General features: G+C 60.5%; 49 protein-coding genes and 2 pseudogenes (1 of these 51 only partly in view). 22 read left to right on the top strand and 29 right to left on the bottom strand.

Going from position 1 to position 57,408, the window contains the following annotated elements:
* The first annotated feature begins 71 nt into the window (after positions 1-71).
* Positions 72-3,611, top strand: coding sequence for an RHS repeat-associated core domain-containing protein (locus AC1Q6Y_RS07875; RefSeq protein WP_492624323.1), 3,540 nt, complete (start codon positions 72-74; stop codon positions 3,609-3,611).
* A 75-nt stretch (positions 3,612-3,686) separates the two neighbouring features.
* Here the strand turns inward: AC1Q6Y_RS07875 and AC1Q6Y_RS07880 are convergent, their stop codons facing one another.
* Both AC1Q6Y_RS07880 and AC1Q6Y_RS07885 read right to left on the bottom strand, forming a co-directional pair.
* Complete coding sequence (locus AC1Q6Y_RS07880; protein ID WP_492624324.1) at positions 3,687-4,436, bottom strand: response regulator; 750 nt, start codon at positions 4,434-4,436, stop codon at positions 3,687-3,689.
* Positions 4,437-4,489: 53 nt separating this feature from the next.
* Positions 4,490-4,798, bottom strand: a complete 309-nt coding sequence (locus AC1Q6Y_RS07885) for a helix-turn-helix transcriptional regulator (protein ID WP_492624325.1) — start codon at positions 4,796-4,798, stop codon at positions 4,490-4,492.
* A gap of 319 nt (positions 4,799-5,117) precedes the next feature.
* Here AC1Q6Y_RS07885 and AC1Q6Y_RS07890 point away from each other — a divergent pair, with 319 nt between their 5' ends.
* Positions 5,118-5,249: a hypothetical protein gene (locus AC1Q6Y_RS07890; RefSeq protein ID WP_492624481.1), complete on the top strand. Its 132-nt coding sequence runs from the start codon at positions 5,118-5,120 to the stop codon at positions 5,247-5,249.
* 96 nt (positions 5,250-5,345) lie between these two features.
* Entirely contained in the window at positions 5,346-7,580 is a 2,235-nt protein-coding gene (locus AC1Q6Y_RS07895; RefSeq protein ID WP_492624326.1) for a fibronectin type III domain-containing protein, read from the top strand.
* Here the strand turns inward: AC1Q6Y_RS07895 and AC1Q6Y_RS07900 are convergent.
* From AC1Q6Y_RS07900 to AC1Q6Y_RS07935, 8 genes are all read right to left on the bottom strand, one after another.
* A complete protein-coding gene (locus AC1Q6Y_RS07900; protein ID WP_492624327.1) occupies positions 7,572-8,573 on the bottom strand; it encodes a 2-hydroxyacid dehydrogenase in 1,002 nt (333 codons plus the stop codon). The genes AC1Q6Y_RS07895 and AC1Q6Y_RS07900 overlap by 9 nt on opposite strands.
* Before the next feature lie 21 nt (positions 8,574-8,594).
* Positions 8,595-9,887, bottom strand: a complete 1,293-nt coding sequence (locus AC1Q6Y_RS07905) for an MFS transporter (protein ID WP_492624328.1) — start codon at positions 9,885-9,887, stop codon at positions 8,595-8,597.
* Positions 9,888-9,990: 103 nt separating this feature from the next.
* Positions 9,991-10,977 carry a sugar kinase gene (locus tag AC1Q6Y_RS07910; protein ID WP_492588257.1) on the bottom strand — a complete coding sequence of 329 codons (987 nt, stop codon included), beginning with the start codon at positions 10,975-10,977 and terminating at the stop codon, positions 9,991-9,993.
* Positions 10,970-11,752: a sugar phosphate isomerase/epimerase family protein gene (locus tag AC1Q6Y_RS07915; RefSeq protein ID WP_492624329.1), complete on the bottom strand. Its 783-nt coding sequence runs from the start codon at positions 11,750-11,752 to the stop codon at positions 10,970-10,972. The genes AC1Q6Y_RS07910 and AC1Q6Y_RS07915 overlap by 8 nt, the downstream gene beginning before the upstream one ends.
* Positions 11,753-11,924: 172 nt before the next feature.
* The gene (locus AC1Q6Y_RS07920) at positions 11,925-12,950 is read right to left on the bottom strand and encodes a LacI family DNA-binding transcriptional regulator (RefSeq protein WP_492624330.1); all 1,026 of its coding nucleotides are present in this window, start codon (positions 12,948-12,950) and stop codon (positions 11,925-11,927) included.
* 243 nt (positions 12,951-13,193) lie between these two features.
* Positions 13,194-13,835, bottom strand: coding sequence for a DUF1345 domain-containing protein (locus AC1Q6Y_RS07925; protein ID WP_492624331.1), 642 nt, complete (start codon positions 13,833-13,835; stop codon positions 13,194-13,196).
* A gap of 168 nt (positions 13,836-14,003) precedes the next feature.
* Positions 14,004-17,102 (bottom strand): multidrug efflux RND transporter permease subunit, encoded by a 3,099-nt coding sequence (locus AC1Q6Y_RS07930; RefSeq protein WP_218498137.1) that lies wholly within the window; start codon positions 17,100-17,102, stop codon positions 14,004-14,006.
* Positions 17,103-17,117: 15 nt separating this feature from the next.
* A complete protein-coding gene (locus AC1Q6Y_RS07935; RefSeq protein WP_492624332.1) occupies positions 17,118-18,275 on the bottom strand; it encodes an efflux RND transporter periplasmic adaptor subunit in 1,158 nt (385 codons plus the stop codon).
* Between the two features lie 293 nt (positions 18,276-18,568).
* Between AC1Q6Y_RS07935 and AC1Q6Y_RS07940 the strand changes: the two genes are divergently transcribed.
* The gene (locus tag AC1Q6Y_RS07940; RefSeq protein ID WP_057714693.1) at positions 18,569-19,270 is read left to right on the top strand and encodes a response regulator; all 702 of its coding nucleotides are present in this window, start codon (positions 18,569-18,571) and stop codon (positions 19,268-19,270) included.
* A gap of 4 nt (positions 19,271-19,274) precedes the next feature.
* The gene (locus AC1Q6Y_RS07945) at positions 19,275-20,576 is read left to right on the top strand and encodes an ATP-binding protein (RefSeq protein WP_492624333.1); all 1,302 of its coding nucleotides are present in this window, start codon (positions 19,275-19,277) and stop codon (positions 20,574-20,576) included.
* A gap of 47 nt (positions 20,577-20,623) precedes the next feature.
* On the opposite strand, the gene AC1Q6Y_RS07950 is transcribed toward AC1Q6Y_RS07945, so the two are convergent.
* The 7 genes from AC1Q6Y_RS07950 to AC1Q6Y_RS07980 all read right to left on the bottom strand — a co-directional run bounded on the left by AC1Q6Y_RS07950 (position 20,624) and on the right by AC1Q6Y_RS07980 (position 25,876).
* Entirely contained in the window at positions 20,624-21,385 is a 762-nt protein-coding gene (locus tag AC1Q6Y_RS07950) for an anti-sigma factor (RefSeq protein ID WP_057714695.1), read from the bottom strand.
* Positions 21,385-21,867 (bottom strand): RNA polymerase sigma factor, encoded by a 483-nt coding sequence (locus AC1Q6Y_RS07955; protein ID WP_371318492.1) that lies wholly within the window; start codon positions 21,865-21,867, stop codon positions 21,385-21,387. Before AC1Q6Y_RS07955 ends, AC1Q6Y_RS07950 begins: the two co-directional genes overlap by 1 nt.
* A 66-nt stretch (positions 21,868-21,933) precedes the next feature.
* On the bottom strand, positions 21,934-22,476 hold the full coding sequence (locus tag AC1Q6Y_RS07960) for a tetratricopeptide repeat protein (protein WP_492624334.1): 543 nt from the start codon (positions 22,474-22,476) through the stop codon (positions 21,934-21,936).
* Between the two features lie 442 nt (positions 22,477-22,918).
* Entirely contained in the window at positions 22,919-23,872 is a 954-nt protein-coding gene (locus AC1Q6Y_RS07965; protein ID WP_492624335.1) for a D-2-hydroxyacid dehydrogenase family protein, read from the bottom strand.
* 13 nt (positions 23,873-23,885) lie between these two features.
* Positions 23,886-24,911 (bottom strand): alpha/beta fold hydrolase, encoded by a 1,026-nt coding sequence (locus AC1Q6Y_RS07970; RefSeq protein ID WP_492624336.1) that lies wholly within the window; start codon positions 24,909-24,911, stop codon positions 23,886-23,888.
* Between the two features lie 84 nt (positions 24,912-24,995).
* The gene (locus AC1Q6Y_RS07975; RefSeq protein WP_090455409.1) at positions 24,996-25,430 is read right to left on the bottom strand and encodes a YqaA family protein; all 435 of its coding nucleotides are present in this window, start codon (positions 25,428-25,430) and stop codon (positions 24,996-24,998) included.
* Positions 25,430-25,876 (bottom strand): DUF411 domain-containing protein, encoded by a 447-nt coding sequence (locus AC1Q6Y_RS07980; RefSeq protein ID WP_492588265.1) that lies wholly within the window; start codon positions 25,874-25,876, stop codon positions 25,430-25,432. Before AC1Q6Y_RS07980 ends, AC1Q6Y_RS07975 begins: the two co-directional genes overlap by 1 nt.
* A gap of 384 nt (positions 25,877-26,260) precedes the next feature.
* On the opposite strand from AC1Q6Y_RS07980, the gene AC1Q6Y_RS07985 reads away from it, so the two are divergent.
* Positions 26,261-26,791, top strand: a complete 531-nt coding sequence (locus AC1Q6Y_RS07985; RefSeq protein WP_492624337.1) for a hypothetical protein — start codon at positions 26,261-26,263, stop codon at positions 26,789-26,791.
* A gap of 47 nt (positions 26,792-26,838) precedes the next feature.
* Here the strand turns inward: AC1Q6Y_RS07985 and AC1Q6Y_RS07990 are convergent.
* A pseudogene (locus AC1Q6Y_RS07990) lies at positions 26,839-27,768 on the bottom strand (aldo/keto reductase); the annotation flags it as partial.
* On the opposite strand from AC1Q6Y_RS07990, the pseudogene AC1Q6Y_RS07995 reads away from it, so the two are divergent.
* Both AC1Q6Y_RS07995 and AC1Q6Y_RS08000 read left to right on the top strand, forming a co-directional pair.
* Positions 27,763-27,948, top strand: a pseudogene (locus AC1Q6Y_RS07995) (LysR substrate-binding domain-containing protein); the annotation flags it as partial. The pseudogenes AC1Q6Y_RS07990 and AC1Q6Y_RS07995 overlap by 6 nt on opposite strands.
* A 301-nt stretch (positions 27,949-28,249) precedes the next feature.
* On the top strand, positions 28,250-28,438 hold the full coding sequence (locus tag AC1Q6Y_RS08000) for a hypothetical protein (RefSeq protein WP_090455405.1): 189 nt from the start codon (positions 28,250-28,252) through the stop codon (positions 28,436-28,438).
* 8 nt (positions 28,439-28,446) lie between these two features.
* Here the strand turns inward: AC1Q6Y_RS08000 and AC1Q6Y_RS08005 are convergent, their stop codons facing one another.
* Positions 28,447-28,818 carry a hypothetical protein gene (locus tag AC1Q6Y_RS08005; protein WP_057714705.1) on the bottom strand — a complete coding sequence of 124 codons (372 nt, stop codon included), beginning with the start codon at positions 28,816-28,818 and terminating at the stop codon, positions 28,447-28,449.
* Between the two features lie 248 nt (positions 28,819-29,066).
* Between AC1Q6Y_RS08005 and pvdQ the strand changes: the two genes are divergently transcribed.
* Entirely contained in the window at positions 29,067-31,415 is a 2,349-nt protein-coding gene (pvdQ, locus tag AC1Q6Y_RS08010) for a bifunctional acylase PvdQ (RefSeq protein WP_492624338.1), read from the top strand.
* Between the two features lie 56 nt (positions 31,416-31,471).
* On the opposite strand, the gene AC1Q6Y_RS08015 is transcribed toward pvdQ, so the two are convergent.
* Complete coding sequence (locus tag AC1Q6Y_RS08015; RefSeq protein WP_057714707.1) at positions 31,472-32,473, bottom strand: FecR family protein; 1,002 nt, start codon at positions 32,471-32,473, stop codon at positions 31,472-31,474.
* A 216-nt stretch (positions 32,474-32,689) separates the two neighbouring features.
* Entirely contained in the window at positions 32,690-37,522 is a 4,833-nt protein-coding gene (locus AC1Q6Y_RS08020) for a dermonecrotic toxin domain-containing protein (protein WP_492624339.1), read from the bottom strand.
* Positions 37,523-37,756: 234 nt separating this feature from the next.
* On the opposite strand from AC1Q6Y_RS08020, the gene AC1Q6Y_RS08025 reads away from it, so the two are divergent.
* Positions 37,757-38,797 carry an Ldh family oxidoreductase gene (locus tag AC1Q6Y_RS08025; protein WP_492624340.1) on the top strand — a complete coding sequence of 347 codons (1,041 nt, stop codon included), beginning with the start codon at positions 37,757-37,759 and terminating at the stop codon, positions 38,795-38,797.
* Positions 38,798-38,873: 76 nt separating this feature from the next.
* On the opposite strand, the gene AC1Q6Y_RS08030 is transcribed toward AC1Q6Y_RS08025, so the two are convergent.
* Entirely contained in the window at positions 38,874-39,191 is a 318-nt protein-coding gene (locus AC1Q6Y_RS08030; protein ID WP_090455397.1) for an ElaB/YgaM/YqjD family protein, read from the bottom strand.
* A 164-nt stretch (positions 39,192-39,355) separates the two neighbouring features.
* Between AC1Q6Y_RS08030 and AC1Q6Y_RS08035 the strand changes: the two genes are divergently transcribed.
* Complete coding sequence (locus tag AC1Q6Y_RS08035) at positions 39,356-39,610, top strand: hypothetical protein (RefSeq protein ID WP_492624341.1); 255 nt, start codon at positions 39,356-39,358, stop codon at positions 39,608-39,610.
* A gap of 9 nt (positions 39,611-39,619) precedes the next feature.
* On the opposite strand, the gene AC1Q6Y_RS08040 is transcribed toward AC1Q6Y_RS08035, so the two are convergent.
* Positions 39,620-40,528 carry a LysR family transcriptional regulator gene (locus AC1Q6Y_RS08040; RefSeq protein ID WP_057714711.1) on the bottom strand — a complete coding sequence of 303 codons (909 nt, stop codon included), beginning with the start codon at positions 40,526-40,528 and terminating at the stop codon, positions 39,620-39,622.
* A gap of 84 nt (positions 40,529-40,612) precedes the next feature.
* Between AC1Q6Y_RS08040 and AC1Q6Y_RS08045 the strand changes: the two genes are divergently transcribed.
* The 6 genes from AC1Q6Y_RS08045 to AC1Q6Y_RS08070 all read left to right on the top strand — a co-directional run bounded on the left by AC1Q6Y_RS08045 (position 40,613) and on the right by AC1Q6Y_RS08070 (position 47,377).
* The gene (locus tag AC1Q6Y_RS08045; protein WP_492624342.1) at positions 40,613-41,536 is read left to right on the top strand and encodes a carbon-nitrogen hydrolase family protein; all 924 of its coding nucleotides are present in this window, start codon (positions 40,613-40,615) and stop codon (positions 41,534-41,536) included.
* A gap of 137 nt (positions 41,537-41,673) precedes the next feature.
* Positions 41,674-43,338 carry an AMP-binding protein gene (locus tag AC1Q6Y_RS08050; protein WP_492624343.1) on the top strand — a complete coding sequence of 555 codons (1,665 nt, stop codon included), beginning with the start codon at positions 41,674-41,676 and terminating at the stop codon, positions 43,336-43,338.
* 16 nt (positions 43,339-43,354) lie between these two features.
* Positions 43,355-44,116, top strand: coding sequence for an SDR family NAD(P)-dependent oxidoreductase (locus tag AC1Q6Y_RS08055; protein WP_057714714.1), 762 nt, complete (start codon positions 43,355-43,357; stop codon positions 44,114-44,116).
* 12 nt (positions 44,117-44,128) lie between these two features.
* A complete protein-coding gene (locus AC1Q6Y_RS08060; RefSeq protein WP_492624344.1) occupies positions 44,129-45,322 on the top strand; it encodes an acetyl-CoA C-acyltransferase in 1,194 nt (397 codons plus the stop codon).
* Between the two features lie 140 nt (positions 45,323-45,462).
* The gene (locus AC1Q6Y_RS08065) at positions 45,463-46,590 is read left to right on the top strand and encodes an acyl-CoA dehydrogenase (RefSeq protein ID WP_057714716.1); all 1,128 of its coding nucleotides are present in this window, start codon (positions 45,463-45,465) and stop codon (positions 46,588-46,590) included.
* Between the two features lie 13 nt (positions 46,591-46,603).
* Entirely contained in the window at positions 46,604-47,377 is a 774-nt protein-coding gene (locus AC1Q6Y_RS08070) for an enoyl-CoA hydratase (protein ID WP_057714717.1), read from the top strand.
* Between the two features lie 184 nt (positions 47,378-47,561).
* On the opposite strand, the gene AC1Q6Y_RS08075 is transcribed toward AC1Q6Y_RS08070, so the two are convergent.
* The 3 genes from AC1Q6Y_RS08075 to AC1Q6Y_RS08085 form a co-directional block, all read right to left on the bottom strand.
* Entirely contained in the window at positions 47,562-48,713 is a 1,152-nt protein-coding gene (locus AC1Q6Y_RS08075; protein ID WP_090455384.1) for an acyl-CoA dehydrogenase family protein, read from the bottom strand.
* A gap of 3 nt (positions 48,714-48,716) precedes the next feature.
* A complete protein-coding gene (locus AC1Q6Y_RS08080) occupies positions 48,717-49,823 on the bottom strand; it encodes an enoyl-CoA hydratase/isomerase family protein (RefSeq protein WP_159390035.1) in 1,107 nt (368 codons plus the stop codon).
* 164 nt (positions 49,824-49,987) lie between these two features.
* Positions 49,988-50,881, bottom strand: coding sequence for a LysR family transcriptional regulator (locus tag AC1Q6Y_RS08085; protein ID WP_340312027.1), 894 nt, complete (start codon positions 50,879-50,881; stop codon positions 49,988-49,990).
* 101 nt (positions 50,882-50,982) lie between these two features.
* Between AC1Q6Y_RS08085 and AC1Q6Y_RS08090 the strand changes: the two genes are divergently transcribed.
* Both AC1Q6Y_RS08090 and speB read left to right on the top strand, forming a co-directional pair.
* The gene (locus AC1Q6Y_RS08090; RefSeq protein WP_492624345.1) at positions 50,983-52,074 is read left to right on the top strand and encodes a polyamine ABC transporter substrate-binding protein; all 1,092 of its coding nucleotides are present in this window, start codon (positions 50,983-50,985) and stop codon (positions 52,072-52,074) included.
* Between the two features lie 21 nt (positions 52,075-52,095).
* Positions 52,096-53,055 carry an agmatinase gene (gene speB / locus AC1Q6Y_RS08095; protein WP_090455377.1) on the top strand — a complete coding sequence of 320 codons (960 nt, stop codon included), beginning with the start codon at positions 52,096-52,098 and terminating at the stop codon, positions 53,053-53,055.
* Between the two features lie 115 nt (positions 53,056-53,170).
* Here speB and AC1Q6Y_RS08100 read toward each other — a convergent pair whose 3' ends face one another.
* Positions 53,171-54,223, bottom strand: a complete 1,053-nt coding sequence (locus AC1Q6Y_RS08100; protein WP_492624346.1) for an aldo/keto reductase — start codon at positions 54,221-54,223, stop codon at positions 53,171-53,173.
* A gap of 159 nt (positions 54,224-54,382) precedes the next feature.
* On the opposite strand from AC1Q6Y_RS08100, the gene zapE reads away from it, so the two are divergent.
* From zapE to AC1Q6Y_RS08115, 3 genes are all read left to right on the top strand, one after another.
* The gene (gene zapE, locus AC1Q6Y_RS08105) at positions 54,383-55,501 is read left to right on the top strand and encodes a cell division protein ZapE (RefSeq protein WP_492624347.1); all 1,119 of its coding nucleotides are present in this window, start codon (positions 54,383-54,385) and stop codon (positions 55,499-55,501) included.
* 26 nt (positions 55,502-55,527) lie between these two features.
* Positions 55,528-56,109 (top strand): DinB family protein, encoded by a 582-nt coding sequence (locus AC1Q6Y_RS08110; RefSeq protein ID WP_057714727.1) that lies wholly within the window; start codon positions 55,528-55,530, stop codon positions 56,107-56,109.
* Between the two features lie 115 nt (positions 56,110-56,224).
* Positions 56,225-56,716 (top strand): GNAT family N-acetyltransferase, encoded by a 492-nt coding sequence (locus AC1Q6Y_RS08115; RefSeq protein WP_154859879.1) that lies wholly within the window; start codon positions 56,225-56,227, stop codon positions 56,714-56,716.
* A gap of 77 nt (positions 56,717-56,793) precedes the next feature.
* Here AC1Q6Y_RS08115 and AC1Q6Y_RS08120 read toward each other — a convergent pair whose 3' ends face one another.
* Together AC1Q6Y_RS08120 and AC1Q6Y_RS08125 are read right to left on the bottom strand one after the other, a co-directional pair.
* Positions 56,794-57,003: a hypothetical protein gene (locus tag AC1Q6Y_RS08120; RefSeq protein WP_008053741.1), complete on the bottom strand. Its 210-nt coding sequence runs from the start codon at positions 57,001-57,003 to the stop codon at positions 56,794-56,796.
* Between the two features lie 165 nt (positions 57,004-57,168).
* Positions 57,169-57,408, bottom strand: partial view of a phosphoethanolamine transferase CptA gene (locus AC1Q6Y_RS08125; RefSeq protein ID WP_492624348.1) — the final stretch only. It continues 1,497 nt past the right edge of the window; 240 of the gene's 1,737 nt are visible here — the last part of the coding sequence; its start codon lies beyond the right edge, outside the window — the gene reads right to left on this strand; its stop codon occupies positions 57,169-57,171.

Consider the following 57,408-nt stretch of genomic DNA (forward strand, 5'->3'; position numbering starts at 1 on the left):
ACACCGAATATCACCTCGTCCCGAACCTGGAGTTCAAGGACCAGCCGCCTTATTGCCAGTTGCCGAAAACCGTGACCGAGACCTGGCACCGGGTCGCCGCCACGACGCCGCGCCACGTGGAAACCGTGTCCACCACCTATGACAATTTCGGCAACCTGCTGACCCAGGTCAACGCCAACGGCGTCACCGAAACCAGCGAGTGGTACAAGGCCGAAGGCGAGGAAGGCTGCCCGGCGGACCCCCAAGGGTTCGTGCGTAACCTCAAGCGCAACACCGTGACCCCGGCGAAGTCCGACTACGGCAACGCGCCGACCCTGCAGACCCGTTACACCTACAGCGAGCTGCCGAGCCTGATCGACAGGGAAAAGTGGCTGGCGATCGAAAATGAAACGCTGTTGCAGATCCGGACCGGTAACGAACTGGAGCTGACAACAACGACGTATGCCTACTTCAATAATCCAGGCAACCCATTCGAGCATGGCCGCAAACGGCTGGACGAGGTGGAGCACAACGGCAACGTCACTGCGACCCATTACAGCTATCGCACGGCCCGGTATGCCCGGACCGACGAACCGGTATTGCATACCGACACCGAAATCGTCGGGTTTGATGACAGCGCCACGAAACCGGTGCGCAAGCGATTCACGCTGATGCATTCCATCTACAACGGCGAGCCGTTGCTCAATCGTGACGATAACGATGTCGAAATCGCCTACAAATACGACTTGCTGAGTCGGGTGACCAAGGAGACCGTGGCCCCCAATACCGCTTACGAAGCCAGCCGTTCCTACACCTACACATTGAGCAACGCTGCCGGGCAGCAGGCTCTGCAAACCGCTTGCGACGTAAAGGGAGTCACCACCACCACGTGGCTGGACGGCTTCAACCGGCCGATCAAGGAGGCCCGGCAGGACGCCGACGCGCCCGGATTCAACCCGAACGACGAACCGCGCCTGACCTACGAAGCCACATACAACAACCGTGAACAGTTGATCAGCGAGACAGTCATCGACTGGGAAGGGTCGAAGAACGTCCCGTTGACCAGTCTTTTGCGCTACGACGACTGGGGAGAGCAACGCTGTGTGGTACGGGCCGATGGTGTCGAGGAACATGAGGTGACCGACCCCATCCATCAAACCACTACCAGGTGGCTGGAAGTCGCGGGCAAGGCTGCCACCGGCAAAACCGTCACCGCCAATAATCTCTTCGACAAGCCGGACAGCATCAAGCGTTATGCCAAGGGCGTCGACCCAACCGCACCCGGCGCCGTGGCCTACAGCGAACACCTTTATGGCTATGACGGTATTGGTCGCACCGCTGAAGAGCATGACCCCATGGGGAACCGGACGGCCAACGACTACGATGCGTTCGATCGCTTGGTCAAGACCGTGTTGCCGGACTACTACGAGGTCGAGCGTGAGTATGCGCCCCATAGCACCGAAGACTTGCCGAGGCGCATCAGTGTCGCCGGTATCGAACTGGGTACCCAGGAGTTCGATGGCCTGGATCGCATGACGGCATCCACCACCGGCGGGCGGCGAAGCGAATACACCTTCGATCCAGGGCAAAGCCAGCCCAAAAGCGTACTGCGCCCCAGCGGCGTCACCACAGATTACGTTTATCGGCCGGAACTGGGCGAAGACCCGGAACAGCGCATCGCTGTGGAGAGCACCGCTGTCTTTACATACGATCAGCAAAATGCGCGCTTGAGGAAAACCCAGGAAGTCGATGAGAACGGCATTACCCATGTACTCGAGCGTGAGTATTTCAGTACCGGTGAGCTGAAAAGCGAGCGCCGTGGGGCGGCCAATGAAGAGCCGTACGTGATGCATTACCAATACAGTCGCCAGGCGCGTCTGCTGAACTACATCGATGTGCTTGGACAGCACCAGACGTACACCTACAATCCGCGCGCGCAGTTGGTCGAAACCCGCTTGGGCAACACGCATTCAACGTTTACCTATGATGATCTGGCGCGAGTCAAGTCGATCAGGACGGTCGACGGCGATCAGGCCCTGGAAATCACGATCGCCTACGACGATTTTGAACGCGAAGTACTGCGTACATTCGACTTTGGGCAGGGTGTCATCCAAACCTTGGCCCAGACCTACGACGAAGCTGACCACCTGACCCACCGCACGTTGCAGCAAGGCAGTCACCTGCTGCGCGATGAAACCTACGCCTACGATGAACGAGGGCGGCTGGTGGATTACCGTTGTGAGGGCAGTGAGTGTCCGGTGGACCCGTACGGCAAAACCATTATCGGCCAACTGTTCGGTTTCGATGAAAAAGACAATTTGACCTACCTGGAGACCACCTTCGATGGCGGTCGTCATTCGATTTACTTCGAATACAACAACGAAGACCCTTGTCAGTTGAGCGCGCTGGAAAATGAACTGAGTCCACCACGCCCCGGCGATCCCGATTATCCGCCCAGGATCGACTTCAACTATGACGCCAATGGCAACTTGTTGAATGACGAAGCCGGGCGACTATTGGGTTACGACAGCCTGAGCCGCTTGATCAGCGTCAGTGCGTTGTCCGGTGAGTCCCCCGGTGATTATCAATACGACGCGCTCGACATCCTCAGCGGCAGCGGTTCCGACAGCGGCAACGAACGGCGTTTTTACCAGAATGGTGATTTGGTCAATCTGGTAAAAGGCGCGGACAGCAGCACCTTCGTGCGAGCAGAAGGTGTCGTGCTCGCCGAGCACCAGGAAGGTGCCAGCCCAAAGTCCCTGCTGCTGGCCGCTGATGACAAGAACAGCGTGCTGCATGAACTCGGCCACGGTGAACGTCTGGACCTGGCTTATACGCCCTATGGTTATTCGGTCGGTGGGGAAGGGGCGCTGGGGTACAACGGTGAACAGCGTGAAGTGCGCGATGGCCGGTATTTGCTGGGGAAAGGGTATCGGGCATTCAACCCGACATTGATGCGGTTTCACAGTCCGGACAGTTGGAGCCCGTTCGGGGAAGGGGGGATGAATGGGTATGCGTATGTGTCGGGGAATCCGATTGGTTATACGGATCCGACGGGGCATTTTAAGTTAAAACTATTCACGCTTTTGATGTTTAGCGGTTTCGACGAGGCGGGCCAGGCCGCAGGCCAGGGAGCGGCAAGAGCGTCCGGCCCGGTCATACAGAGAGCGTCAAGAACTGCGGGCCAGGCAACAAATGCAGCGAGCTCGACAATGCAAGCTAGCGATGAATTAGTTTTGAGGGGCTATACGATAACTACCGGCAGTGGACCCAGCACGTTTGAGGCGACGACATCGATTGCTCAACAAACCGGTTCCAGGGGGGGGAGCAGTATCTCATCGGCACCGGTGCCCTCTATGCGGGGACCAAGTCGTGCCACTTCTGCCGTGAGTCATGCTCCTCAACAATCGCGACAAGCAGTGGCACCGACTAAACCTGGCCCAGCGATACCTACTCCGAAGCCGCCAAAGCCACTCTCCACCAAAGAATTCAATAAGCTGGGTTTGTTTGATAGGCAAAGATATTTGGATAGAGGTGGTATAGATCCCACAACAGGTATGCCTGCGCCAAAGACAAAGAGTAATTGGATGGATGTTAAAAAAGAGCGCGACAGATTCAGGGATCAACTTTAGTTATATTTATTTAAGACTCTCTATCTAGTGACTTGTAGGGGGGGACGTGGATGGGTTGATGACCTTCGCAGGGCTTCAACACATCAACCCACTCACCCGCGCAAACTCCACCAACCCACCGTCATGGTCAAGTCCCAACTTGTCCATGGCGGTGCGTTTCTGTCGGCTGATGGTTTTTTCGCTGCGGTTAAGCAGCGCCGCGATCTGCCGGCCGGACAAGCCCTGGACGAACAGCCGCACCACCTCCAGTTCACGCTCGGAAAGACTCACCGCTGCCGTACCGCTTTGAGACTCGACCAGGGTCTGGGCCTGCAGAGCGCTGGCGAAAGTCGGGCAGAGGTAGCTTCGCCCCCCGATCACCCGCTGTGCCGCCCGTTTCAATTCCTTCATCGGGCTGCGCTTGTCGAACAGACCTTTGACGCCCGCGTTCAACAATGCCTGCAACAGCGAAGGGTTGCGCATGGTAGTCATCACCACCAACGGGATGTGGGCAAAGTGGCGCTTGAGGTAGCCCATCAACGCCATGCCATCGGGAAAGCGCCCATAGGGCATCGAATAATCGCTGATCACCAGGTCACAGGGTGTGTGCTCCAGATGGTTGATCAGTTCATCGGCGTTGTGTGCCAGGGCGACCACCGAAAACATCGAGCCAGGTGGCGAGCACAGGGCAATTTTCGCGCCCCCCAATACCACGGGATGGTCATCGGCGAGAATGATGCGTTGCTGGGAGTCGGTTCGGTGCCCGTACGATACGGACGTATCGTCACAGGCACTTTGGCGGGCGGGCGTAGACGGCAAGAATTGAGGCTTGTATTCCGGGTTCATGAAATGTCTCAACAGGGTCGACGACACGCGGACCCTTGATGAGAGCAGCAAGTTCAAGGCATTCGGATCAAGCCTTGTTCCAGCGCCTTGACCAGGGCGACCCAGCGTGAGCTCACGTCGAATTTTCGGCGAATGTTGCAAAAGTGGTAGTTCACACCAGACTCGGTACAACTGATGATCTGCGCGATTTCCCAGGACGATTTGCCCGCTGCGATCCACATCAGGACTTCTTTTTCCCGGGGGGTGAGCTTGATTTTCTTCGGTTGAGCGACCTCCTGATCGAGCTGAGTGAGCGGGGTTATCGATGAGCGAACTGAGGGGGTAGCGGACTGATGCATTTTGGATCTCCCATTCATCATCATTGACGGCGTGGGCGCGGCAGAATCGTCCTACTTCATAAAGGCATGGTTCGCTCGGCCGTCCTACAAAGCCCGGTACAGGGCTGTAGGTGAGGTCTTTTTATAGCGCGAATCCTCCGACTTGGAACCTGTCAGAAATTACAGGTGAGGGACTTTAATCAGGCGTTATGGAAAAGGCTGTCAGCCGAAGACTCCAGTGGTTGTAGGAGGGATCTTCGAGTGATGACGTCCCGAGAAATGCGCGTTAATTTTTTGATTAGACGCGGTTTTGTGTATTGAGCGGAGTCGACTCACCACGCAGATTTTCACCGGATAGATGCCGATGCAAGGGGTGGTTTTCGATCGGCACCGATATGCCCGTTCGTCGCTGCAATTGCGCGAGCAGGGCGTCGATGTCCTGTTGTTGTCCATCGGCGATCCGGATTTCGACACTCTCCGGCCGTGGCAAGCATAGAAATCAACTGACCGCCACTATCAGTTCTGTCAGTGGTGGTGCACCCACAAACGGTATTTAAATGGAAACAGACAAACCGTTGCTGGAGGCTTCTGGATGAGCGGGCATGAATACGAACCACCCTTGACCGATAGCGCTTACGTAGTGCCGCCAATCTCCATTACCGCGTCCGCCCAGTCGTCGTCGACCATACGCGTGATCTGGGGGTACATGGCCGGTGGCGGGCATACCGGTTCGCGGGTGAAGTGGGGAGTGGTCGGCGGCTCCACCGTCGGCGAGTTCGATGTTCCTATCAATTCCTTGACCTATATCATCAGCGGGCTCAATCCGAACACGCAATACCTCATCCAGGTCTACGGGCTCAAGGGGAGCGAGGTATCGCCGGTCAGCAAGGACGCCCAGGCCAAAACCCATCCCACAGCCTCTGTTCCGGCAAGCCCGACCAACCTCAGTGCCACACCCGCCAAAAACACCATGGCCCTGACCTGGTCCGGCCCCGCCGATGCGTCGAGCTACAAGATCAGCTACGGACTTGCCCCCAGTGGCGCGGTGATCGGCTCCACGACATCGGTGGCGGCGGCTCACACGGTCAGTGGCCTGAGCGCCGGCACCAACTATTACTTCGATGTGTACTCGTCCAATAACGTCGGCGATTCGCCACCGACGCGGATCAATAAACAGACCTTGCCTGAGGCGGCGAACGTGGCGCCGCCGATTACCATCACCGCGTCCGCCCAGTCGACGTCGGCCATTCGCGTTACATGGGGATACCTGGCTGGCGGCGGGCATACCGGTTCGCGGGTGAGGTGGGCAGTGGTCGGCGGCGCCATGGTGGGCGAGTTCGATGTTCCCATCAGTGGTTTGAGCTATAACATCAGCGGGCTCAACCCGAACACGCAATACCTCATCCAGGTCTTCGGGCTCAAGGGGAGTGAGGTATCGCCAGTCAGCAAGGACGCCCAGGCCAGAACTCATCCCGCAGCCTCTGTGCCGGCAAGCCCGACCAACCTCAGTGCCACCCCCACCAAAAACACCATGGCCCTGACCTGGTCCGGCCCCGCCGATGCGTCAAGCTACAAGATCAGCTATGGACTTGCCCCCAGTGGCGCGGTGATCGGCTCCACGACATCGGTGGCGGCGGCTCACACGGTCAGTGGCCTGAGCGCCGGTACCAACTATTACTTCGATGTGCGCTCGTCCAATAACGTCGGCGATTCGCCACCGACGCGGATCACCCGGCAGACCTTGCAAGTGCCCGGGGCGCCCGCTGGTTTGCGGGCGACGGCGACAATCTCGACGCTGGAGGTTCAATGGTCCGCCGTCACCGGCGCCGTCGATTATGTCATCCGTTACGGTGTCGAACCCGGCGGGACAGTCTATCCACTGACCACGCGACTTCTGCGCGAGACGCTGGCTAACCTCAACAAAAATACCCTTTATTTCGTCGAAGTCAGCGCTCGCAATGCCAACGGCGAATCTCCCCCGTCGCGCATCACTCAACGAACGCTGGACGGCCCACCGTTGCCCCCCAAGCCAGGCCCGTTGGTTGTGCTGGACACCTTTGACACCGTGCGCGTCAGTTGGGCCACGATCAATCAGCCAGGGTACGAGGTAGCCTATGGTTTGCTCAGTCAACACCCGCAAGTCATTGCCCGATATGAAACCGAGCACCTGACCTGGCTGTTGAGATACCTGTCTCCCGATGTGACCTATTTCATCGAAGTGCGAGCCTTCAACGAGACAGGATATTCATCACCCTCATACGCAACCGTCACCATCGGCCCGGACCGGACACAACCCAGAAACCTGAGTAATCCGGGCAGGACGTTCAACGAAGCGAGGTTGACTTGGGACGCGCCCCAGGACGCCTCTTATCTGATCGACTATGAAGTCACCTGCCCGGGGCGGCCGGTCGTTCGCACCAGCACCCGTGAACACATCGCCACGGGGTTGATACCCGAACGGGAGTATCGGTTCACCGTTCAGCCCCGTCGGCCCGAAGGCCCCGTACCGGCTATGTCAGCCGTGATCAACGTGGTGACCCATGACCTGGTCCCGCCGATTCGCGTGACGGCCCTCAAGCTGACGCCTTCGACACCTGGTAACGCACTATTGAGCTGGAGCGCATCGCAGGACAATGTCGCGGTTACCGGCTACGAGGTGCGTCGCAACTCGGGTAGCTGGATTTCGGTGAGCGGTACCAGTTACCCGGTTTCAGGCGTGGGGAGCTCGGACGTTTTTGAGGTAAGGGCCAAAGATGCCGCTGGAAACCGTTCCCTGTCGGTAAGGAAGACGTTCACTGACGGCGCGGCGGCCGCTACGTCATCCTGACTTCGCGCGATCAGGCCCGACTTTCCAGGCAGCGGCATTCACCAGATTCACCGGCCGCTGCCCGCTCAGCGCCGCCAGCAGGTTGTCCACCGCACAGCGGGCCATGGCTTCCCGTGTCTCGTGGGTGGCCGAGCCCATGTGCGGAGTCGCCACCACATTGTCCAGTTGCAGCAACGGCGAGTCATGACTTAGCGGCTCGCGCTCGAACACATCCAGCCCGGCGGCGCGAATCTGTCGTTCGCTCAGTGCCCGGATCAGCGCCGTTTCATCCACGACTTTTCCTCGGGAAATATTGATGAAGATGGTTTCCGGGCGCATCAGCGCGAACTGCCGTGCCCCGATCAGCCCTTCGGTTGCGGCGGTCAACGGCAGCGTCAGGCAGACAAAATCCGCCTGCTGCAGCAGGTCGTTGAGGCTGCGGTACTGGGCATTGAAGCGTTTTTCGACCGCCGGTTTCGGCGAGTTACTGTGATAGATCACCGGCATGCCGAAGCCGAAATGCCCGCGCTGGGCCAGGGCCTCGCCGATGCGGCCCATGCCAATGATGCCCAGGGTCTTGCCGTGTACGTCACTGCCGAAATGTGCGGGGCCGATGTTGCGGGTCCACTGGCCGTCGCGAACCATGTTCGCCAATTCCACCACGCGCCGCGCAGTGGCCAGGATCAATGCGAAACCGGTGTCGGCGGTGGTTTCGGTGAGCACGTCCGGCGTGTTGCTGAGCAGGATGCGCCGCTCGGTAAGGTAATCGATGTCGTAGTTGTCGACGCCCACCGAAACGCTGGCGATGGCTTCAAGGTTGGGCGCCAGGTCCAGCAGTTCGGCATCGAGTTTCAGGCTGGCACCGAGCAGACCGTGGGCATGGGGCAGGGCGTCGCGCAGTTTGCCGAGACCTTCGGCATCGAGGCTGTCGATCAGCGTCACATCGGTGTGCTCATGCAGACGAGCCATGAGCAGCGGCGAGAGTTTCTTGTACAGGACGACCTGCTTTTTCATCTTCGTGATCTCAACTTCAATTCAGGAATGAGCCGTGAGGGGGCGCGCTACCGTGGGCCGCTCCCGGTCGCTGGCGCCGGGCTTGAGGAACACCGTGAGCACCACCGAAAGCATCAGCGCACCGCTCATCAACAGATAGGATGCACCGGGCGAACCGGTGGAGCTGTTCAGGTAACCGACCAGATAAGAGCCGCCAAACGAACCGAGCGCGCCCATGCTGTTGATCAGCGCCATGGCACCGCCCGCGACGTTGGCCGGAAGGATTTCCGGGATGATCGCGAAGAACGGACCGTACGGCGCATACATGCAGGCACCGGCAATCACCAGCAGGGCGTACGACCACCAGAAGTGTTCGGCGCCCAGCGCGTAGGAACCGTAGAAAGCAATCGAGGCAATCAGCAGCGGCGGCCAGACGAAGCGTTCGCGCTTTTGCAGTTTGTCCGAACCCCAGGACACCAGCAGCATGCCGATCACCGCCGCCAGATAAGGCAGCGCCGACAGCCAGCCGGCCTCGACCATGTCCATCTGCGCACCCGCCTTGAGGATCGACGGTAGCCACAATACGAAACCGTAGACACCGATGCTCCAGCAGAAAAACTGCAGCGCGAGGATGATCACTTTGGGTGAGCGAAATGCTTCGGCGTAGTTTTTCACTGCTTTGATGCCTTCCTGTTCGGCCGCCAGTGCGCTTTCCAAATCCTGTTTTTCCTGATCGTTGAGCCACTTGGCCTGGGACGGACGATCATCGGCCAGACGCCACCAGATGAAGGCCCAGAGCACTGCCGGCAAACCTTCGACAATGAACATCCAGCGCCAGCTGTAATGCTGCACCAGATACCCCGAGACCACCGACATCCACAGCATGGTCACCGGGTTGCCGAGGATCAGGAAGGTGTTGGCCCGCGAGCGTTCGGCACGGGTGAACCAGTGGCACAGGTAGATCAGCATCGCCGGCATCACCGCGGCTTCGACCACGCCGAGCATGAAGCGGATGACGATCAGCCAGTAGGCGTTGGAGACGATCCCGGTCAACGTCGCCAGGCTGCCCCAGAGGATCAGGCTGACGAAAATCAGTTTCTTCACGCTGTGTTTCTGGGCGTAGATCGCGCCGGGTACCTGGAAGAAAAAGTAACCGAGGAAGAACAGCGCGCCGAGCATCGACGACAGGCCTGGTGTGATCATCAGGTCGGCGGCCATCCCGGAGGCGGCGGCAAAACCGTAGTTGGCGCGATCGAGGTACGCCAGGCTATAGGTGATGAACACGATGGGCATGATGTACCACCAGCGGCGGGTGGCGAGCGTTGCGGTTTTCATGGGTGATGCTCCTGAGCTTGTTGTTTTTGTCGCAGCAGGTAACGGTTTGTTCTTCAGTGCCTGTATTGGCCTCGTCGCGAGCAAGCTCGCTCCCACAGGGGAATTACATTGGAATACGATCCAGTGTGGGAGCGAGCTTGCTCGCGATGGCGGCCTCAAATTCGCTGACCATTTCGGATCGAGTCGGCAACCCCTCCATATCCCCCCGACTCTGCACCGCACGGCTGCCAATCCAGTTGGCCCGCCGCACGGCGTCGGCAAAGCTGTGGTTTTCCAGGAGTGCGCTGATCATGCCGACGGCAAATCCATCGCCGGCACCCACGGTGTCGACCACCGTTTGCACCGGCACACCGGCGACGAAACCTTGATCAAGATGCGTGCGGAAATAAGCACCGTGGGGGCCGAGCTTGATTGCCACGGCTTCGGCGCCCTGGTCGAGGTAGAACGCGGCGATGTCGGCCGGGTCTTCGAAGCCGGTGAGCAGGCGACCTTCGCTCAGCCCTGGCAACACCCAATGAGCGAGGGCGGCGAGGCTGTTGATCTCGGTGATCATCAGTCGCTCGCTGGCCCACAGGCTCGGGCGCAGGTTGGGGTCGAACGACACGCTGCGCCCGGCATCGCGCATGCGGGTCATCAATTCGAAGGACATCTGCCGTGCCGTTTCCGATAACGCCGCAGGAATGCCGGTGGCGTGCAGATGCCGGGCCTTGAGCAAGTCGGGCACGATCGAATGCGACGACAAGTGACTGGCCGCCGAGCCACGGCGAAAGTACTCGACGACGGGATCGCTGCCATCGTCGGTGCGCGACTTGAGTTGGAAACCGGTGGGGTGCGCGGGGTCGATGTCGACGTGGCGGCAATCCAGGCCTTCCTTTTCCAGGCTGTCGATCACGAATCGGCCCAGGGAATCGGCGCCGACGCGGCTCAGCCATGCCACGTTGAAACCCAGGCGCGACAGGCCAATGGCGACGTTGCTGTCGGCGCCGGCAATGCGTTTGTGGAACGCGTTGACGCTGGCCAGGTCGCCGGTCTGCTCGGCAACGAACATCGCCATGGTTTCGCCGAACGAGAGGATATCGATCTCAGACATGAGCATTCTCCAGCGACAATTGGCCGAGGTGGGCGAGGGCGGCGACATGCTCGGTTGTCAGCTGCACCAGGTCTTCGCCTTGCAGCGGATATTCCGCGGCTCGCATAACGCCTTGGTCCATGTGCCGCAGCAGGTGTTCCCACTGTTGCAAGTCGCTGGCGGCGGGTGGGATGGCAACCAGTTTGCCGTCGGCACGGCGCGTCACCGCTTTACAGTGCACATAACCGACGTGCCGTCCGAGCAACCGCGCGGCGCTGGCGGCGGACTGGTCCTGCCACTGCCAGTTGCCGATATCGAAGGTCATTTTGATCGGCAGGTTGTGTTGCTCGACTTCATTGAAGAAACGCTGGAACGGTTCGATGCGGCCACCGTGCTGGGTCTGGTCGTTCTCCACCAGCAATTGCACCGCACTTTCGCCGAGCATGCGGGCGAGGCGTTGCAGGTCGCTGTTGTCGGTGAAGTAACCCAGCGATACTTTCAGCCATTTGGCGCCGAACATTTGGGCGCGTTGCAGTGCTGTCAGCAATTCGGGATTGGGTCTGGATTGACCGGCCAGCCACAGTTCCATCGGTGATGAGTACACGCTTTCCAGGCCCTCGGCCTGAGTCGCGTCGGCCAGGTGCTCGGGGTTCTCAAAGGTCAGCAGCTCTTCGCGCCATTCGATGCGCGTGGCCCCGGCGGCAGCCAGTACTGCGATGAAACTGCCCTGGCCGCGCTGGCGCACCAGATCGGCGCCGTAGCTGGAGAGGCTGATGGAAACGGCTGGTTTATTCATTGTTTTTCTACCTCTGAAACCGGTTTCATTTTTGTTCAAAAAAATATCAGTGAGTGATGTGTTGTTCTTTCGGGCCTCATCGCGGGCAAGCCCGCTCCCACAGTGTTTTGTGTCGTACATCAATGTTGTGATTCCTGTGGGAGCGAGCTTGCTCGCGATGGGGCCAGTCCAGTCATCTGAAAACGCCAAGGGTCGACCCCCGCACAACCAACTGCGGCGAAAAATCCAGCGTCCGCAACGCCCCGTCATCCCCCCGCAACCGCTTGAGCAAACACTCGAACGCACTCGCGCCAATCTCGGTGGTCGGCTGGGCCAAAGCGGTGATGCCACTGCCCACCAACGGGTACCAATCCAGATCGTCGAGGGCTATCAGCCCCACTTCTTCAAACAGATTGCACTTGAGCTCACGCAAGGCATGGGTGCTGGCCAGCGCCGCGATCCCGTTCGCGCAAAACAGCGCTTTCGGACCGGGGCCTGGAGTGGCGAGGAAATTTTTCAGGTGCGCAGTCAGTTCGCAGCCGGTCTCAATCATCGTGCCGCGCAGGGCCGGGCGTTGGGCAATTTGCGCCTTGAAACTGCTGACCCGCTCGATCCGCGAACTGGTGCCGTCAAACGGCTCTGTCACCAACAGCACGTCGCGATAGCCGCGTTCTTCAAGGTGGGCAAGGGCCATCTCTACAGCCGCCGGGTTATCCAGGCCGACCATGTCACTCTCAAGATGCTCGACTTTGCGGTCCACCAACACCAGAGGCATTTCCCGGTGCAGTTCATGCAACTCGTCACGGTGATGGCCGAGGGTGTTCACGATCAGGCCTTCGATGTTGTACGAGCGCAGCAGGGCCAGGTGCTGGCGTTCCTGCTCGTCGTCGCGATCGGTGTTGCACACCACCAGGCTGTAGCCGTGCTGACGGCAGGCGGTTTCCACCCCGTGCATCACGGCAATCGAATATGGGTTGCGGATATCGGCCACCAGCATGCCGATCAGGCGGGTGCGCCCGCGTTTCAGGCCACGGGCCATCTGGTTCGGGCGATAACCCAGTTCGGCAATGGACTGTTCGATGCGCTGGGCAATGGCATCGGAGAGCAGGGCACGGTCTTCGCCGATGAACCGCGAAACGCTGGCCTTGGAGACCTTGGCGTGTTCGGCCACGTCGAGCATGGTCACGCGGCTGCGCTGGGCGGCGGAAAAGTCGTTCACGGTCTGAAACCTTCTTATTGGATTTATAGGGTCGAGTGGTTCGTGTGATCCACCTGAAACCGGTTTCAGAAGACACCAAAAGCCAATTCGCCGTCAAGCCCCGAATGATGGATTGTCGAACAACGACCGAGAAGTGGCCGTCAGGCCAACACGCTCAACCATGCCGAACCCAGCAGCAACAGCGCCACACCGCCCCATTTAACGTCCGCTCCGAGGGCGATGACTAGAACGTTTGTGCAGCGTTCAGTTGAACAGCCCGGCGGCAATATTGATCGAAAACCCGAGAATGGCCGTGTTGAACAGAAAACCGATCAACGACTGCGCCAGCACGATCTTGCGCAAGTCACGAGTGGCCACGCCGACATCCGAGGTCTGCACCGCCACGCCGACGGTGAACGAGAAGTACAGGAAGTCCCAATAGTTGGGCGTTGTCAGGCCTTCAGCAAAACGCAACGCCGGCTCCTTGCCTTCCCAGGTGTAAAACAGGCGCGCGTAGTGCACGCTGAAAATCACCCCGATCAGCAGCCACGAACCGATCACCGTCAAAGCGGTGAAGCCGTAGTGCAGCAGTTTGCGGGTGGTTTCCAGGTCTTTGCCGCCGGCCAGTTCGAGGGTGATGGCTGCCAGGCTGGCAATTGCCGCAATGCACACCACGAACAGCACCAGCCCGGCGTTCTCGTCCTCGATTTCGGCAATGCGTTTCACATCAGTCGCTTTCGAACGCACGACGAGCCAGGACATCAGGATCAGGTAAGTCCAGACCCCGGCATTCCAGCCGATGAGTATTTTGCCGATGACCGAATCGGCCGGAGCCAGAATGCCCACCGCGATGCCAAGTGTGGCGGCAGCGGACAGGCGAGGGTGGGTGCGGGTGAGGAAAGGCATGGAGGCTCACTATGGCAGGGCGTCAGTGCACCATAGCGCAGGAGCTTTGTAGGAGCGAGCTTGCTCGCGATGAACTCAAGAATGCCTCTGGGTGTCAGGTTCCCAGCGTTATCGTTGACGACCATCGCGAGCGAGCTCGCTCCTACAGGTGTGGGGCTGTGGTGTTGGTTAGATGTTTTTATGGCGCTTGCGCACCAGCTTCATCACCACCACAAAAAACACCGGCACGAACACCACGGCCAGCGTCGCGGTGATCATCCCGCCGATCACCCCGGTGCCGATGGCCTGCTGGCTCGCTGAACTGGCGCCGGTGGCGATCGCCAGAGGCACTACGCCAAGGATGAACGCCAGGGAGGTCATGACAATCGGCCGCAACCGCAGGCGTGCTGCTTGCAGGGTCGCGTCGATCAGGTCGTGGCCGTCGTCGTACAGGCTCTTGGCGAACTCGATGATCAGGATCGCGTTCTTCGCCGACAGGCCGATGATGGTGATCAGCCCGACCTTGAAGAACACGTCGTTGGGCATCCCGCGCAAGGTCACGGCCAGCACCGCGCCGAGTACGCCCAGCGGCACCACCAGCAGCACCGAGGTGGGGATCGACCAGCTCTCGTACAACGCCGCCAGGCACAGGAACACGATCAACAGCGACAGCCCCAGCAGGATCGGCGCCTGGCTGCCGGACAACCGTTCCTGCAACGACAACCCGGTCCATTCCTGGCCCAGGCCCGCCGGGCCTTGCGCCACCAGCCGCTCGATCTCGGCCATGGCCTCGCCGGTGCTGTGCCCCGGGGTCGGTTCACCGGAAATGCTGATCGCCGGGTAGCCGTTGTAGCGGGTCAACTGCGCCGGGCCCTGAGTCCACCTGGCCTGTACGAAGGCTGACAAAGGCACCATTTTTTCGTGGGTGTTGCGCACGTGAATCTTCAGCAGGTCTTCCACCTGACTGCGCTGGTCGCCCTCGGCCTGCACCACGACGCGCTGCATCCGCCCCTGATTGGGGAAGTCGTTGATATAGGCTGAGCCCACGGCCGTGGACAGCACATTGCCGACGTCGGCAAATGACACCCCCAGTGCGTTGGCCTGCTTGCGGTCGACGACCAGTTGCACCTGCGGTGCCTCGGCCAGGGCACTTTCGCGCACGTTCATCAGGATCGGGCTTTTTTCGGCTGCCGCGAGTAACTCGGTGCGCGCTTGCATCAACTTCTCATGGCCGAGACCCCCGCGATCCTGCAGGCGGAACTCGAATCCGCTGGACGTACCCAGGCCATCCACCGGCGGCGGCAGTACGGCAAACGTCACCGCGTCCTTGATCTGGCTGAGGGCGACGTTGGCCCGGTCGGCAATCGAAGCCGCCGAGTCGTCGCTGCCTCGCTCGGACCAGTCTTTGAGCGTGCTGAACGCCAGCGCCGCATTCTGTCCGCTGCCAGAGAAGCTGAATCCGAGAATCACCACGCTGTCCCGAATGCCCGGTTCCCCGGCGTTGTGCGCTTCAACCTGCTCGGCCACCTGCACCGTGCGATTCTTGCTCGCACCCGGTGGCAACTGGATGTCGGTGATGGTGTAACCCTGGTCTTCCACCGGCAGGAACGAGGAGGGCAAGCGACTGAAGGCCAAGCCCAGGCCGATCAGCAGCACGCCGTAGATCAGCAGGTAGCGCCCGGTACGTTTCAACGCATAGGCGACCCAGCCCTGATAGCGCTCCGTCAGTTGTTCGAAGCGACGGTTGAACCAGCCGAAGAACCCGGTCTTTTCGTGGTGCTCGCCTTTGGCAATCGGCTTGAGCAGTGTCGCGCACAGGGCCGGGGTCAAGGTCAGGGCGAGGAAGGCCGAGAACAGGATAGAGGTGGCCATCGACAGCGAGAACTGCTGGTAAATCACCCCGACCGAACCCTGCATGAAGGCCATCGGAATGAACACCGCGACCAGCACCAGAGTGATGCCGATGATGGCCCCGGTGATCTGCTGCATGGCCTTGCGCGTGGCTTCCTTGGGCGACAAGCCCTCGGTGGCCATGATGCGCTCGACGTTTTCCACCACCACGATGGCGTCGTCCACCAGAATGCCGATGGCCAGCACCATGCCGAACATGGTCAGTACGTTGATCGAAAATCCGAGCGCCAGCATTGTCGCAAAGGTGCCCATCAGCGCCACCGGCACCACCAGCGTCGGAATCAGCGTGTAGCGGATGTTCTGCAGGAACAGGAACATTACCGCGAACACCAGCAGCATCGCCTCGAAGAGGGTGTAGACCACTTTGGTGATCGAGACCTTGACGAAGGGTGAGGTGTCGTACGGTATCGAGTACTCGACGTTCGCCGGGAAATAGCGCTTGAGTTCGTCCATCTTCGCCCGCACCAGGGTTGCGGTGTTCAGGGCGTTGGCGCCGGGCGACAGTTGCACGGCGACGGCGGTGGACGGTTTGCCGTTCAGGCGCGTGGAAAACTGGTATTCCTGGCTACCGATCTCGACCCGCGCCACATCACTGATACGCACGGTCGAGCCGTCCGGGTTGGCCTTGAGGACGATGTCGGCAAACTCTTCGGGGGTCGACAACTGGCCCTTGACCAGAATGGTCGCGGTGATTTCCTGGGTGGTGCGGGTTGGCAGGTCACCGATGCTGCCGGCCGACACCTGGGCGTTTTGCGCGACGATGGCGGTGTTGACGTCCGCCGGCGTCAGGTTGAAGGCGAGCAGCTTCTGCGGGTCGATCCAGATCCGCATCGCCCGTTCGGCGCCGTACAGTTGCGCCTTGCCGACGCCGTCCAGACGCTTGACCTCGTTCATCACGTTGCGCGCCAGGTAATCGCTGAGCGCCACGTCGTCGAGCTTGCCGTCGCTGGAGGTCAGGGTGATCAGCAGCAGGAAGCCGGATGAGACTTTCTCCACCTGCAAACCTTGCTGGATGACCGCTTGTGGCAGGCGAGACTCCACGGCTTTCAGGCGGTTCTGCACATCCACCTGAGCCAGTTCCGGGTTAGTGCCCGGCTGGAAGGTGGCCTTGATGGTGGCGCTGCCCAGGCTGCTCTGGGATTCGAAATACAACAGGTGATCGGTGCCGTTGAGCTCTTCCTCGATCAGGCTGACCACGCTCTCGTCCACGGTTTGCGCCGAGGCGCCGGGGTACACGGCGTAGATTTCGATTTGTGGCGGTGCAACATCGGGGTATTGCGCCACCGGCAATTGCGGAATGGCCAGCGCACCGGCCAGCAGGATGAACAGGGCAACCACCCAGGCGAACACCGGGCGGTCGATAAAGAACTGCGGCATAAAAAAGCGTCCTGCTTACTGACCAGTCACCTGGGCAAGTGGAAGAGGGGTGTCGTCGATTTGCACTTTCTCGCCGGGGCGGGCGTGTTGCAGGCCTTCGATGACGATGCGGTCGCCTGCCTTCAGGCCTCCGGTGACGATCCAGCGATCGTTCTGCACGGCACCCAGTTCGACCGGTCGCTGCCCGACCCGCTGTTCGGCGTCGAGCAGCAGCACCTGGGCGACGCCGGCGCTGTCGCGCTGGACGGCACGTTGCGGCACGCTGATCCCCTGCTGGTCGACCGCTTGCTCCAGGCGTACGCGCACGAAACTGCCGGGCAGCAAGTCGAGGTCGGGGTTGGGGAACTCGCTGCGCAGGATGATCTGGCCAGTACCCGGGTCGACGGTGATGTCGCTGAACAGCATTTTGCCTGGCAACGGGTAGAGGCTGCCGTCATCTTGAATCAGCGTGGCCTTGGCCTGGTCCTGGCCGACCTGCTGCAACTGGCCGGAACGGAAGGCGCGGCGCAGTTCATTGAGTTCGCGGGTGGACTGGGTCAGGTCGGCATGAATCGGGTTCAGTTGCTGAATCAGCGCCAGAGGCGTGGTTTCGTTTTGTCCGACCAGTGCGCCTTCGGTGACCAGTGCGCGACCGATACGCCCGGAAATCGGCGCGGTGACCGTGGCGTAACCGAGGTTCAACCGGGCGCGTTCCACCGCCGCCTTGTTGCCGGCGACGTCGGCAGCGGTCTGCCGGGCGTTGGCCCGGGCGTTGTCGTAGTCCTGGCCGCTGATGGCCTTGTCGTCGATCAACCGGGCGTAGCGCTGTTCCTGCAATCTGGCCTGGAACGCGTTGGCCTCAGCCTTGCGCAACGCGGCTTCGGCGCTGTCCAGGTCAGCCTTGAACGGCGCCGGGTCGATGCGGAACAACACTTCGCCCTGTTTCACGTCACTGCCTTCACGGAAGGTGCGCTGCAAGACAACGCCAGCCACCCGGGCACGCACTTCGGCCATGCGTGGTGCGGCAATCCGCCCGCTCAGTTCACTGCTGATGGTCAGTGGCCGCGCTTCGATGGTCTCGATGCGAACTGTGGCCAGCGGCGCCTGTTCCTCGGCATTCGAGGACTTGTCACACGCGCCCAGTGTCAACGCCAGTGCAATCAGGCTGAGCCTGGCAAGCAGATTCTTCGACATGTAATACCCCAATAAAGACCCCCAGCATCCTACTGGGCGAAGGCGAGGGTAGCGGTGAAGCTTTGTTGGTGCTGTGTGAAATTGTGTAAGGGTTTTACTCAGGTGTGCGTGAGGGCGTATATCCTGCAGTCCTTGATTTCTATTGCGCCAGATAGATTGCCATCGCGAGCAAGCTCGCTCCCACCGGGATTTGATGTGAACACGAATGTTGTGAACAACACCGACCACTGTGGGAGCGAGCTTGCTCGCGATGGCGGCATATCTGGCGCCACGGCTCTTTCTGGAAACACCCCATGCCCAACATCCTCCTGGTCGAAGACGACACCGCCCTCGCCGAACTGATTGCCAGTTACCTGGAACGCAACGGTTATTCCGTCAGCGTGATCGGTCGCGGTGACCACGTGCGCGAACGTGCGCGGCTCAATCCGCCGGACCTGGTGATCCTCGACCTGATGCTGCCCGGCCTCGACGGCTTGCAAGTCTGTCGCCTGCTGCGCGCCGATTCGGCGACCCTGCCGATCCTGATGCTCACCGCCCGCGACGACAGCCACGACCAGGTCCTGGGCCTGGAAATGGGGGCCGACGACTACGTCACCAAACCCTGCGAGCCGCGGGTGCTGCTGGCCCGGGTGCGGACCTTGTTGCGCCGCAGCAGCCTCAGCGAGCCGCAGACTGCCAACGACCGCATTCTGATGGGCAACCTGTGCATCGACTTGTCCGAGCGTACCGTCACCTGGCGCGGGCAATTGGTGGAGTTGTCCAGCGGCGAGTACAACCTGCTGGTGGTGCTGGCCCGGCATGCCGGAGAGGTGTTGAGCCGCGACCAGATCCTGCAACGCTTGCGCGGCATCGAATTCAATGGCACCGACCGTTCGGTGGACGTGGCGATTTCCAAGCTGCGACGCAAGTTCGACGACCACGCCGGCGAGGCGCGCAAGATCAAGACCGTGTGGGGCAAGGGTTACCTGTTCAGCCGTTCCGAGTGGGAATGCTGAGCCGATGTTCAGAATCCTCTTTCGTTTGTACCTGGTGACCATCGTCTCGTTCAGCGCGGCGATCTATCTGGTGCCGGATCTGGTGGTCAAGGTGTTCCAGGAGCGCTTTGTCACCTACAACCTCGATTACTCGCGAGGGCTGCAAACGCTGATCGTCAAACAGTTCCATGGGGTCCCGACCGAACAGTGGCCGACCCTGGCCGCTGAAATGGACAAGGACTTCTCTCCTCTGCACATCGTGCTCAGCAGCAATGACGACAGCAGCCTGACACCCGATGAACAGCAGCGCTTGCGCCGCGGCGAGAACGTCGTGCGCGTGGGCGACTGGGGCTGGCGCACGCTGGCGGTCGCGCCGCTGAATGAGCGCACCGTGGTGCAAATGGTCGTGCCACCGGATCCGCTGGACGTCAATCTGTTGTACTGGAGCATCAACGTCCTGATCGGCGCGACCATGCTCGCGTGCCTGTTGTTGTGGCTGCGCCCGCACTGGCGTGACCTGGAGCGCCTCAAGGGCGCCGCCGAACGCTTTGGCAAGGGCCACTTGGGCGAGCGCACGCAAATTCCCCCGAGCTCCAACATCGGCAGCCTGGCCAGTGTGTTCGACACCATGGCCGGCGACATCGAGAACCTGCTCAACCAACAGCGAGACCTGCTCAATGCGGTGTCCCACGAGTTGCGCACGCCGCTGACACGCCTGGATTTCGGCCTGGCGCTGGCCCTGTCCGACGACTTGCCGGCGGCCAGCCGCGAGCGCCTGCAAAGCCTGGTGGCGCACATTCGGGAACTCGATGAATTGGTGCTGGAGCTGCTGTCCTACAGCCGCCTGCAAAACCCGGCGCGGCTGCCGGAGCAGGTCGAAGTGTCGATGGATGAATTCATCGACAGCATTCTCGGCAGCGTCGACGAAGAAATGGAGTCTCCGCAAATCGTCATCGACGTGTTGCTCCACGGCCAGCTCGAACGCTTCAGCCTGGACCCGCGCCTGACCGCCCGAGCCCTGCAAAACCTGCTGCGCAACGCCATGCGCTATTGCGAGAAGCGTATTCAGATCGGTGTGCAGGTCTATGCCAGCGGCTGTGAAATCTGGGTCGACGATGATGGCATCGGCATTCCGGATGACGAGCGCGAGCGGATCTTCGAACCTTTCTACCGCCTCGACCGCAGCCGCGACCGCGCCACGGGTGGTTTCGGACTGGGACTGGCGATCAGCCGCCGAGCACTGGAAGCCCAGGGCGGCACGTTGACGGTGGAAGCCTCGCCGCTGGGCGGGGCTCGGTTTCGTTTGTGGTTACCGGCTTCGGCCTGACGCGCTTCGCAGGCGCTGCCGCAGCGCCTGCGTTGTGCCAGGGATTCTCAGGTGCTCAGGCGACTACGCAACAGTTTCGCCATCTCCTCCAGGTCCGCCATCGGCTGATGCCCGATCAGCATCCAGGCGTGTTCCATGTCAGCCCAATACACGATGTTCAGCTCGCGCCGCTGTTCCCGGGCGAAATGGCGGCTGCCGCTGTTGGAGCGGGTAACACACAGCGCCATGGGGCCGTGGGCTGGATCGAGGTAGGTGATCTGGGCGATGGGTGCACCGTCGTACTCGAGGATTTGCGCGCGCCTGAACTCGGCACGGGGCAGGCTCAGTTTTGCCGGCGCGAGGTTGAGGCCCAGACGCGCATCGATCGTGCGCAGTTGTGCCCGTTGGGCAGCTTCATCGCCGGGCAGGTGATCCAGGGTTTCCGGCACATAGAGCGCCATGTAATCGGCCACCAGGCCGCGCCAGCTATGCGACTGTTGGCTCGCTTGCCAGCCGAGGAACAAACGGTCCGCCAGCACGCCGCCGGCCAACAGCCCGGCCGCGGCGGCCAGGAACCAGCGTCGATTGAGCCCAGGGCGGGCGGGTGAGGGCATTGTGGCGAGCATGGTTTGCAGGCGATCGACCGGCGCCTGTCGGGTCAGTTCATCGTAGGCGTCCTTGAACGGCAGGCTGCTGCGATCCAGCCATTGCAGGCGCAGGCCGAGCATCGGGTCGGCGCTGATGGCCGCGTCGATGCGCGAGCGCTGCTCGGCATCGAGTTGGTTGTCGAGGTAAGCCACCAGTTGTTCGTCCGAGGGTATCGCGTTCATCAATGTTCTCCTCGGTTAGGGGTGGGCACCGTGTGCAACGGTGGATATTCGGCCAGTTTCGCCCGAGCGGCGGCCAGGCGACTCATGACGGTGCCGATGGGCACTTGCAGCACCTCGGCGACTTCGCGGTAGGACAAGCCTTCGACATAGGCGAGAAACACCGTTTCGCGCTGGGCCTCGGGCAAGGCATCGACGCGGCGGATGACCTGCGCTGCCAACACGTGGGTTTGCGCCACGGATTCTCCATCGAACGACAAGGCCTGATCGGCGTCTACCTGACCCTGCCCCTGGCGCACCCGCCGGGCGCGGACTTCGTTGAGCCAGATCGAATGCAGAATGCTCAGCAACCAGTGGTCCATGCGCGTCCCCTGCACGTATTGCCCGGCCCGTTCCAGTGCCCGCAGGCAAGTGGCTTGCACCAGGTCATCGGCGACATGCCGTTGCCGGGACAGCAGCAGTCCGTAGCGCCATAAACGCGCCAGATGCTGGTTCAGTTCCGTTCGTATTGCCTGATCGCTGGCGATGGCGACCTCCGTCCGCTCGGGTTGTCAGGTTTTCGATGAACCGTTGATGGCTTCGGCCAGGTCCTGGTACTCCTCGCATTGAGTACTGCCACAGATGGATTCGATCTGCCGCAGTTGCTCCTGTGCAAGATCCAGCCGGCCTTTGACCACATAGGCTTCGCCGAGGTATTCGCGGACCTGCGCATATTGCGGGTCTAGTTTCACCGATTGCAGGTAATAGCCGATGCCTTCGTCGGTACGTCCCAGTTTACGCGTGGCGTAGCCGCGATAGTTCAACGCTTTTGCGGTATTTGGCTGTTTCAGCGTGTCGAGCAGGGCCAGGGCTTCTTCATAACGCCCGTCCTTGGCCAGTCGATAGGCATAGTTGGTACGGTCTTCGTCCGGCACCAGGCTACTGGTCTGCCGGACGCAACGTTTCGATTTGCTATCGAACACCTGACCTTTCGGGCAGTTGGGTCTGATGGGCGCGTCGTCGTCCCCGCCACCGCCGTTGGCCAGGGCGAGGGAAACGGACAACGCAACGGCCAGCAACAGAGGGGGCGTCAGAACAGCAAAACGAATATTCATGGGCTTTGCTCCAGAGCTTCATGGGTTCAGATCAGGTCGCGTCCCGCCAGACGCAGTGCAAGGTTGATGTGACGAGAACACCGCAGCATGAACAATTATTCGTTACGCCCTGATGGTGTTTTCAAGGAAAACTCATATCGGGGCGGATGCATGGTTTTTGTGCCTTGTGCAGCGTTGTGTGCGCTGAAGAGTCCCTGTGGGAGCGAGCGTGCTCGCGACGCGGAGTGTCATTCAACTTTGATTTCGACTGATACACCGCTATCGCGAGCTAGCTCGCTCCCACAGAGGGTTTGTGCCGGGCAAAATTACTGCGTCCGCCGATGTAGCCCTGTGGGAGCGAGCAAGCTTGCTCCCACAGAGGATTTGTGCCGGGCAAAATTGCTGCGTCCGCCAATGTAGCCCTGTGGGACCGAGCCTGTTCGCGATGAACGATGACGCGGTATCAACCCAGCAAACGAATCGGAGCACCCGCCGACCAGGCCTGAATGTCCTCGATCATTTGCGAGAAAAACAGCCGGTAGTTCTGTTGGCTCACGTATCCGACATGGGGCGTCGCCAGTACATTGTCCAGGGTCCGGAACGGATGGTGGGCGGGCAGCGGTTCCTGCTCGAAGACGTCCAGGGCGACACCGGCCAGTCGTTGTTTCTGCAGCGCCTTGATCAGCGCCGCTTCATCGACAATGGGGCCACGCGCGGTGTTCACCAGCAGCGCCGAGGGCTTCATCCAGCCAAGGGCTTGTGCGTCCACCAGACCGCGGCTGCGCTCGCTGAGCACCAGGTGCACCGACAGCACGTCGGCCTGTTCGAACAGTTCCTGTTTGCTGACACGGGTCACACCGACCTGCGCCGCGCGTTCGGCGGTGAGGTTTTCACTCCAGGCGATGACGCGCATGCCGAACACCTGACCGAACTGCGCGACTCGCTGGCCGATGCTGCCCAGACCGAGGATGGCCAGTGTCTTGCCATGCAAGTCGCCACCCAGGCCTTGTTGCCATTGGCCGGCGCGCAGGGCATTGGCCTCGACCACCAGGTTGCGGGTCGCGGCCATGATCAGCGCCCAGGTTAGTTCCGGTGCGGCGTGTTTGTAGCTGTCGGTACCGCTGACCTGAATGCCCAGCGCGGCAGCGGTTTTCAGGTCCAGGGCCGCGTTGCGCATACCGCCGGTCACCAGCAGCTTGAGCTTGGGCAGGCGCCTCAGCAGGTCTGCATCGAAGCGGGTGCGCTCGCGCATCACGCAGATCACCTCGAACCCGGCCAGGCGCTCGGCCAGGGATGAGGTATCGGTGGGGTAGTCATGGAGAAAACTTACCTCACCGACGCTGTCCAGTACCGACCAGTCCACTACATTGCGCGCCACATCCTGCCAATCATCGATCACTGCAATCTGCACAGGCATCAGCCTTTCCTCTTCAATGCACGGGGTTGGTCTTGCTCAGCCAGGCGAGCAGGGCCTGGTGGAATCGGGCCGGTTCTTCCATCTGCGGCGCGTGGCCCATGCCAGGGAATTCGACCAGCGTGGACTGGGGAATCAGCCCGGCTACCTGTTTGCCGAGGACGTCGTAGTGCCCGATCTTCGCCTTGACCTCGGGAGGGGCGATATCACTGCCGATGGCGGTGGTGTCGGACGTTCCGATCAACAGCAGGGTCGGCATCTTCAGGTTCTGGAATTCGTAAAACACCGGTTGCGTGAAGATCATGTCGTAGATCAGTGCCGAGTTCCACGCGACTTGCGTATGCCCCGGGCCTTTGTTCAGGCCGGCGAGCATGTCGACCCAACGATCGAACTCCGGCTTCCAGCGACCGCCGTAATAGGTGGTGCGTTCGTAGTTGCGGATACCCTCGGCGCTGAGCTTGAGTTCGCGCTCGTACCATTGATCAACCGTGCGATAGGGCACACCGAGGGCTTTCCAGTCTTCCAGGCCGATGGGGTTGACCAGCGCCAGTTGCTCGACCTGTTCGGGGTATTGCAAGGCATAGCGAGTGGCGAGCATGCCGCCGGTGGAATGCCCCAGCAGAGTGGCTTTCTGGATACCCAGCGCCTTGAGCAATTGCTGGGTGTTCGTCGCCAGTTGCTGGAAGCTGTACTGATAGTGCGCCGGTTTGCTGGAGGTGCAGAAGCCGATCTGGTCCGGGGCGATGACCCGATAGCCGGCGTCGCTGAGGGCTTTGATCGAACTGTCCCAGGTGGCGCCGCAGAAATTCTTGCCGTGCATCAGCACCACGCTGCGGCCATTGGCCTTGCCGTGGGCGGCGACGTCCATGTAACCCATTTGCAGGGATTGGCCCTGGGAATCAAAGGCGAAGTGCTTGAGCGTGTAGGGGTAGTCGAAACCTTGCAACTCGGGGCCGTATTGCGGCCCTTCGGCGTGGGCGATGACGGGCAGGACGGCGGTCAGTAACAGGCTGGGTAACCAGCGGGAGAAGGGGCGCGACATCGGAGAGCTCCATGGGAATCCGCCTATATTGGATCGACACGATTAGGGCGGCATTAATCACAGGCAATCGCCGCCCTTGAAGGTTCAACCCATCCAGCCCAAAGTCGCCAACGCCAGCACGCTGTAGCGGGCGCCTTTGGCCAGGGTGACGATCAGCAGGAAGCGCCCCAGCGGCTCGCGCATGACCCCGGCGACCAGCGTCAGCGGATCGCCGATCACCGGCAGCCAACTGAGCAGCAATGACCAATGGCCGTAGCGTTGGTAATGAAGCCGGGCCTTTTCCAGATGCCGGGGGCTCACCGGAAACCAGCGTCGGTCGTGGAACCGCTCGATCCCGCGCCCCAGCCACCAGTTGATTAGCGAGCCCAGAACGTTGCCGAACGTTGCCACCGCCAGCAGTGCCCAGAGCCAATAGCGATCGCTGAGCAGCAGTCCGACCAGCACGGCTTCGGATTGCAACGGCAGCAGCGTGGCGGCACCGAATGCCGCGAAAAACAATCCGAAGTACGCGCCGGACATCAATGGGCGGGGTAGTCCGCAACCACCACGTCAGTGCCGTCCTTTTTCAGGCCGATGACCTGATAGGCATCGCTCATGCCGTCCATTTCCATTCCGGGCGAACCCATGGGCATGCCGGGGGCCGCGACGCCCAGCAGATCGTCGCGTTTGCTCAAGGCCAGGACCTGATCGGCCGGGACATGGCCTTCAACGAATTTGCCATTGATCAATGCGGTGTGGCACGACGCCAGGCGTGGCGGCACGCCGTGCTGTTGCTTGAATTCGCTCATGCTGACTTCTACGTGGTCATCGACCTTGAAGCCATTGGCCTCCAGGTGGGTGATCCATTTTTTGCAGCAACCACAATTGGCGTCGCGATGAACCTCGATCGGAATGAGGTCGGCGGCCTGGACCAGGGAAGACATGAACAGGGCACTCAGGGCGATCAGACGCAGAGGGTTTCGCATGGGATTCGTCTCGGCTAACGGGCAAAAAACGCATTCTGACCATTTTTATGGGTCAGGCATTCAAGGAGTGTTTCCAGTTGCTACAAGATAGGCCATTCAATGATGGTAGATCAACGCTGTCAGGGAGATGAGGGGGACATTACAAAATTGTCAGCTTGAAATGTGGAGGGTAAGTATTGGTGTTGATATAAACCAACTATCCGCCCTGTACGAAAAGTCTGAAAGACTATTCATCAATATTCCGAAGTCCAATAAACATGAAGTTTTACAGCATGTATCTTAATTGTACGAAAATTGTTAAAGCGCTGAATTAAAGTTTGGTGGCGTAAGTGCTCAGGCCGATACTTCTGACCCTCTAACTTGATCAAAAAGAAGGAGTTTTCAATGACTATCGGCTATACCGGCGCCTGGACCCCGAAGGCGGGCTTGTTGGTTCGAGATACCGCCAGCAGCTCAAAGTCTGTTCCCCAGAGCGTCAAGGTCAGGCAGATGCTTGACCTGGTGGGCAACAATCCAGTTGAACTGGATACGGTCAAGATGGACAAGATGAAATTGCGCAAGCAGATGAAGGGTTTTGATCCCACTAATATTTCAGTCAAATCCATGGGCAGTCTCAGTGTCTTACTGAAAGAACGCGGCCTGATCAGTGATGTGACGGCGGTCACGCTGAGCAATGCCGGTGACAAGTTCGACCGGTTTGGCATCAAGGACCCTGATGCGAAGTTCAATGCACTGGAATATTTCGCGACGCAACTGGAGAACATCCAGAACAACAATCTGAAGGGTAACAAGTACGCCAATTACTTGGTTCCCGAGTTCAAGAAAGCGATCTACGTGCTGCAAAACCTGGAAACTTATGGCAAAAGCAACGGCCCCATGGTGAGGCCGGGCAGTGTTCTTTCGGACGAAGCCTGACGCCCCGTTTCCCGGCCCGCCCGGTTCATTGAGCGGGCCGGCGACCCTTAGCGGTCGAGCAGCTTCATGACTTCTTCCGGATAACGCAGGCCAGCGGTGGCATTCGCCGCAAAGACCGCTTCCAGCGCGTGCAGTTCTTCGGCGCTCAGCGTCACCTCCAGAGCGGCCACGTTTTCTTCCAGGTATTTACGTTGCTTGGTGCCCGGAATCGGAATCAGGTAATCACCCTGGGTCAGTACCCACGCCAGCGCCAGTTGGCCCGCCGTCACGCCTTTTTCTGCCGCCAGCGCTTGTACCTGTTGCACCAGCAGCAGGTTTTTCACGAAGTTTTCGCCCTGAAAGCGCGGGCTGAAACGACGGTAATCGTCGGCCGCGAAATCATCCGGGCTTTTCAACGCGCCGGTCAGAAACCCTCGGCCCAATGGGCTATAAGGCACAAAGGCGACGCCCAGGCGTTGGCAGGTCGCCAGGCAACCGTTTTCTTCCTGATCGCGGCTCCACAACGAGTACTCGCTTTGCAACGCACTGATCGGATGAACCTTGTGCGCTCGTTCCAGGGTCGCCGCCGAGGCCTCGCTCAAGCCCAGATAACGCACCTTGCCGGCACTGACCAGTTCGGCCATGGCACCGACGGTTTCTTCGATGGCCACCTGCGGGTCGATTCGGTGTTGGTAATACAGGTCGAGGGTGTCCACGCCCAGGCGCTTCAACGTGCCGTCGATGGACTGGCGAATGTATTGCGGCCGACCGTTGACGCTACGGGCGGTGGGGTTGGCCGGATCGCGGACGATCCCGAACTTGCTGGCCAGGAACACCTGATCGCGCTTGCCGGCAATGGCCTTGCCGATCAGCTCTTCATTGGTGTGCGGGCCATATATATCGGCGGTATCGAGCAGGTTGACGCCCAGTTCCAGCGCGCGATGCAGGGTGGCCGTGGCTTCGCGGGCGTCGGTGCCGGTGGTGTAGAAATCCGGCAACTGGAGGAGGGGCGTTTATGCGAAGTGCTGAGGGAAGTGCCGCCACCGGGTATGCCGATGACGGCGCTTTATCCGCCGCACCGCCAGTTATCCCGGCGGGTGCGTGTGTTCGTCGATTGGTTGGTGGAACTGTGCGCCCAGCCGGGCAATGACTTTTACCGAAAGGATTCAGGCCGTTGAGCCACTGTTAACGATGTGGGTAGTAACCTGGTCTGCCATGGTTGGCATAGTGATCGTGATGCCAGCCCCCGTGGGGGAAAACAATGCATCCGCTCAGGGTCAGGATGGCCAGCAGGGGAATCAGCAATGTGATTCGACGCAACATTTGAAAGTCCTCATGGTTATCGCCGCAATGAAGCCAAAACTCTTCATCGGCTGTAACATGAGACCCCGCTTGTAGCCGCTTATCCCCGAAACAGGGTAAGCGCTTGGCATGCGCGTCGATACAAACCGGATACATTTTCAGATTCAGGAACCCGCAATGACTCAGTCGCAACGTTTGAAATACTCGATTCTGATCTCTCTGGTGGTGCTGGGGATCATGTTTGGCCTTTCCTGGTTGCAGAACACCGGCGTCATCAGCGAAAAACTGTTCCAGTACATCGCCATTGGCGTGGCGGTGGTCGTGGTGGTCATCAATGGCGTGATGCGCCGCAAGGTCAAAGCCTGATCATTCGATCATCGGTTACGCAAAATGGCAGCAGCCTGGGGATGCAGGCTGTAGCTCTTGTCGGGGTTGAGGACAATCACGCCTTCGCTGCACAAGCGCTTCAGCACTTCACGCACGCTGAGAAAGGACAGGGGAATATCCAGGTCCAGCAATTGGCTGTGCACGCCACGCACGCCAAGGCTGCGGTCGTTTTCGGCGGCCGTCAGCAGGGCATCGATGACTTTCAGGCGGATCAGACTGGTTCGAAGGCCAAAGCTTTTGAGCAGGACCCTGATCCGCTCGTTGCCGTGGCGATCGGTACGCGGCTCGAATACGCCGACTCCCATGGAAGTACCCTTTGGCGCGTTGCTACCGTCCGTTGGCAGTTGCGAGTTGTACATTGCAAAACTCCTTTCAGAGCCTGATCAGGAAAAAATGGGCGCTCTTACAACATTAGACGTATGAGCAGCCAGAATCATGAAGGCTCGAATGTAGAAATTTTGTCGCCATCGCGTGATCAACCTGTCAGACCATGGGGCGTTGCGCAGTAATCTCTAAAATTTTTGTAGTGAGCTTCGTCCCTACAGGGAGGCCCGGTGCGCGTGGGTATGCGCAGCCGTGACCATCGTTTTTTCGATCAGGAGCGAGCGTGATTATTTCCAGCCAGTTAACCAGGTTGAGCCTGGTGGGTGTGACTCTGGGGTTGAGCCTGGGGCTGAGCCTTGCGGCGAGCGCGAGCGATACGCCTGCGCAAACGAGCGCCGAGATCCGCCGCACCGGTTTCGGCGTGCCGCACATCCGCGCCGACAACGAGCGAGGGCTCGGCTACGGCATCGGCTATGCCTACGCCCAGGACAACCTGTGCCTGTTGGCCAACGAAATCACTACGGTCAACGGTGAACGTTCGCGGTACTTCGGGCCAGATCAGTTCACCGTCGAAGAGCGCGAGAACCTGGCCAGCGATGTATTTTTCACCTGGCTGAACACTCCGCAAGCCGTCGCCGGTTTCTGGCAGGCCCAGACCCCGCCAGTGCGTGAGTTGGTCGAAGGCTATGTGGCGGGGTACAACCGCTCCTTGAGCGAGCGTCGCGTCCAGGGATTGCCGCCGCAGTGCCAGGGAGATTGGGTGCGCGACATTACCACGTCGGATCTGGTCAAGCTGACCCGGCGCCTGTTGGTCGAAGGTGGCGTCGGCCAGTTTGCCGAAGCCCTGGCTGGTGCCACGCCGCCCCAGGCCGTGGCCCTGGCGTCGAGCGCACAGGCGGCGTTCCAGGTGGCCGCTACGCGGATGCAGCGTTTTGCCCTGGACCGTGGCAGCAACGCCATCGCGGTCGGCAGCGAGCGTTCCTTCAACGGACGCGGCATGTTGCTGGCCAATCCGCACTTTCCGTGGGTGGGCGGCATGCGTTTTTATCAGATGCACCTGACCATTCCCGGCAAACTGGACGTGATGGGCGCGGCGTTGCCCGGCCTGCCGGTGATCAACATCGGTTTCAATCAACATCTGGCCTGGACCCACACCGTGGATTCGTCCAGGCATTTCACGCTGTATCGCCTGCAGCTCGATCCCAGGGATTCGACCCGTTACCTGCTCGACGGCCAGTCCTTGCCGATGGACAAGCAGACCGTGACCGTCAACGTCAGGCAGGCGGACGGGCAGGTCCGGGCAATTTCCCACGAGGTCTACAGCTCGAAATTCGGTCCGGTGGTGCAATGGCCGGGAAAACTGGATTGGGATCATCAATACGCCTACAGCCTGCGCGACGCCAATCTGGATAACGACCGGGTTCTGCAGCAGTGGTATGCGATGAACCGCGCTGAAAACCTCGAGGATTTCCAGGCTTCGGTGCACGAGATCCAGGGCATTCCGTGGGTCAATACGCTGGCAGCGGACGATCAGGGGCAGACGCTGTACATGAACCTCTCGGTGGTGCCCAACGTCAGTGTCGACAAGCTGGCGCAATGCAGCGATCCGCGCGCTGGCTTGCAGATGATCATTCTCGACGGCTCCAACAGCGCCTGTGCCTGGGACATCGACCCGCAGGCTGCACAACAGGGTATCTATGCAGCGGACAAGTTGCCGCAATTGCTACGCAAGGACTTTGTCCAGCACTCCAACGACTCGGCATGGATGGCCAACCCGGCGCAACCGCTGACCGGCTATTCGCCGTTGATCAGTCAGGACAGTCAGCCACTGGGGCTGCGATCGCGCTTTGCCCTGGACCGTTTGAGCGCGCTGGCCCAGGCCGGCAAGATCGAGGCAGCGGACTTGCAGCACATGGTCATGGACGATCGGGTTTATCAAGCCAGTCTAGTGATGCCGGACCTCCTGCAATTCTGCGCGGCGGACCTCGGTACCGATGCCAAAACGCTCGCGCCACTGTGCGCCAGCCTCAAGGCCTGGGACCGCAACGCCAACTTGGGCAGCGGTTTGGGCTTTGTGCACTTCCAGAATGTCATGGAGGCGTTGGAGTCGGTGCCGGACGTATGGCGTGTGGCATTCGATCCGCGGGATCCGCAACATACCCCACGGGGTCTGGCAGTCGATCACCCGCAGGTGGCGAAGGCGCTACGGGCAGCGATGCTGGCTTCGGCTGAACAGGTCAAGGCGGCAGGACTCAAGCCGGACAGTCGCTGGGGCGATATCCAGGTGGTCAGCAGCGGCGGACAACAGACACCGATCCACGGCGGGCCGGGAACGTTGGGGGTCTATAACGCCATCCAGAGCGTACCGCGCAGCGATGGCAAGCGCGAAGTGGTCAGCGGCACGAGCTACCTGCAAGTGGTGACCTTTGACGAAAACGGACCGCAGGCCAAAGGGCTGCTGGCATTCTCGTTGTCCAGCGACCCGGCCTCGAAGTATTCACGGGACCAGACGCAGGCCTTTTCCAGGAAGCAATGGAGCGTGCTGCCTTTCACCGAGCAACAGATCCTGTCCGATCCTGACTATCAGGTGCAGACGATCCGCCGGCAGGATGCCAAAGTGGCCGCGCAGTAAGGTAGTGGAGTTTTGCATGAACGCTGAAGGCCGCCTCCGCAAGGGTGGCGGCCTTTTCAGCTTTTCGGGGAGATTTGCGGAATCGCGTTGACCACCAGATTGCCGTTCTGGTTACGGGTCAGGTAGACCGGCAGGACCCGCGGCAAGGACTTTACCAGGCCGTTGATCTCTTTGATGTTGTAGATGCCGCCGATATGGATCGAGCCGGTGCTGTGGTCAGCCACCATCAACGGTTTGTCCAGGTAGCGATTGATCAAGGGCAGCGCATCGCTCAAGGCCAGATCGTCGAGCACCAGCTTGCCCTGGCGCCAGGCCAGCGAGCTGTCATTGTCATAGGTCTGGCTGATGCGGGGAATGAAGTCGCCGCGGCGATAACTGGCCTGCATCGCCGGGCCAAGGCGCAAACCGTCGCCTTGCAGGTCGGCGTTGCTGCTGACCAGTACCGAACCTTCGATCAGGTTGACCTTGACCTGGTCTTCATACATCCAGACGTTGAATTGGGTGCCGGTCACGCGAATCCGGCCTTCGGCGGCCTTGACCACGAAGGGGTGGCGGGTGTCATGGCTGACCCTGAAGAAGGCTTCGCCTTTATCCAGCGTGACTTGCCGCTGATCCTTGTAGTTGCTGTACGTCAGCTCGCTGCCCAGGTTCAGCTCAACCTGGCTGCCGTCTTTCAAGGTGACGGTACGAACATTGTCGGTCGCTTCGAAATGCTGGTACGCGTTCGGTACCCAGCCCAGGTGCCAGCCGCCATAACCGGCCAAAGGCAGTGCCAGGGCACATACCGCCGCGGCAATGGCCAGACGGCGCCACGGGGTTTCGGGTTGGCGGCGAACCAGCGGCACGACGGGTTCGGGACGAGGCAACTCGCCGGCGACATCCCAGATCTCCAGCATCGCTTCGTACTCGAAGGCATGGAGCGGATGCGCATCACGCCATTGCTCGAACGCCTGGCGCTCTTGCTCGGTGCAGTCACTGGCGTGCAGACGCATGCACCAATGCGCGGCAGCATCGGTGATAGCGTCGAATTCGGCTTCCGAAAGTGTGTGGTCGGTCATTGGCCCTTCCTGATTTCCTGCATTCTAACCTTGGGGGAAGTCTGCGAGAACATCAGTCATGGCATTTAACCATCAATGTGTTGTTTTTTTTCAACGCATCGCCTTTGGAACATCTGTTGTCGAATAAACAGTATCCATAGGGTGCGTGAAAAAAACATCAAGTCAAACACCGTTGTGCTGCGCAGACCCGGGGATCTGCGCGTTGTTACGCCGCGGTCAGGTTTCAGCGGTCGGAGTGACCGGCACCGGGTCCAGTTGCCGGCCCAATTCGCAGATCAAAAAGGCGATCGAGTCGGCATTGTGCAAAATGACATCGGTTCGGAACTTCGATTCCTGCCTGTTTAAAAAAGCTTCCCGTGCCTTATCCATGGTCTGGCTGCCCGTCAGCCGTAGAATGGCCTTGCCAATGTGATAAGAATCCGGAATCGAATCCAGGCTGATCCAGGATTGCAGGCCACTGTTCCAGCGTGCGAACAGTTCCTCTTTCGGCGTTTTCATCGATAAGGCTTCTCGCTGGAAATCCAGCTGAGACTGTTTCTTTGCCGCGCCATAGCCGGTGACCGACGCTACCAGATCGCTGAACGGCAGCCTGGCCTCAAGGTATGCAATGTCAACGGCCCCGGAAAACAAATGAGCGAATTCGTGTATCAGGGTTGCGGCCTGGCTGTGGCCGTCGACATCGAAGGGCTGTGTCAGGCTGGATTTGTACCAGTCGAGTTGTTGATTGAAGAATTTTTCCGTGAAATGCACATTGCGCTGTAGATCCTTGTCCACGACAAACGCGATGAGGTTGTCCTTCGGGTCCCGACTTGAACCCACGATAAAGCGTTGCGAGTTCATCCAGTCTTCATCGGGATCGACCAGCGCGTTGCAGACGGGGACGATGGCCTGTTTGATTTTTTCGAGCAGTGATTTGTCGACCTGACCAACATCAAAGAACTGTTTGAGGAAGGTATCGAGCCGTGTGCCCGGGACGAGTTTCCTGAGTTGCACCAGATTGTGCAGGCTGTTGAACGCATAATAACGAGCCATGTCGATGGCCTGCACGATCATGCGGGCTTTAGCGGGATGCTTTGCCCGGATTTCGTCCATCCCCCGGGCCTCGATGTTCAGGACCGCCCGCGCAACATAGGCGTTGGCATACTGATTGTGCATTTTCGAGACGACTTTGCCGAAGTGAACGGTGTGGAAATCCGGGTCGATGACCAATTGTTTGTCAGGAGTAATCGTTAACACGGGGCCTTCTTCCTTGCCTTTGATCGTTCTCCAGACCGCTCCGGTCTTGTTCACGCCGTACACCTTTCCGGCAATGGCGGCATAGGTTTTCTTGCTGCCCGCGTCCAGATAGGTGCCGTCAGTGCTGTTTTTCGCCAGGTCCTTGAGTTCAACCGTGGTTTCGAACGGTTGCAGCCGGGTGCGCATTGCTGCTGTCGACCGAATCTTCGACCAGGGTTGAGCGATCACGGGGGTGACAGCCGGTGGAGCAACGGCTTCGCCGGTTTCCTGGGCGCTTTCGCCCCATCCATCAAGTGACAGCCGGCCCAATGACAGGATTTGCGCCGTCCCGGCAATAAACTCGCGCAACGCGGTCATCCAATGATGGTCCTGCAAGGCTTCGGCCGAATTGAGGGCATCCTTGTAGGCCTTCCAAAGAAATTGCACGTACGCGAGTTTGCCCGGCAGCAGGCTTGAAATGCGCTCGATGCCGGCGCCGAACAGATGTTTAACGACCTCCCAGTCCGACTGACCGCTAGCGTGTGACTGGCTGGCGAGCATCTTCACCAACAGTTGGGTGTTGTCATGGAACAAATGGGTGAGCAGGTTGCCGCCGATGGGGTTGGACGCAAGGGTGATTTCGCTCGACTGGCCGACGGTGGACTCCAACAGGTTGCGAAACACCGTTTGCTCACTGTCCGGCAGGCGACGTATCAACATGTCCTGCAATGGCCCCGGTGTGTTGAGTGCCGAAACAACGCTGGCCTCATTGTTGAACTCAACGAAGGGTGAACCACCCGGGTGGTAAGGGGCATACAGGATTTGCGGGCCTGCCTTGCCCGCGCCTGGGCCAATCAGGTACAGGCCCAGTGCCTTGACGGCGGCGGCACCGGTTGTCTTGATCAGTTCCAATGGTCGGGCAATGGCGTGAGCACCTTCTACGGTCGCCCGGGCGATGGCGTCCGGCATATCGAATACTTGCCGAAGCAAATCGAAAGCGCTGTCGGAAAGCCGTTGCTGCAGTTTCAGTTCGTGTGCGTGTTGCAGCAGTTGCCAGGGCAGTTGCTTGACGAAGCGCAACATCCTGCTTTCGACGTCGGCCGCTTGATTCGACAAGCTGTCCGTGACCTGTTTGGCGTAGTTCTGCGCAATGTCCAGTGATCGCAACAGTTGGCGGACAGCCGCCTGATCCAGACTCCGGGGCAGCGTTTGAGTGGTTCCCGACCCGACCTTGAACCCTGTGCCTTGCGCAATGTTGATATGCTGCAAGGCGAACTCGGTGAGGCTCCGGGCGGGGCCGACCAAGGCCAGGTCCGGGGTGATTTCGATATTGTCAGGGTCCAGCGCTGTTGCGGGGAAGCGGCTTGCGAGCAACGATTTCAGCGTTTCATGCACATACGACTTGAGGGGTTTGGTCCCGTGTAAATAGTCTTTGTCCTCAACAACGCTGTGGCGGTATTGCTCCAGCAGTTCAAGGTGCAGTCGCTGCTCTTGCAGCGGAGCCATTCCCAGCCAGGCGGGCAGGGACTGCTGCTGGCTGATCGCCCGGGCAATCGACGTGGCTCTTCCCAGGTTGGTGTTGAGGACCGTTGTGGTCAGGTCTTCAAGGGCTTTTTTCTGCTTCGTGTCGCTCAGGTCGAAAGTACGTACGTGTTCGCAGCGAGCCAAAAAGTGCTCGATGGACGATTGCGCGACCCGTTCCAACACAGACCCTTCAATCAGCCGCAACGGTCCCAGTGAGTAGCGTTGGTGAAAGACGCGCTGGGCCGGGGTCAGGTTTTCCAGCAGCGCCAGGCGTTGCTGCGGCTCGAGCAGGCGGCGGTTCAGTTCCAGCCGTGCACGACTGATGGTGTCAAAGACTTCCAGGCCCTCGGCGGGCGTCCACAGGATCGTCCGGCCGGAATGCGAGGGATCGAGTCCGCCACGCTCGGTCACGAGTAGACAATGGGCCAGGGGCAGGACATCCTGCTGGCCGGAGCGCTCCAGCGTCAACGAGTAGGCATCGGGGCGGAAACCCTTGAGTGACAGGCGGTTTTGCCGGTCGGGCTGGTCCGGGTTGAAGACTGTTTCGACAATGGCCCGATCCGCATCCCGCAGTGTTGCGCCAAGCACCCGCAGGCTGGCCTCGCCACGCAGGCCAACGGCAAGTGCATGGGCCAGGCGGGGTTTCATGTTTTCCAGATAGACCCGTTGCAAGGCCAGAGACGCAACCGGTTGTGCTGCAAAGTCCGCGTTGATCAGTGTTTCGATGTCGCGGAAGGTTTTGACGAAAGCCGCCGCTGTATCGGCCAGCACGGTGGAGGGATGCTGATTGCCGGATAACACGGGGCGTGTGCTCCAGCGTCCGCCGGCATCCAGCGTCAGCAGTCGCTCGCTGATCATCGAGCGGATATCCAGCGCCTTGTCGAACAGGGCGTGGATGTCCACGTTGCCGTCACTGTGACGGAACACCTGCAGGGCATATTCCATGTTCTGCCGTTGCTTGCTGATGATCCCGTCGAAGAGCTTGGGGAAGATCGCGCCGCCAATCACTTCCCCGGTCACATTCGGCCGGTCAAAACCAATGAAACGCTGGCGTTCATCCAGGCTCAGCAGACCATAGAGTTCATCCTCATGACCGGCCGCACTGAACTTGCTCAGCACCGTATCGCACAAGTCCTGATAGTTCTCGAGCACCTGCAGGCCTGCGGTGGGCGTGTAGAGAAACGCATTGCCGGCGCTGACCATCAGTGAGCCGGCCAACTCTACATAGTTGGCCTGGTACTCCCACAGACGCACGGTTTCGACCGTCATAGCCTTGTTCGTCCGGCTGGCCGTCGAGATCAACGCGTGCAAGTCCTGGCTTTGCTCAGGGGTGATGATCCCGGCTTCGCGCTTGAGCAGCAGTTGTACCCTCGCCTGGTCGGCGATGGCCTGGCCGAAGAACTGGCGACGCGATGCACCTTCGGTGCTCGCCGCAGCCCAGAAACCTTCGAGCTGCCCGATCAGCAGGCCGATCAGTTGGCGCGAGATTGTCGTGACGGCTGTTTCCCAGAGTGGCTGGTCGGCTTTTGCCGGGGACTTTCCCGGATGGGAAAATTCATGGGACTGCCCGGATGGCCAACGCTGATGGCGATAGTGCAGGAGTACCGCGTCACTCAGGGAAAGGGTGTTGACCCAGCGTCGCGCCGGATGGCTTACGCCCGCATTTTCTGGCGTTGTAGCCAGGTAGAAGTTCACTTGGGTCCGGCTCTGATCTAGACCGGGAAACGACGCCGCCAGACGTTGACTCAGCAATGTGTCGAGCAGAGAGGTCAGGGACGGCAGCGCTTTCAATTCGTCGAGCAGGGCCTGGTCGTTAAGTTGCTGCTGGGTGGAGAGGGTGTTGCGCTGGTCTTCGAACACGTCCCCGTCGATGGTTTGAAAGTCCAGTTCGATGTCGGTGGCGCCCACCACGGCCTTGCGTTGAGACAGCGCCATGAAGGCCAGCAGGTCGTCGTCTTCACCGGCCGCTTTGAGTTGCGTCATCAGCTGTTCGGTCAGGGCCGTACGGTCGGCGAACTTTTTTATTCCCGCGTACGGAGTGTAGAGAATCACGCCATTGTCATCGGGCGTCGCAGTCAGCAAAAAACTGCCGGCCAGCGCCACGGGTTCCAGTCCAGGGATTTTCAGCAGGATTCTCTTCGCCAGCATGGGCGGCGTCTGCTCGTCGCGCAGTGCCTGGGTGGCCAGTTCGATATGGCTGAACCATTCGAAGTCCCTTCGCGTCAGCCCGTGGGTTTGGCCAAGTTCTCTCCAGAGACCGCGCAACGTCAGCGCCTCGGGGAAAAACAGCGGAGTTAATGGTGTAGACATCGTCGAGTCTCGTTCTAGGTGCCACTCAAAGGCGCCTGTGGATTGAGCATCGAGACTAAAAGCCGGTGCGTTGACTCGGGTGGTAAATAGATAACGCACGGGTCGCGGGCGTTTGTGACAGGGATAGACCTCATCGACCCTGAGCGAATGGTTGACAGTTCGCACGCCGCGCGTTGTTAATCGGCGGGTCTTTGTACGCTGTTGTTCCCTCCAATAATCAGTCTGGAGCTTCAGATGTCTGCGCCACACGATCACGCCTCTACCGCGGTCCCGTCACACCTGTCACTCGAAGCGCTGAGCGCTTTGCTCGAGAAGATTTTTCTGCGTCACGGCACGTCGGCCGAAGTTGCCCGGGTGCTGGCGCAAAACTGCGCCGGTGCCGAGCGCGACGGCGCGCACAGTCACGGGGTATTCCGCATTCCTGGTTATGTTTCGACGCTGCAAAGCGGCTGGGTCAATGGCCAGGCCGTTCCGCTGGTCGAAGATGTGGCTTCAGGGTTTGTGCGGGTCGATGCCAATAACGGTTTTGCGCAGCCGGCCCTGGCGGCGGCACGCGAGTTACTGGTGCAGAAGGCCCGAAGTGCCGGCATCGCGGTGCTGGCGATCCGTAACTCGCACCATTTCGCGGCCTTGTGGCCGGATGTCGAACCCTTCGCTGAAGAGGGCCTTGTGGCATTGAGCGTGGTCAACAGCATGACCTGCGTGGTGCCCCACGGTGCCGACCGGCCGCTGTTCGGCACCAACCCGATTGCCTTCGCTGCACCGCGGGCCGAGGGCGGGCCGATTGTCTTCGACCTGGCCACCAGCGCCATTGCCCATGGCGATGTGCAAATTGCCGCCCGCGAAGGTGAACGCTTGCCGGAAGGGATGGGCGTAGACAGCCTCGGCCAGCCGACCACGGACCCGAAGGCGATTCTCGAGGGCGGCGCGTTGCTGCCTTTCGGCGGGCACAAGGGCTCGGCGTTGTCGATGATGGTCGAGTTGCTCGCGGCGGCGCTGACCGGTGGCAACTTTTCCTTCGAGTTCGACTGGAAGAACCACCCTGGTGCCAAGACCCCCTGGACTGGCCAGTTGCTTATCGTGATCGATCCGGACAAGGCAGCGGGGCAAAGCTTTGCCGAGCGCAGCCAGGAACTGGTGCGGCAAATGCACGGTGTCGGCCTGAAGCGTTTGCCGGGTGACCGGCGTCATCATCAGCGCGCCAGGTCGCTGGCCAACGGCATTGAGCTGGATGCCCGGACGCTGGCGAACTTGCGGGAGCTGGCGGGTCTCTAAAGGAAAAGTTTTGCGCAACCCCTGTGGGAGCAAGCTCGCTCCCACAGGGGGGATTCATGGCTGACAGATCGCGTGCTTAGCGACGACCCAGCAGCAACCCCACCACCAGGCCGAACCCGGCGGAAATCGCCACGGTTTGCCATGGATGCCCGCCGATATAGGTTTCAGTGGCCTCGACCGCGGGCAGGGTGCGGTCGCGCACGCTGCTCACCGAATCCCCTGCCTGCCGGAGTTTCAGGGCGATTTGTCCACGAAGGGTCTCTGCTTCTTCCCCGACCAGCGAGGCGCTGCTTTTCAGCAGTTTTTCCGATTCTTCGATCAGCGTTTGAAGTTCGCTGAAGGCTTGATCCTTGATTTGATCTTCGGCGGCTTGCACGGCGGTTTTGCGGGCCATTGAAGTACTCCTTGCAGGTAAGTGGACAGTGAACAATGGAGTCTGCCGTCGTCGGAAAAGTTGCAGCTATTTTGCCCGGGGAGGCCATCTTGCTGAAAAACCGGCGCAGGACCTTTCGTCCTACAGTGTAAGATGTCGCCTATTTTACGCAGCAGGAAATTCCCATGAGCTTCAATCTGGCCGACAAAACCCTCGCCGAGCGCGCAGCGCTTGAAGACGAGAAATCCCGTCTGTTCGAACTCTGGCAAAACAACCTGGGCAAGGCCAAGGGTGAGGCTGCGCGGTTGTTCGGCGAACGGGCCAAGCGCAAAGGCAAATGGGCCGAATGGGTGCGCGCCGAACTGGACGGCATGTCGCCGCCGGAATACGCCAACATGGTGCGCAGTGAAGTCAATCGCCTGATGGCGGCCAACAAGTAACAACGGCTGTCAGGCGAAACTCGCGACGATTGCCTCGCGCACTTTCAAGAGCACCGGGTCGAGTTGGGTGCTGGTCCGCCAGCCCAGTTCGATCGGGTAGCGCGGCAACGCCAGGGGGCAGGGCAGCAGCGCCAGCCCGCTGAGCGTTGCGATGCTTTGGGCGGCATGGGCCGGAATGGTCGCCACCGCCCGACTGCCTTTTAGCAAGTGCGGCAACGCGGCAAAATGCGTGGTCGAGGCGCACACCCTCCGGCTCAGCCCCAGCGCCGCCAATCCCTCATCGGTAATCCCGATAAAACCGCCGGACGACACCAGAATGTGTTCGCGGGCCACAAACTCCTCGAGACCGATGCTCTGCTGGCCCTCGACCAGGCTCGACGGGTCCACCAGGCACAGATAGCCACCTTCCCCCAGCACCTGACGGCTGAGCAACCGCTCGGCAAACCCGCCCGCGGCAATCGCCAGGTCAATACTGCGCTCCATCAACGCCTGGGCGACGATCTGGCTGTGGGTCTGGCGGAAAATCAGCCGCAGTTTCGGCGCGCAACGGGCGATCTCTTCGATCAGCCGCCGGCCGTAGGCAATCTCGAAATCATCCGACATGCCGACCGTGACCGAGCGACCTTCGTACTGTTGCGCAGCCGGATCGACCATCGCCAGGCTCTGCCGGCATTTGTTCAGGGCATCGCTGACCACCGGTTTGAGCTGATTGGCCTTGAGCGAGGGGGCCAGGCCGCGTCCGGTGCGCACGAACAGCTGATCGCCATACAGCTCGCGCAAGCGACGCAAGGCCGCGCTGACGGCCGATTGCGTCACGCCCAGGCGCAGCGCGGCACGGCTGGCGCTGGACTCTTCGTGCAGCGCTTCGAAGACTTTGAGCAGGTTGAGGTCGACGTCGGTGATATTCATTTGGTTCATATCATTCAGCAGTGAATCGGTCTTTATTGATGATTGCCTGACGCCGGAGAATGAGCAACACCTGATGCGAATGGAGTTTCCAAGATGCCCAAATCAATTGTCGCGGCCCTGCAGATCGGCGCCTTGCCCGGCGGCAAGGCTGAAACCCTGGAACAGATCCTGTCCTATGAAAACGCAATCATCGAATCCGGCGCCGGGTTGGTGGTGATGCCGGAAGCGCTGCTGGGCGGTTATCCCAAAGGCGAGGGCTTTGGTACCCAATTGGGCTATCGCCTGCCGCAAGGGCGCGAAGCCTTTGCCCGCTATTTTGCCAATGCCATCGATGTACCCGGCGCGGAAACCGAGGCGTTGGCGGCACTGTCCGCACGCACCGGGGCCAATCTGGTGATCGGTGTGATCGAGCGCGCCGGCAGCACCTTGTACTGCACCGCGCTGTATTTCGATCCGCAGGCCGGGCTGGTGGCCAAACACCGCAAACTGATGCCCACCGGCACCGAACGGCTGATCTGGGGCAAGGGCGATGGCTCGACCTTGCCGGTGATCGACAGCCAGGTCGGGCGTGTCGGTGCGCTGGTGTGCTGGGAAAACATGATGCCGCTGCTGCGCACGGCGATGTACGCCAAAGGCGTGGAGGTATGGTGCGCGCCGACCGTGGACGAACGGGAGATGTGGCAAGTCAGCATGCGCCACATTGCCCATGAGGGGCGCTGTTTCGTGGTCAGCGCCTGCCAGGTCCAGGCATCGCCCCAGGCCCTGGGCCTGGACATCGCCAACTGGCCGGCGGATCGACCGTTGATTGCCGGTGGCAGTGTGATCGTAGGTCCCATGGGCGAGATCCTCGCCGGACCGTTGCGCGACAGTGCCGGGTTGCTCACCGCGCAAATCGACACCGACGACTTGGTGCGCGCCCGCTACGACTATGACGTGGTCGGCCACTACGCGCGGCCGGATGTGTTCGAACTGATCGTGGACGAACGCGCCAGGCCCGGGGTGCGCTTCACCTCCTGATGCTCAGCGGGCTTTGGCCAAAGCAGTCAGACAACTTGATAGCTTTGACCATTGCCCGGTAACCCGCGCAGAGCGAGTATTTCCCTGTTGATTACGGTTCCCCCCAACCTAATAAAAAACACAGTGGGATTCTGGCAATGCGCGATTACTTGTCTGCTACTTCTCAGTTCAATTATCAGCACACCGTCGATGCCGCGCTCGCGGGCGACTTGACGGCCCTCAACGCCTGTGTCGAATGCTGTGACCGGCATGCCTTGCCGGGTCGCATCGCGCTGTTTTGGGAGGGACGCGATGGCACTGGTGCTTCGTACACCTTCACCGACTTGCAGGACAAGGCCGCGCGTTTCGCCAACTACCTGCTGGCCCAGGGCGTGAAGAAAGGCGACAAGGTCGCCGGCCTGTTGCCCCGCAATATCGAACTGTTGATCACCGTGTTCGCCACTTGGCGCATCGGCGCGGTGTATCAACCGCTGTTTACCGCATTCGGCCCCAAGGCCATCGAGCACCGCCTGGGCAGCTCTGGCGCCAAAGTGGTGGTGACCGATGCAGTGAACCGGCCGAAACTCGCCGAAGTCGCCGATTGCCCGACCATCGTGACCGTCACCGGTGCCAAAGGGCAGGGCCTGGTGCATGGCGATTTCAGTTTCTGGGCCGAACTGGCCAACTATTCCGCCGCCTGTGAACCGGTGCTGCTGACCGGTGAAGATCCGTTCCTGCTGATGTTCACCTCGGGCACCACCGGCCCGTCGAAAGCGCTGTCGGTGCCGCTCAAGGCCATCGTAGCGTTCCAGAGCTACACCCGCGATGCGGTGGATCTGCGCCCGGAAGACGCCTTCTGGAACGTCGCCGACCCGGGCTGGGCCTACGGCATTTATTTCGGTGTCACGGGGCCAATGTCCATGGGCCATCCGATCACCTTTTACGATGGCCCGTTCACCCTCGAAAGCACCTGCCGGGTGATCAACAAATACGGGATCACCAACCTCACCGGTTCGCCCACGGCCTACCGCTTGCTGATTGCCGGCGGCGATGAATTCGCCAAGTCGATCAAGGGCAAGCTGCGTATCGTCAGCAGCGCCGGCGAGCCGCTGAACCCGGAAGTGATCCGATGGTTCGCCGATAACCTCGACGTGGTCATCCACGACCACTACGGCCAGACCGAACTGGGCATGGTGCTGTGCAACCACCACGGCCTGGAGCACCCGATTCACATGGGCGCCGCCGGTTTTGCCTCGCCGGGCCACCGCATTGTGGTGCTGGATGACGAGTACAAGGAACTCGGCGTTGGGCAGCCGGGCATCCTGGCTATCGACCGCAGCCAGTCGCCGATGTGCTGGTTCGCCGGCTACGAAGGCGGGCCGACCAAGGCCTTTGTCGGCAACTACTACTTGAGTGGCGACACCGTGGAGTGGAACCCGGACGGCAGCATCAGCTTCGTCGGTCGCAGTGATGACGTGATCACCACCTCCGGCTACCGGGTAGGTCCCTTCGACGTGGAAAGTGCGCTGATCGAACACCCGGCCGTGGTCGAGGCCGCCGTGGTCGGCAAGCCAGATCCGGAGCGCACCGAACTGGTCAAGGCGTTCGTCGTGCTCAGCCCGCAATACCGCGCCGCCTCCGAGTTGGCCGAAGAGCTGCGCCAGCACGTGCGCAAGCGTCTGGCGGCGCACTCGTATCCCCGTGAAATCGAATTTGTCAGCGAATTGCCGAAAACCCCCAGCGGCAAATTGCAGCGCTTTATCTTGCGCAACCAGGAAATCGCCAAGGCTCAAGAGGCCGCGGCGAAGAACCTTCCAGCTTGAATCCAGGGAAATAATGATGCAGATCCAGAACAAGATTTTTATCGTCACCGGTGGCGCTTCCGGCCTCGGTGCCGCCACCGCCGAGGTGCTGGTCGCCGCTGGCGCCAAAGTGATGCTGGTGGACATGAACGCCGAAGCCGTTGCAGCCCAGGCCCAGCGCCTTGGTGCACAAAGCGTGGTGGCGGACATCAGCAACGAAGCAGCGGCCGAAGCTGCCGTGCAGGCGACGGTCAAGGCCTTTGGTGGCCTCAATGGCCTGGTCAATTGCGCCGGCATCGTGCGTGGCGAGAAGATTCTCGGCAAGACAGGTCCGCATGCACTGGCCAGTTTCAGCCAGGTGATCAACGTCAACCTGATCGGCAGCTTCAACATGCTGCGCCTTGCGGCTGCGGCGATTGCCGAGACCGAAGCGGATGCCGATGGCGAGCGCGGCGTGATCATCAACACCGCGTCTGCCGCGGCTTATGACGGCCAGATCGGCCAGGCGGCTTACTCGGCGTCCAAGGGCGCGATTGTCAGCCTGACCTTGCCGGCGGCCCGTGAGCTGGCGCGCTTCGGCATTCGTGTCATGACGATCGCCCCCGGCATCTTCGAGACGCCGATGATGGCTGGCATGACCCAGGAAGTCCGCGATTCCCTGGCCGCTGGCGTGCCATTCCCGCCGCGTTTGGGTAAACCGAGCGAGTATGCCGGGCTGGTCAAGCATATTATTGAAAACAGCATGCTCAATGGCGAGGTGATCCGTCTCGACGGTGCCTTGCGCATGGCCGCCAAGTAAGGAGCATTTGTCATGACAATGTCCAACGATCCAATTGTTATCGTCAGCGCCGTCCGCACCCCGATGGGCGGTTTCCAGGGCGAACTGAAAAGCCTGACCGCACCGCAACTCGGTGCGGCCGCCATCAAGGCCGCCGTCGAACGTGCCGGTGTTGCCAGTGATAGCGTCGACGAAGTGCTGTTCGGTTGCGTGCTGCCGGCAGGCCTTGGCCAGGCCCCTGCGCGTCAGGCGGCGCTGGGCGCGGGGCTGGATAAATCGACCCGCTGCACCACCCTGAACAAGATGTGCGGCTCCGGCATGGAAGCGGCGATTCTGGCCCATGACATGCTGCTGGCGGGCAGCGCCGACGTGGTGGTTGCCGGTGGCATGGAAAGCATGTCCAACGCGCCTTACCTGCTGGATCGCGCCCGTGCCGGATACCGCATGGGCCATGGTCGGGTGCAGGACTCGATGTTCCTGGACGGCCTCGAAGACGCCTACGACAAGGGCCGCCTGATGGGCACCTTCGCCGAAGACTGCGCCGAAACCAACGGCTTCAGCCGTGAAGCCCAGGACGCGTTTGCCATTGCCTCGACCACTCGCGCGCAACAGGCGATCAAGGACGGCAGCTTCAAGGCCGAAATTGTGCCGCTGACCGTGGCGGTCGGCAAAGAGCAGGTGGTGATCAGCAACGACGAGCAGCCGCCAAAGGCCAGGCTGGACAAGATTGCTTCGCTGAAGCCGGCGTTCCGCGAAGGCGGTACGGTGACGGCGGCCAACTCCAGTTCGATCTCCGACGGTGCCGCCGCGCTGGTGCTGATGCGCCAGTCCCAGGCACAGAAACAAGGCCTGAAACCCTTGGCGGTGATTCATGGCCACGCTGCGTTCGCCGACACCCCGGGCCTGTTCCCGGTGGCACCGATTGGTGCAATCAAGAAGTTGATGAAGAAAACCGGCTGGTCGCTCAATGACGTGGATCTGGTGGAAGTCAACGAAGCCTTCGCCGTGGTCGGCATGGCCGCGATGACTCATCTGGAAATCCCTCACGAGAAACTCAACGTGCACGGCGGTGCTTGCGCCCTCGGGCACCCGATCGGTGCGTCCGGTGCGCGGATTCTGGTGACCCTGCTTTCGGCCCTGCGCCAGAAAGGCTTGAAGCGTGGTGTTGCGGCGATTTGTATCGGCGGCGGTGAAGCGACGGCGATGGCCGTGGAATGCCTCTACTGAGGCCAACACCAATCCCTGTGGGAGCGAGCTTGCTCGCGATAGCGGTGGGTCAGATAGCAATAAAGTTGACTGACACGGCCCCATCGCGAGCAAGCTCGCTCCCACAGGGTTTCGCATTTAGCTTGATTTAAGGATTCACCATGATCCCCAATGACGACCAACAACAAATCCGTGACATGGCCCGGGACTTTGCCCAGGAACGGCTGAAGCCCTTCGCTGCCGAGTGGGACCGCGAGCACCGTTTTCCCAAGGAAGCCATCGGCGAAATGGCCGGGCTGGGCTTCTTCGGCATGCTGGTGCCGGAGCAGTGGGGCGGATGCGACACCGGTTACCTGGCCTACGCCATGGCGCTGGAAGAAATCGCCGCCGGCGATGGCGCCTGCTCGACCATCATGAGCGTGCACAACTCCGTGGGTTGCGTACCGATCCTCAACTACGGCACCGATGAGCAGAAAGAGCGCTTCCTCAAACCATTGGCCAGCGGTGCGATGCTCGGTGCCTTTGCGCTGACCGAGCCCCAGGCCGGTTCCGACGCCAGCGGCCTGAAAACCCGTGCGCGCCTGGAAGGCGATCATTATGTGCTCAACGGCTGCAAGCAGTTCATCACCTCCGGGCAGAATGCCGGGGTGGTGATCGTGTTTGCGGTGACCGATCCGAGTGCCGGCAAACGTGGCATCAGCGCCTTTATAGTGCCGACCGATTCGCCGGGCTACAAAGTCGCGCGGGTCGAAGACAAGCTCGGCCAGCATGCGTCCGACACCTGCCAGATCCTCTTCGAAGACGTGAAGGTGCCGCTGGCCAATCGTTTGGGCGAGGAGGGCGAAGGCTACAGGATTGCCCTGGCCAACCTTGAAGGCGGTCGCGTCGGCATCGCTTCGCAATCGGTGGGCATGGCCCGTGCCGCGTTCGAAGCGGCGCGCGATTACGCCCGTGAGCGCGAGAGCTTCGGCAAGCCGATCATCGAGCACCAGGCCGTGGCGTTCCGCCTGGCGGACATGGCGACCCAGATCGCCGTGGCGCGGCAAATGGTGCACTACGCCGCCGCTCTGCGTGACAGTGGCAAACCGGCCCTGGTCGAAGCGTCGATGGCCAAGTTGTTCGCCTCGGAAATGGCCGAGAAGGTATGCTCCTCGGCGCTGCAAACCCTGGGCGGTTACGGTTACCTCAACGATTTCCCGGTGGAGCGGATCTACCGCGACGTACGGGTCTGCCAGATCTACGAAGGCACCAGCGATATTCAACGCATGGTCATTTCGCGCAATTTATAAGAAGGAGTCCCCTGTGAGCTACGAAACGATTTTGCTGGAAACCCACGGCCGCGTTGGCCTGATCACCCTCAACCGTCCACAAGCGCTGAATGCGTTGAATGCGCAGATCGTCAGCGAACTGAACCAGGCCCTTGATGGTTTCGAGGCTGACTCGAACATCGGCTGCATCGTCCTGACCGGTTCGAAAAAAGCCTTTGCCGCCGGTGCCGACATCAAGGAAATGGCGGAGCTGACCTACCCGCAGATCTACATCGACGACCTGTTCAGCGACAGCGATCGTGTGGCCAACCGCCGCAAGCCGATCATTGCGGCGGTCAACGGTTTTGCCCTGGGCGGCGGCTGTGAGCTGGCGTTGATGTGCGATTTCATCCTGGCCGGTGACAACGCCAGATTCGGCCAGCCGGAAATCAACCTCGGCGTGTTGCCGGGCATGGGCGGCACCCAGCGCCTGACCCGCGCCGTGGGCAAGGCCAAGGCCATGGAAATGTGCCTGAGCGGCCGCTTGATCGATGCCGTGGAAGCGGAACGTTGCGGCATCGTGGCGCGTATCGTGCCGAGCGATGAGCTGCTGGATGAAGCGCTGAAAGTCGCCGCGTTGATCGCTAAAAAATCGTTGCCGATTGCGATGATGGTCAAGGAAAGCGTCAACCGTGCCTTTGAAGTGAGCCTGGCCGAAGGCGTGCGCTTTGAGCGTCGGGTGTTCCATGCGGCGTTTGCGACGCAGGATCAGAAGGAAGGGATGGCGGCGTTCATTGCCAAGCGTGAGGCTGAGTTCCAAGGTAAGTAAAGTAGCGGTCTTTCGGGCCTCATCGCGAGCAGGCTCGCTCCCACATTGGACCTCAGCGTTTATGAGATCCTCTTGTAGGAGCGAGCCTGCTCGCGAAAAACCTGAGGGCACCGGGTTGATTCAGGTACCCCGCGTTATCGTTGGCCACCATCGCGAGCGAGCTCGCTCCTACAGGTACAGGGCATCAAATCAAGTAGTTCTTCAGTTCGCGGGCAATCACCATTCGCTGAATTTCGCTCGACCCTTCGTAGATCTGCGTGATCCGCGCATCCCGGTAGTACTTCTCTACCGGATAGTCTTCCAGATACCCGTAGCCGCCATGAATCTGAATCGCGGACGAGCAGACCTTTTCCGCCATTTCCGACGCAAACAGCTTGGCTTGTGACGCCTCCGACAGACAGGGTTTGCCGGCCGTGCGCAGGCGTGCGGCGTGCAGGATCATCAGTCGCGCGGCGTTCAACTGCATGTGCATGTCGGCCAGCAGGTTGGCGATGCTCTGGTGTTCATTGATCGTTTTGCCAAACTGCACACGATCACGGGAATAAGCCAGTGCCGCCTCAAACGCTGCGCGGGCGATGCCCAGTGCCTGGGCGGCGATGCCGATGCGGCCGCCTTCGAGGTTGGACAAGGCGATGGCCAGGCCCTTGCCGCGCTCGCCCAGCAAATTGGCTTCGGGGATGGTGCAGTTGTTCAGGGTCACCGCGCAGGTGTCGGAAGCACGGATCCCCATCTTGTGTTCGGTGCGGTCGACGATAAAACCGGCGGTGTCGGTCGGTACCAGGAACGCCGAGATGCCACGTTTGCCCAGGTCCGGATCGGTCACGGCAAACACAATCGCCAGTTTGGCGCGCTTGCCGTTGCTGACGAATTGTTTGGCGCCATTGATCACCCACTGGCCGTCGCGCAGTTCGGCGCGGGTGCGCAGGTTGTGCGCCTCGGAACCGGCCTGGGGTTCGGTCAGGCAGAAACAGCCGATGACCTGGCCGCTGGCAAGGTCCGCCAGCCAGGTCTGCTTCTGTTCTTCGCTGCCGTAGTTGAGCACCGGCCCGCAGCCCACGGAGTTGTGGATGCTCATGAAGGCGCCGGTAGCACCGTCGCCGGCGGAAATTTCTTCTACCGCCAGTGCATAGGCCACATAGTCGACATAGGTGCCGCCCCATTCCTCTGGGACCACCATGCCCAGCAAGCCCAGTTCGCCCATTTTCGCCACCAGACCGTCATCGATCCAGCCGGCCTTTTCCCAGGCCTGGGCATGGGGCGCGATTTCGCCGCGGGCAAAATCCCGGGCCATGTCGCGGATCATGACTTGTTCTTCACTCAATTCGATATCGTGCATGGCTCAGCTCTCGCTCCGGTCAAACTCGCTGAAGAAGCTCGCCACGTGTTCGGCGTCCAGTGCCTGGAGGGTGGGCGGGTTCCAGCGTGGTGTCTTGTCTTTGTCGATCAGCAAGGCGCGCACGCCTTCGATCAGGTCGCCGCGCTCGAACCACTGACGGTCCAGGTGCAGCTCAAGGGCGAAACATTGTTCAAGGGGCAGCTCGCGTCCGCGACGGAGCATTTCCAGGGTCACGGCCATGGCCAGCGGCGAGCGGGTTTCCAGCAGGTCGGCGGTGGTGACGGCCCACTCATGGCTGTCGGCGACCGTTACCTGGCGTAGTTGTTCCACAATACTCGGCACATCGGGTTGGGCGAAGAAGTGGTCGATGGCCGGGCGCAAAGTCGCCAGTGGCGCATCGGGCAGTTGCTGCACGGCGAATTTCGCCAGCAGGCCTTGCAGGTCCTTGAGCGGCGTATCGTGCCATTCGAGCTGGTCGAGTTTTTCGTCCAGGACGCCAAGCTTGTCGCTTTCCAGGTACCAGTCGGCCAGGCCGCAATACAGCGCATCGGCGGCGCGAATCTGCACGCCGCTGACGCCGAGGTAAATCCCCAGTTCACCGGGGATGCGCGGCAGGAAGTAACTGCCGCCGACGTCCGGGAAATAGCCGATGCCGACTTCCGGCATCGCCAGGCGGCTTTTCTCTGTGACCACGCGCAGGTCTGCGCCTTGCACCAGGCCCATGCCGCCGCCGAGGACAAAACCGTCCATCAGGGCCAGCACCGGTTTGCGGTAGTGGTGGATCGCGAGGTCGAGGGCGTATTCCTCGACAAAGAAATCTTCGTGCAGGGTGTCGCCGCTTTTGAAGCTGTCATGCAGCGAGCGAATGTCGCCGCCGGCGCAGAAGGCTTTTTCCCCGGCACCGCGCAAGACCACGGCATGGACTTGCGAATCCTGGGCCCAGGCGTCGAGCTGGCGGTGCAGGTTGCGCACCATGTCCAGGGTGAGGGCATTGAGGCCGGCGGGGCGGTTGAGGGTCAGGTGACCAATGTGGTTGCGAACCTCGGCCAGCACTTCGTTTTGCATGGCATCCATGGACTGAGTCCCGGGAGAAAAAACCTGAGCAGTCATCACTAACTCCCTGCTTTTATTGTTCTTTATCAAGATGCTCGCGCGCGAGCGATGGCGGATCGTATCAGTGCAAATTTGCCTTGTACAACCCGGATAAGTGCAGGTTATCTGTGCATTTTTGCATGACAGTGTCCGGCATTGTTACAGCGTAGACCACGACGTAGTCAGGCAAACGCCGCGAGCAGATCCTCTTCGAATGCCTTTTGTGCATCGCCGGCCACTTGCGCCCGGTGCCGGGCCAGATGAAACGCGACATCGAAACTCATGTCGCCTCGACGCACGGCCCTGAGCAAACCCTTGTTTTCCCAGGCATGGGCGAAGTGGCTGGGCAAATAACCGACATGCTTGCCGGAAAGGATAAAGGCGAGGGTGCCTTCGACTTGTTCCGAGCGCGCCGAACACAGCTTGCCCTGGAAGGGTTCGTCACTGCGCAGGAAACGGTAGGGGTGATCGACCCGGTCGCTGGCCTGCAGATCCTGATCGCAGGGGGCCGGGTTGGTGAACAGCGGATGGCCGGGGGCGCAATACAGATGCTGGGTTTCAATGAACAATTGGCGGTAGTCAAACGCGCTTTGCACTTGCGAGAAATAGCCGATGGCCAGGTCCAGCCGCTGTTGCAGTAGCAAGCGCTCCATTTCGCCGGGCATGGCGCTGATCAGTTCGATGCGCACTGACTCGTCCCGCTCACGGAAGCGCCTGATCGCCTCGGCCACCCGTTGCAGCACCGATTGATCCAGGGCTTCGGACAGACCCAGGCGCACTTCACCGATCAAGCGCCCGGCCACGCCGTTGGATTGATGGCGGAAGGCTTCGATGGACTCGAACAGTCCACGGGTGGCGCTGAGGAGTTGTTCGCCCTTGGCGGTGACCTTGAATCCGCCCTTGCCGCGGCTGCACAGGCGATAACCAAGGCGGGTTTCCAGCTTGGCCATTTGCTGGCTGATGCTCGACTGGCTCAACCCCAGCTCACCCTGTGCGGCACTGAAACCGCCGCACTCCACCACGCTGACAAACAGACGCAACAATTGCAGGTCCAGATCATGGAGTTGGCCGAGCATCAAACATTACTCCGTCATAAAGTCAGGTTAATTAACTTGATATTTCACCAATGTATCCGACGACGCATCCTGCAACCACTTCCTCTGGTCAGGTGTTCGTCATGGCTCCCATGTTCAAGCTGTGTTTACCCGCGCTGTTGCTCGCCGTGGCTGTTTCGGCCCAGGCCGAAGACAAGGTGGTCAATCTGTACAGTTGGGCCGATTACGTGGCCCCCGAAACCCTGCAGCGGTTCGAGCAGGAAACCGGCATCCATGTGCGCTACGACACCTTCGATTCTTCGGAAGTACTGGAGACCAAGCTGCTCACCGGCGGCAGCGGTTATGACGTGGTGGTGCCGTCCTCCAGTGTGCTGGCCCGGGGGCTTGCAGCCGGGGCGTTGAAACCGATTCCCCGCGAAGGACTCAAGGGTTACGCCAACCTAGATCCGGACTTGCTGGAAAAACTCGCCGCTGTCGATCCCGGCAACCGCTATGGCGTGCCTTATACCTGGGGCACGCTGGGATTGGGCATGAACGTCGAGGCGATCAAGCAGCGCTTGCCGAACGTGCCGCTCAATAGCCTGGACCTGCTGTTCAAACACGAGTACGCGAGCAAGTTGAAGGACTGCGGCATCGCCATTCTCGACTCGCCCCAGGAGGTGATCGGACTGGCGCTGCATTACCTGGGTAAAGATCCCTACAGCACAGACAAGAATGATCTGTCAGCCGCCGAGGCGTTGCTGCATCAGCTACAGCCGAACGTGCTGTACGTCGCCACCGGGCGGCAGATCAGCGACCTGGCCAATGGCAGCGTGTGCCTGGCGTTGACCTACAACGGTGACGCCAGCATGGCCGCCGACCAGGCACGCAAGGCCAACAAACCCTATGAAATTGCCTACCGGATTCCCAGGGAAGGCACCCTCGTGTGGCAGGACAACCTGGCGATTCCCAAGGACGCGCCGCACCCCGAAGCCGCCCGCGCCTTTATCGAATTCATGTTGCGCCCCGAGTCCGTTGCGGCACTGACCAACACCTTGTTCTTCGCCACGGCGAACCAGGCCGCCACGCCGCTGGTGGATGAAGCGGTGCGCACCGATCCGGACATCTACCCGCTGGCCGACGTGCGCGAACGGCTGTACGCCGACCGCAGCATGAACCTCAAGGACATGCGCCTGCGCACGCGCTTGTGGACCACTTTCCGTAGCCGCCAATAACTATAAAAGAAGGAGCCTTCAATGGACGTCCCGATGCAGAACGATCAAGCCCTTACCCGTGACAGCCTTTACGGCACGGCCGCTGAAAGTACCTACGCCGGTATCACCAGTTTCATGCGTCGCCGTTACAGTCGTGACTTGCGTGGCGTTGATGTGGCCGTCAGTGGCGTGCCGTTCGACACGGCCACCAGCAACCGCCCCGGCGCACGCTTCGGGCCCCGGGGCATTCGCGCCGCCTCGGCCGGGATCGCCTGGGAACGGCACTGGCCGTGGACGTTTGACCCGTTTGATCATCTGGCAGTCATCGACTACGGCGATTGCGATTTCGACTACGGTTCGCCGCAATCGACGCCCGAAATGATCGAAGCCCACGCCGAGCACATCCTCAATGCGGGCAGCGCGATGCTGACCTTTGGCGGCGATCACTTCATTACTTACCCGCTGCTCAAGGCCCATGCGCGAAAGCACGGGGCATTGTCGCTGATCCACTTCGACGCCCACAGCGACACCTGGCCGGACGAAGAGGGCAAGCGCATCGACCATGGCACCATGTTCTGGCACGCGGCCAGGGAAGGGCTGGTGGACCCGTCGCGCTCGGTACAAATCGGCTTGCGCACCACCAACGATGATCATCAGGGCTTTCAGGTGCTCGACGCACGGCAGGTGCACCGCCGTGGCTGCGAGGCGATCGTCGAGGCGATTCGCGCCCGGGTCGGCGACAACCCGGTGTACCTGACCTTCGACATCGACTGTCTCGATCCGGCATTCGCTCCGGGCACCGGAACACCTGTATGCGGCGGCTTGAGCACGGTGCAGGCGCTGGAGATTCTCGGCGGTTTGCGCGGGATCAACCTGGTGGGCATGGACGTGGTGGAAGTGGCACCGGCCTATGACAGCGCGGAGATCACCTCACTGGCGGCGGCGACGCTGGCGATGGAGATGCTGTGTCTGTATGCGGCAAGGCATAAGGTCGATAAGTAATACGCCTGACCCTGTGGGAGCGAGCTTGCTCGCGATGGCGGTCGATCAGCCGACATGGATGTTGAATGTTCCGCCCTCATCGCGAGCAAGCTCGCTCCCACAGTTTTGATTTGTGTCAGGCCACCGGAATGATTGGCAGGTCGAGGATCTGACCACCGCTGAACCGTGCGAACGAACCGGAAATGGATTCGTGCGGCACGCCTTTGTCCACGTCACTGACGCCATCCAGTCGTGCCAGTTGTTCGCTGCTCAACTGCACATTCAGCGCGCCCAACGTGGCATCCAGCTGCTCACGGGTCCGGGAACCGAGGATCGGAATCAGCGCCGTGGTCGAGCGTCTGGCTTTTTCCCGCAGCCAGGCGATGGCCACGTGGGTCGGGCTGGCGCCCAGTTCTGCGGCGACATCGATCAAGGTATCGAGCAGGGCGGTTTCGCGGGCGCTTTTTTCGGCGTGGATCAGCACACCGAGTTTGTTCGCGCGATTGTCGCCCTCACTGTTGCGATATTTGCCAGTCAGGAAGCCGCCACCCAGCGGCGACCACAAGGTCGCGGCCAGGCCCAAGGCTTCGGCCATCGGCAGTTGTTCACGCTCGGCGGTGCGTTCGGCGAGGCTGTACTCGACCTGGATCGCGGCAATCGGCGCAAAACCGCGTACCTCGGCCAGCAGGTCGGCGCGGGCGATGCGCCAGGCGGGGAAGTTCGACAGACCGGCGTAATGAATCTTGCCGGCACTGACCAGATCGTCGAAGCCGCGCAGGATCTCTTCCATGGGCGTGACGCCGTCGCTCATGTGCGCCCAGAACAGGTCGATATGCTCGGTCTTCAGCCGTTTCAGGCTTTCTTCGACGGCGCGCACCATGTTCTTGCGGCTGTTGCCAGTGTGGGAAATGCCGGCTGCCGGTGTAGTCCCGAGGGTGTATTTGGTGGCGATGACCAGGCGATCCCGTTCTGCGGCGATGAATTCGCTGAGCATGGCCTCGGACTGCCCGCCCTGATAGCCATTGGCGGTATCGATGAAATTGCCACCGGCTTCCAGATAACCATCAAAAATCCGTCTGGCTTCGTCACGCTCGGCGCCATGGCCCCAACCGGTACCGAAATTACCCGCGCCCAGCGCCAGTTCGGAAACACGCAAGCCGGTTTTACGACCGAAAACTTTGTAATGCATGGGATGACTCCAGAGGGATGGCGACAAGATTTAATAAATTATCTAAAACATCTATTAAATATGATGCTGGTAATCTAAAGCGTCAAGGTGCTTTTCCTGTCTGCACAAATCTGCCGATCACCGGTCGCGTTATCCATGGGCAATGGCATACTGCCGCCCATGACTATCGATTCCCCCTTAAGCGCCTGGCAGCATGCCATCGAACAAAAGGGCTTCGTCCAGGACGAGGCCCAGGAACATGCGGTGTGGGCGCTGCAAAAATGCCACGAAGCGTTGCACGCAGGCCGCGCGCCCATTTCCGGCGTGTACCTGTGGGGGCCGGTGGGGCGGGGCAAGACCTGGTTGATGGACCAGTTCTACCAAAGCCTGCGAGTACCGGCGCGGCGCCAGCACTTTCACCACTTCATGGGCTGGGTGCACCAACGCTCGTTTCAACTGACCGGCACTGCCGATCCGCTCAAGGCGTTGGCCCGTGAATTGGCTGAAGAGGTTCGCGTGCTGTGTTTCGACGAACTGTTCGTCAATGACATCGGCGACGCGATCATTCTCGGGCGCCTGTTCCAGGTGATGTTCGAACAGGGCGTGGTAGTGGTCTGCACGTCCAATCTGCCGCCGGACCAGTTGTACGCCGACGGCTTCAATCGCGACCGTTTCATGCCCGCCATCGCGGCGATCAAGCAGCACATGCAGGTGATTGCGGTGGATGGCGGGGAAGACCATCGCCTGCATCCGGGGGCCGGTTTGCAACGTTATTGGGTGGCCGAGCCCGGTAACCCCGGCGCTTTGGGTGAAGTGTTCCAGTTGTTGAGCGTCGGCCAGTCAGTATCGAGCGAGCCGGTCAAGGTCGGTCATCGCTCCCTTGAGGTGATCAAGGCCAGCCCGACGGTGCTCTGGACCCGTTACGCCGCGCTGTGCGAGCAACCCTTCGCGGCCATGGATTTCATCGCCCTGTGCGATACCTACGGCGCTATCCTGTTGAGTGACGTGCCCAACCTCAGCGCACAGAAACGCGCAGGGCGCATTGCCCGCGGCACCGAGGACGGTGTCGAGCGGGTGGAGGCGGGAGATCGCGAGTTGCCGCAGTTGTCGGTGCATGACGATGGTGTGCGACGGTTCATTGCCCTGGTGGACGAGTGCTACGACCGCAAGGTGCCGCTGTACCTTGAAGCGCAAGTGCCAATGGCATCGCTTTACACCGAGGGTTATCTGGAATTTCCGTTCCGCCGCACCCTCAGTCGATTGCATGAAATGCAACTGCAGCGGTTTGCCGAAGTTTGATCGGGTTTTGAACGGGAGCAGCGAACATGAATCAGCCCCTGTCACACCATTTGCTGACCATGGCCTATCAGAACGCCTGGGCCAATCACCGACTGGCCAAGGCCTGGCGTCAGTTGAGCCCGCAGGAACTGAGCGCATCCCGGGTCAGCTTCTTCCCTTCGATCCGCGCCACCCTCAACCACATCCTCACCTGTGACTGGTTTTATGTGGATGCCCTGGAGCGCGAACTGCGCGGCGACGACCCGCATCCCGATTGCCGGGTGTTTTTCAAGGAGGACGAACCCTGCCTCGTGGCAACGGACCTGGTTGGCGAACAGGCCCACGTCGACCGCCGGCTGATCGCCTACTGCGAGCAGATGCGCGACGCCGACCTGGGCAAAATCGTGACCATCGCCCGCGACACCCCGCAACACGACAGTCGCTTGCGCCTGCTGTCCCATTTGTTTGAACACCAGATCCATCACCGCGGCCAGATTCACGCCATGCTCAGCGGCACCTCGGTCCAGCCACCGCAACTCGACGAGTTTTTCTGCGTCGGTGAGTCGCACTTGCGGGCCGAGGATTTTGCCGAACTGGGGTGGACGGAAGCCTTGATCTGGGGCGCTTGAGGCCAAAGATTTTCTCGGTTGCGATTGTCGTTGGCACGTTGCTCGCGCTATGGTCTGCCGGCACTTCAGCGTGAGTACATGCTGGGGGCTACTTCATGTGTGATCGAGGATGGAAATGGACTCCGCAGAAATTCTTGTGCTTCAGGCCAGTTACACCAATCCGGTGCATGCCGAGGCTATTTGCCTGGTGCTGAACCACTACGCCGAGGACCCGATGGGGGGCGGCCAGCCGTTGCCGGCCAATGTACTGGAGCAACTCCCGGGCGAACTTGCCCGGCGCCCCCACGCCTTCAGTGTGCTGGCCTTTGTCGGTGGCGAGCCGGCCGGGCTGGTCAATTGCTTCGAGGGGTTCTCGACGTTTGCCTGTCGGCCGCTGGTCAATGTGCATGATGTGTCGGTGGTGAAAAAATTTCGCGGCCTGGGCTTGAGCCAGAAGATGCTGCAAAAGGTCGAAGACATCGCCCGTCAGCGTGGCTGCTGCAAGCTCACCCTGGAAGTGCTGGAAGGCAATGCCGTGGCCCAGGGTTCCTATGAAAAAGCCGGTTTCGCCGCCGGCATGTTCGACCCGGCCCATGGACGGATGCTGTTCTGGACCAAGAGCCTCTGATTCAACAGGCAAAAAAAGGGCGTCCATCAGGACGCCCGACAGTCTTCTACCTAGAACTGCAATCAGACGGCCATGGATCATTTCGGTCTGTAGGTTTCAGTCATTTGTGCGGTTTGATCGTCCGGAACCCGCAGTTCAGTGCTTTGGATGGGGTGGCCCAGGGCTTCTTGCTGGGCCAGTCGCAGGCTTTCGTAGTAATAGCGCATGCGTTCGGCTCCACCTTCGGCAAAAGCACTGGTTGAGCCCAAGGCCATCAGGCCGGCGAGAATCATTGCGGTGCGTTTCATGGTTTGCCTCCCACTACAGATGTCGGATGCCTTTCGTCCATGAATCAATGAAGCAGTGTCGAAATGGCATTATCCGCCGATTCGGTTAATTGGGAATCAACTTCACCAAACTGCATGGCTGCAACGGGAGCATGAAAAAGGGGCCGGAACCGGCCCCTGAAAGGATTACTGCTGAACGACAGTGGGTGGCGTTTTGGGCTTCATCAGGCTGAAGTCGATCAGCGCACGCTGCTGACGCTCATACGGGTTGCCGATCATCAATGGCCGGGCCTTGAAGCTGTCACTGATCAGGCTTTTGCTGCGATCGAGTTCGTCGAAGCTCAGGCCCGCCAGGTCGGCCCAGGTGTGAATCAGGTGCGAGCTGCTGTAAGGGCGCGAGAGATCACCCGCGAGGTTCCAGTCATG

This window comes from Pseudomonas sp. GW823-FHT06E10, from assembly GCF_058794995.1.

Coding starts and splice junctions, on each gene's coding strand:
- AC1Q6Y_RS08005 (WP_057714705.1), bottom strand. CDS start 28,818: ATGTACAACTCGCAACTGCCAACGGACGGTAGCAACGCGCCAAAGGGT.
- AC1Q6Y_RS07905 (WP_492624328.1), bottom strand. CDS start 9,887: ATGAAAACCGCAACGCTCGCCACCCGCCGCTGGTGGTACATCATGCCC.
- AC1Q6Y_RS07910 (WP_492588257.1), bottom strand. CDS start 10,977: ATGTCTGAGATCGATATCCTCTCGTTCGGCGAAACCATGGCGATGTTC.
- AC1Q6Y_RS08040 (WP_057714711.1), bottom strand. CDS start 40,528: ATGAACCAAATGAATATCACCGACGTCGACCTCAACCTGCTCAAAGTC.
- AC1Q6Y_RS07935 (WP_492624332.1), bottom strand. CDS start 18,275: ATGTCGAAGAATCTGCTTGCCAGGCTCAGCCTGATTGCACTGGCGTTG.
- speB (WP_090455377.1), top strand. CDS start 52,096: ATGGACGTCCCGATGCAGAACGATCAAGCCCTTACCCGTGACAGCCTT.
- AC1Q6Y_RS07915 (WP_492624329.1), bottom strand. CDS start 11,752: ATGAATAAACCAGCCGTTTCCATCAGCCTCTCCAGCTACGGCGCCGAT.
- AC1Q6Y_RS07960 (WP_492624334.1), bottom strand. CDS start 22,476: ATGAATATTCGTTTTGCTGTTCTGACGCCCCCTCTGTTGCTGGCCGTT.
- AC1Q6Y_RS08000 (WP_090455405.1), top strand. CDS start 28,250: ATGACTCAGTCGCAACGTTTGAAATACTCGATTCTGATCTCTCTGGTG.
- AC1Q6Y_RS07895 (WP_492624326.1), top strand. CDS start 5,346: ATGAGCGGGCATGAATACGAACCACCCTTGACCGATAGCGCTTACGTA.
- AC1Q6Y_RS08115 (WP_154859879.1), top strand. CDS start 56,225: ATGGACTCCGCAGAAATTCTTGTGCTTCAGGCCAGTTACACCAATCCG.
- AC1Q6Y_RS07900 (WP_492624327.1), bottom strand. CDS start 8,573: ATGAAAAAGCAGGTCGTCCTGTACAAGAAACTCTCGCCGCTGCTCATG.
- AC1Q6Y_RS08020 (WP_492624339.1), bottom strand. CDS start 37,522: ATGTCTACACCATTAACTCCGCTGTTTTTCCCCGAGGCGCTGACGTTG.
- AC1Q6Y_RS07945 (WP_492624333.1), top strand. CDS start 19,275: ATGTTCAGAATCCTCTTTCGTTTGTACCTGGTGACCATCGTCTCGTTC.
- AC1Q6Y_RS07950 (WP_057714695.1), bottom strand. CDS start 21,385: ATGAACGCGATACCCTCGGACGAACAACTGGTGGCTTACCTCGACAAC.
- AC1Q6Y_RS07965 (WP_492624335.1), bottom strand. CDS start 23,872: ATGCCTGTGCAGATTGCAGTGATCGATGATTGGCAGGATGTGGCGCGC.
- AC1Q6Y_RS08100 (WP_492624346.1), bottom strand. CDS start 54,223: ATGCATTACAAAGTTTTCGGTCGTAAAACCGGCTTGCGTGTTTCCGAA.
- AC1Q6Y_RS07940 (WP_057714693.1), top strand. CDS start 18,569: ATGCCCAACATCCTCCTGGTCGAAGACGACACCGCCCTCGCCGAACTG.
- AC1Q6Y_RS07885 (WP_492624325.1), bottom strand. CDS start 4,798: ATGATGATGAATGGGAGATCCAAAATGCATCAGTCCGCTACCCCCTCA.
- AC1Q6Y_RS07975 (WP_090455409.1), bottom strand. CDS start 25,430: ATGTCCGGCGCGTACTTCGGATTGTTTTTCGCGGCATTCGGTGCCGCC.
- AC1Q6Y_RS07925 (WP_492624331.1), bottom strand. CDS start 13,835: ATGCCTTTCCTCACCCGCACCCACCCTCGCCTGTCCGCTGCCGCCACA.
- AC1Q6Y_RS07970 (WP_492624336.1), bottom strand. CDS start 24,911: ATGTCGCGCCCCTTCTCCCGCTGGTTACCCAGCCTGTTACTGACCGCC.
- AC1Q6Y_RS08025 (WP_492624340.1), top strand. CDS start 37,757: ATGTCTGCGCCACACGATCACGCCTCTACCGCGGTCCCGTCACACCTG.
- AC1Q6Y_RS07980 (WP_492588265.1), bottom strand. CDS start 25,876: ATGCGAAACCCTCTGCGTCTGATCGCCCTGAGTGCCCTGTTCATGTCT.
- zapE (WP_492624347.1), top strand. CDS start 54,383: ATGACTATCGATTCCCCCTTAAGCGCCTGGCAGCATGCCATCGAACAA.
- AC1Q6Y_RS08055 (WP_057714714.1), top strand. CDS start 43,355: ATGCAGATCCAGAACAAGATTTTTATCGTCACCGGTGGCGCTTCCGGC.
- AC1Q6Y_RS08085 (WP_340312027.1), bottom strand. CDS start 50,881: ATGCTCGGCCAACTCCATGATCTGGACCTGCAATTGTTGCGTCTGTTT.
- AC1Q6Y_RS07880 (WP_492624324.1), bottom strand. CDS start 4,436: ATGAACCCGGAATACAAGCCTCAATTCTTGCCGTCTACGCCCGCCCGC.
- AC1Q6Y_RS08110 (WP_057714727.1), top strand. CDS start 55,528: ATGAATCAGCCCCTGTCACACCATTTGCTGACCATGGCCTATCAGAAC.
- AC1Q6Y_RS08080 (WP_159390035.1), bottom strand. CDS start 49,823: ATGACTGCTCAGGTTTTTTCTCCCGGGACTCAGTCCATGGATGCCATG.
- AC1Q6Y_RS07930 (WP_218498137.1), bottom strand. CDS start 17,102: ATGCCGCAGTTCTTTATCGACCGCCCGGTGTTCGCCTGGGTGGTTGCC.
- AC1Q6Y_RS08065 (WP_057714716.1), top strand. CDS start 45,463: ATGATCCCCAATGACGACCAACAACAAATCCGTGACATGGCCCGGGAC.
- AC1Q6Y_RS08035 (WP_492624341.1), top strand. CDS start 39,356: ATGAGCTTCAATCTGGCCGACAAAACCCTCGCCGAGCGCGCAGCGCTT.
- AC1Q6Y_RS08050 (WP_492624343.1), top strand. CDS start 41,674: ATGCGCGATTACTTGTCTGCTACTTCTCAGTTCAATTATCAGCACACC.
- AC1Q6Y_RS08075 (WP_090455384.1), bottom strand. CDS start 48,713: ATGCACGATATCGAATTGAGTGAAGAACAAGTCATGATCCGCGACATG.
- AC1Q6Y_RS08090 (WP_492624345.1), top strand. CDS start 50,983: ATGGCTCCCATGTTCAAGCTGTGTTTACCCGCGCTGTTGCTCGCCGTG.
- AC1Q6Y_RS08060 (WP_492624344.1), top strand. CDS start 44,129: ATGACAATGTCCAACGATCCAATTGTTATCGTCAGCGCCGTCCGCACC.
- AC1Q6Y_RS08015 (WP_057714707.1), bottom strand. CDS start 32,473: ATGACCGACCACACACTTTCGGAAGCCGAATTCGACGCTATCACCGAT.
- AC1Q6Y_RS08120 (WP_008053741.1), bottom strand. CDS start 57,003: ATGAAACGCACCGCAATGATTCTCGCCGGCCTGATGGCCTTGGGCTCA.
- AC1Q6Y_RS07890 (WP_492624481.1), top strand. CDS start 5,118: ATGCAAGGGGTGGTTTTCGATCGGCACCGATATGCCCGTTCGTCGCTG.
- AC1Q6Y_RS08045 (WP_492624342.1), top strand. CDS start 40,613: ATGCCCAAATCAATTGTCGCGGCCCTGCAGATCGGCGCCTTGCCCGGC.
- AC1Q6Y_RS08030 (WP_090455397.1), bottom strand. CDS start 39,191: ATGGCCCGCAAAACCGCCGTGCAAGCCGCCGAAGATCAAATCAAGGAT.
- AC1Q6Y_RS07985 (WP_492624337.1), top strand. CDS start 26,261: ATGACTATCGGCTATACCGGCGCCTGGACCCCGAAGGCGGGCTTGTTG.